We start from the raw sequence: 55,475 nt of genomic DNA on the forward strand, positions 1-55,475 counted from the left end.
TTATCAGGATTACAGGATAAAATCAAAAGTATCAATTCATACGTAAACACCTCTATAAGTTGTTGATAAATATTTTATTTATCTTTTGGGAATAAATTATCTGCCATGAAATCGACAAAAGCTCTGACTTTAGGTAATACCCAACGGTTAGATGGCCAGAGAACACGGAAAGTGCTTGAAGTACCCGCCCACTTATCCAGAATGGTTAACAATTCACCGCTAACCAAGGCTTGTTTAACGGTAAAATCAGGCAAACAGGCGATGCCGTGACCTTGGATCGCCATGTGCAGCAATGTTTCGACGTGATTGCTGGTTATCTTTGCTTGGAGATGAATGTCTACTTCGGATGTTCCTGAGCGCAAAGGCCATTTCTCCAACAGGCCGGTAGTGGGAAAACGGTGCATCAAACAGGCGTGGTGTAATAACTCTCCGGGATGTGATGGTTTACCGTGTTGTGCAAAATAGCTTGGAGCGCCAACATAGACAAGACGGCTAGACCCTATACGTTTATTCATTAGTCGTGAATCGTTGAGTTCTCCAGTGCGAACCACAGCATCGAACCCTTCATCGATAACATCAACTAATCGATCACTAAAATCCAGTTCTAGCTCTATCTGTGGGTAACAGGTGGCAAAAGCGGATAATACGGGCAACATCAGGTTACTGAGCGATGGCAAACTTACTCGCAGGCGGCCTTGAGGGGCAGAGATGGAGCTTAATAGTTCATGTTCCGCAGTGGAAATCTCGTCCAGGATACGTTTGCAGCGCTCAAGGAACAGTGTGCCTTCAGCCGTCAAACTGACACTACGTGTGCTACGTTGGAGCAGGCGGACACCTAATTTCTCTTCTAAGCGGGATATGCTTTTGCTAACGGACGAAGGAGAGAGTCCGAGTTGCCGGGCTGCTGTCGCGAAGCTACGAGCTTCGGCTACATGGATGAAGATTATAAATCCACTCAAATTATTCATTTGGCCTCCTGGGATTTTTTTAGGTCACTATTGGTGACAAGAAAGTCACTTCAGAAGTGATTTTAGGTCTATTTATCCACTATTAGCGAATCTGTAGTATGAAATAAAATTCATTTTGCTTTCGCTGCCATATAGCGATGCACAGTACATATTTAAGGGCGAAAATCGAAATGGTCATGAAAACCAAAATAGATACGGGATCGAGTGTAAATAAAATTTCACTCGTCTTGTCTTATGACCGTGGTCATTCCTTTGAATACCGTGCGTAATGGGAGCACAGTAGAGCTGAGTTTGGCCATTAACATCTATATTCTTACCTACGGTATTGCGGCAATCTGTGCTAACAGACTGATAGGATTGCATAAACATAGAACGACTATTTTTGGCTTGAGAAGAGCCTATATATCATCTATTTCATCGGTTGAATGTTACTAAAAGGGTTTATTATGGAACTCGCTATCAACACTCAAAACAAACTTAGAAAAGAAACCGGTTATTTTTTATCTCCACTATGGGAAGACGTTTTCTCTAAAGAGTTATTGGAGGAGCTTAATTCAAATATATTTCTGGTCGCTTGCCGCTCTGGACAGGTGGAGCAGAATTTATTAAGAAAATTTATGATCCAGCACCATCATTATTCACAATATTTTACCCGCTATCTCTGTTCATTGATGGGAGGTTTAGCAGACCAAAAAGATTTTGTGTTGCTTTCTCACAATTTGTTGGAAGAGCTAACAGGAACCGATGCTGCAAAGATATCTCATGCAGAGTTATATAAAAAGGCGATGGCAGCTATTAACGCTGTTCCTAAAAGTGATCCGATTCTTAACAGCACTCAGCAACTGATTGATGCTATGTTTCGCCACTGCCGCAGTGATGATTCTCTAAGAGGGCTTGCGGCACTGTGTTTAGGAGCTGAGGCGATTGTACCTTTGGTTTATGGCCCAATTTTGGATGCTTTGCAATTCATAAAGGCACCTGATGATGCATTGCATTTCTTTAGAATCCATGTTGAAGAAGATGAAGATCATGCCATTGCGATGAGGAAAATTATTGATCGGATGATTGAGGAGAAACCTTACCGGAGGGTGGATGTTATTGCAGTGGGTGAAGAAATGGTGCGTTTTCGCATTGCGATGCTTAATGAACTATATCAAAGCAATATTGGGGTAAATACAGATGTAACGCTTTTATCCGAATGTGATTGAGATACTTTGCGTCATAATGACATGTGCAGCAAAAGTACTTGATATGGTTTCTAGTGGTGAAATATCAGCATAAAGTGTTGATAGATATATTTATGGTGAAAGAAACAATACAAACGTTTGCGATCATATATAACGTAATAATTATTGGGTTGAATTCATATGATATCAAAAATAAAAAAAGAAATTAATCATTGACTATTCTATTGAATGGAAAGTTAACTTTAAATGTAAATATTGTTGGACAACAAATTATGTAACTAATATTGGAAAAGTCTGAGAAGAAATACTATATTAGAGAATGTGTGGTTGTTGTGAATAGCTTTGATCAAAATTCCTACGAGGACGATAAGTAAAGTTCTGAAACATAAGTTAAGGAGTATTTCTGCTAAAATTCTTGATAAATATTAAAGAAATAAAAAAGTTTCATATAGGATTCTAAAAACCGCTAATTACATATCTAGTAATTAGAATTGATTATAAGTAAGGTAATATATTATGAATTGAGTTTTTCATGAGAATGCTATTATCAAAGTTGTAAGAAAAATTGATTCTTGTTGAATCTCCCGATGTTTCTGAGTTTGAACGTATGGAGCGGTTCTTTAACATTCACAAAGATGTGTTCCCACCAACTCATTTTCAGCCCACCGGTATTTTTACTAAGAATTTAAGCTGCCTCTTTTTTGGAATTAGGTTACAGCGTAAGAGTTATTGTTGCCATGATAGCATTAGAGGAATATTGTCCATTTGTTGCTTATGATATTGAAGAAACGATGAACTATACCTTGTTTAGTATAATGCGACATAATTCGTTTCTGTGAGAAATGGCAATATATATGAAATATTAGAAAATAGTGAAAACTTTGATGCTATTTTTTTGAATTATAATCTTCCGTTTATTCTTGAAAGTGACTTTTTTCGAGAGGAAACTGATTATACGCTTAACAATCCAGAAGATATAACATATAAATGTTTTCTTAAGAAAGTAACAAAGTAAGTATCTCAATTGATAGGGAAAGAGGCTTGTGGGGGCTAGCTGTTAGGGAAATAAAATAATGTTTAATGAATAATTCATAAAGCATGATTATAACTATTTTTCTATATGAAGAGAGAAGAAAAGACGATAATTCAAAAACATACAAAAATTTTTAATTGATATCTTTGGCCTGAAATGTTTATTGCTATAAATCCTTATTAAGGAGAATATATTTTGACTTCGGAAAATATTTCTGTATCACCTGTTGCCATTGTTGGTGGTGGTCCCGTTGGCCTGATGTTGGCTTTATTCCTAGATTTATATGGTGTTCGTTCCGTTATCTTTAATTTGGAGGAAGAAACTCGATGGCAACCTAAAGGCACTACCCATAGTGCCCGTATTATGGAGCATTATCGTCGTGTAGGTATATCTCAGTCTATTCGGTCATTAGGATTGCCAAAAGAGTTCCCTTTGGATTCGTCATATTTTACCAAGTTTAATGGGTGGGAACTTGCACGGATCTCCTTACCGTCGGAAATGCAGAAAATGGCTATGCGCGACAATGCGGCTTCGACAGATCAGGTACCAGAGCCCATATTACGTGTAAATCAAATGTATGCTGAACGGTTTTTGTTACAACATGCAAGGAGTTGTCCGAATATTACAATAAGATATGGTTGGCGTGTTAAAGATTTTATCCAGTATCAAGACAAAGTAAAACTTTATGCGGAGCATGTTGATGGAAAATATGCTAATGAAGTCTGGCAGGCGGCATATATGGTTGGGTGCGATGGCGGGCAGAGCTTTGTTCGATCTAAGCTTGGTATCGCATACGAAGGAACAGTTGAAGCTAAGGCAGGTTTTCTAACAGGTGGAATGGTTTCCAGCTATATCCGTGTTCCAGGAATTCATCAAGGATTATTACGAGACAAAAAATCCTTGATGTACCATATTATCTCACCTGGGAAGCATATGTTATTTATCTGCTTAGACGGTGAAGATGATTTTTTATTTGTGACCCAAAGTAAAGATGGGAAAGTTATCGATGATTCGGAAGTTATTCGCATAGCGCAGGCAGGAATCGGTTCAGATGTTGAGATATTAGTCCTTGGCAATACGATATGGAAAGGTGGTGTTGCTCTCGTTGCTAATAAATATTCTGAGGGTAGGGTATATTTAGCAGGCGATTCTATTCACTTATTTTCGCCTACTGGTGGTTTTGGCATGCATACGGGGATCGACGATGCTAGCAATTTAGCCTGGAAAATTGTTGCGTCTATAAATGGTTGGGCGGGCAATGCGCTAATGGATTCTTATGAAAGCGAGCGTCGCCCAATTGCATTGAGAAATACTGCCGCTGCACGCTCTTATACCCGGCAGACAGCATCACTATATGTGCCTGAGAATCTGGAAGATGCGGATTCTGCGGGTGATTTGGCGCGTGAAAAAATTGGTATTGAGCTGAGTAATTTTCGCTGTCAATTTACTTCTATCGGTGTTGAACTTGGCGCCCGATATGATAGTTCTCCTCATATTATTAATAGCGATCCAGTACCGGATGATGATTGGCTTAATTATAAACCAAGTAGTGTACCTGGAGGGAGATTGCCGCACTTATGGCTTACACCTATTCCTGGCGTCAGGGTATCTCTGTTCGATATTTTAGGTACCGGATTTAGTTTGCTGCGGATAGGATCTCATTTTCCAGATATATCTGAATTATTAGCTCAAGCATATCAACGTAAGATTCCGGTCAAGATTGTTGATCTTCCCGGTCATGATGCTTGGCAATTATATCAAACCAGGCTCCTATTAGTGCGCCCTGACCAATATATTGCTTGGAGAGGTGATAAGGTTCCTGACAATATAGGTTCAATATTGGATAAAATTGTCGGCAGGTAACGGATCTTCTGGTAATGTCGATAGGACTAATATAATTGTCATAGCAAAGCATTGATGGTTATTTGGTGTGCATATAAAAAATTAGCGAACAATCGAAATATCATTGGGGTTTGGTGTTAGCGTATTAAGAGAGGTGCGCCTGTGGAACGGGTGGTTGGGTGTATAGAACGATAATATAGTTCAACCATCACTGTTATTACGCAGAATAATATAGTTAATTTTATTAAAAATATTTATCGGTAATTTTGATGGAATCTCTTGCACTTTTGTCAGAACTAATAGATATATACCCTAAAGATTTCAAGATGCATCGCGACGGCAAGGGAGTGAATCCCCGGGAGCATAGATAACTATGTGACTGGGGTGAGCGAGTGCAGCCAACAAAGAGGCAACTTGAAAGATAACGGATATATAACATGGTATTGCCAGGATAATTAGGGAGCATAGGCAGAAATGGTGCCTAAGATATTTGTAAGATGAAATATTTTGGGTGTTATTTCAGAATGCAAATTTTACAATAAACTACAATATTGGAGGTAATTATAGTGAAAGAAACGTTTTTCTCATCTGGAGACTTTGGCAAAGTTCCCGGAGAATTAATTGAAGATAAGCCTGCTAAATTGATTCATGAAGATGTATTGAATTCTGAATTGAGTCAAGATTTGAGTTTCTCAAATGAAAGGCGCCATAAAGTGGCTATGGTTAATTTACCCAGTAAAGTTCTCAGTATGACTCTGGGAGGATTACAACCTGGACAATCAACCCGTAAACATAGACACAGTTATGAAACCATAATATATATTGTTGATGGTGAAGGGTATTCACTCATTGGTGAACAACATGTTTCATGGAAAGCCGGTGATGCGATATATGTGCCTGTGTGGGCATGGCATCAACATGTTAACAGTAGTGCTATTGATGAAGTATTCTATATTGCATGTGAAAATGCGCCAATGTTGCAAAACTTAGGTCTTGCTGTTCGTGAAGAGCTTTAAATTCAAGTAAATATAGGTTGTATAGATTGTACTTAAAAACAGATAATGATTTAACCGGGATAAAAGCTTATTAGCAATATCCCGGTATTTTATATGTATTAATTTTCTCTAATTTAATTCTGAGAAAAATAGGGATTTCACCTCAATTACTGAGTTTTTATTAAATTGAATCCGGATTGTTTAACTATTGTCTATAATATAAAAAATCACAACTGATAGTTTATTTTTTTAAATATTATCATTGATAAATAATTTTACATCTATTTTAGTTGGAAAATAGATGTATTAATCAATCTATTTTTTAGTACGTTTTTCATATTGTTAATCTTTCGATTTTGTATTATTTTTTATTTTTATATCAATGATGTATATAACTTACCTCGTGTTTCTTTGTAATGTGTTCTCTGTCATGTTTTACAAAAAATTTCTTTTTTTTCATTGATAATTCATGATGTGAAAAATAGTCTTTATAGATGTTGATTAAGTGATTTTAATTTTCTTTCTTAATGTAAGGTTTTTTATTTTATAAATCGATTTACATTTTTAGCAGTAATTTTATGGTTACATATGTGCAAGATTGGCATTTATTTTTCCAAAGTGAGAAAGAGATTAAATTCAACGTCATCAAGTCATTTATTGTCTTCTCATGGCTCGTTGTTGTTGCTCTTAGTGTTTCTGAGCAGCGGCTTACCTTACATAACTTTTGTGTTTGAAAGAGGTAATAATGAAGAAATTTAAATTGCATACATTAGCAGCACTGACTGCAACAGTTGGACTTATAGGCTCTGTATATGCTTCCCAAACAGCTCAACAAGTGGTTGATGCACTGAGTCAATTAAAAGTTAATTATAAGGTTGTTGATAATCAGGCGGGAGATCACGGCGTTAACTGTGCGGTACTGGGGGCAGATTGGGCTAAATGTAATCGAGTGGATATTACTTTAACCAATGGTAGTCAGGCGATTGACTCTTCTGACTGGGCGATTTATTTCCACAGTATCCGCCAGGTTCTGAGTGTGGATAATGAACAGTTCAAAATCACACGTATCACGGGCGATTTACATAGACTGGAGCCAACCGAAAAATTCACCGGCATTAAAGTTAATGAGCAGGTAAAACTGCCGCTTATTGGAGAATACTGGCAGATTTACAGTACTGATTTTCTGCCCCGCTGGTATGCAACGTCGGGTGACGCGAAACCTAAAGTACTTGTTAATACGGATACAGAAGATCTGAGCCAATTTTTATCTGCTTTTACCGGCGATCAGTGGAAACGCACGCAGACAGATAACAATATTCTGATGACGCCTGAAAATCGTTATATGAAAAACTTGCAGGTCAAAAAGGTTGGATCAGAAAAATTGCGTGGGCAAATTATCCCGACACCAAAAGAGGTTCAGATTTTTACCGAGGATGTTGATTTATCTGGCGGAGTGAGACTGGAATTAGGTGGTTTAAATGACGAGGCAGTTATTCTTGTCAGAAAACGTTTTACTGATCAAGGAATTAAATTAGAGAATAGTGGTTATCCCGTTGCGACCCAAATTGTCTCTTCAGATTTTACTGGTGATTGGCAGGTTAAAGGGGCTTACCGTCTGAATATTACCCAGAATGGGGCTCAAATTGTTGCTTTTGACCAATCTGGGGTGTTTTACGGCCTTCAATCTCTGTTGTCATTAATTCCTGTTGATGGCGATAGGAAGATTGCTACTTTGGCGGCAAAAGATGCCCCCCGCTTTGAATATCGTGGGGTTCTCCTTGATGTAGGGCGTAATTTTCACAGTAAACAGGCTGTTCTGCGTTTGCTTGACCAAATGGCAAGTTACAAGTTGAATAAATTCCATATTCATCTGACTGATGATGAAGGTTGGCGTTTGGAAATTCCTGGATTACCTGAGTTGACGGAAGTCGGCAGCCAGCGGTGTCATGATTTAAGTGAAACTCAATGTTTGTTGCCACAACTGGGTTCAGGTCCTGATAACAACAACATGGGCAGCGGGTATTTCAGTCGTCAAGACTATATTGATATTCTGAAATATGCCAAAGCGCGTTATATCGATGTTATTCCTGAAATTGATATGCCAGCCCATGCTCGTGCCGCCGTTGTTTCTATGGAAGCCCGTTATAAGAAATTGATCGCTCAGGGGAATGTGAAAGGAGCGAATGAGTATCGTTTGCTGGACCCAGCGGATACCACCAGAGCAACCTCTGTTCAGCTCTATGATCGTCGCAGTTATTTAAATCCGTGTATGGATTCTTCAAAACGGTTTGTTGAGAAAGTCATAGGTGAAATTGCCGCTATGCATAAAGCTGCTGGCTCACCATTGGAGACCTGGCATTTCGGCGGAGATGAGGCGAAGAATATCCGTTTGGGAGACGGATTCCAGGATAAAAATGGTCCTATCGTACCGGGTAAGGGCATCATCGATAAAAGTGCGGAAGATAAACCGTGGTCTAAATCTCAGGTTTGTCAGAAGTTGATAGAACAGGGTGTTGTGAAAGATATTGATCATATTGCCAGTTATTTCGCAATTGAAGTAAGCAAAATTGTGAACGCTAATGGTATCGAGAGGATGCAGGCGTGGCAGGATGGTTTAAAACATGCCGGCAGTGCTAAAGAGTTTGCCACTAAACGTGTTGGAGTGAATTTCTGGGATACTCTCTACGATGGCGGTTTTGATTCAGTCAATGATTGGGCAAATAAGGGCTATGAAGTGGTGATATCTAATCCAGATTATATTTATCTGGATATGCCATATGAAGTTCATCCACAGGAGCGTGGCTATTATTGGGCGGCCCGTTTTAACGATGAAGCTAAGATCTTTAGTTTTGCGCCTAATAACATGCCACAAAATGCTGAAACTTCCGTTGACCGTGATGGTAATGCATTCCGTGCGAAAAGTGATAAACCGTGGCCGGGCGCTTATGGGCTTTCAGGTCAAGGATGGAGTGAAACGGTTCGTACTGATGAGCAGATGGAATATATGATTTATCCGCGCTTGTTGCCGCTGGCAGAACGAGCATGGCACCGGGCCGGTTGGGAGCTGGATTATGTTCCGGGTCAGACATATAAGCGGGGAGAAACGTATAAAGTCGATATAGATGCGCTTAATCGTGACTGGGCCAGGTTCGCTAATCTGATAGGGCAACGTGAACTGAGTAAACTGGATAAAGCAGGTATTGCTTACCGTCTACCGGTTCCGGGGGCTAAGGTAAAACGTGGCATTTTGCGGGCTAATGTTGCTCTGCCTGGATTGGTCATTCAGTATTCGACTGATGGCGGTCGTAACTGGGAAGTTTATAACAACCATAAACGCCCAAGAGTGAGAGGTGATGTGTTAATCCGTTCTGTCAGCCCGGATGGTAAACGTTACAGCCGAATTGATAACGTAAAGGCATGATAATGTTGTAGCAAGAGGGGAACCCTGATGGGTTCCTCAATCTACAGATTCAGAGGAAAATGGGTAAATTGGATAAACTACAGTTATATCTATGACGTTAGTTATGTAAAAATTTTTCAATAGATGAAACTCAATTACCTCTTCATGTATTGAGCGAAAGTTGATTATAGACACTCATTGAATTACAGTTGCATTACAATGTAATTCAATGAGAGATCTTATATGGCTACAAACCAATTAGTACAAACCCGTATAGATGGAGAGATTAAGACAGAGGCGGCTGCCGTTCTGGCTGCTATGGGTTTGACTGTATCAGATGCCGTTCGCATGATGTTAACGCGGGTAGCAAGAGAAAAAGTGTTACCTTTTGAGCCGTTGGTACCAAATGAGACAACAATAGCTGCAATGAAAGAAGCTCGCAAAGGTTGCGGTAAATCATTTTCCACTGTAAAAGATTTAATGGCCGATCTTAATGCGGACGATTGACTACGCAAGCCAATTTAAGCGAGATTACAAGAGAGAAAAGAAAGGTCGGCATCGTGAAGTTCTTGATGACGTACTGATGCTGGTGACTGAATTATTGGCTTCTGATAGTTTGCTAGAGCCGAAATATTGCGATCATGCTCTTTCTGGTGATTGGAAGGATTTTCGAGATTGTCATATCAAGCCTGACTTGATACTGATTTATCAGAAACCCGATGCGGACACATTGTGCCTTGTCCGTCTTGGCTCTCACTCAGAGCTTGGCTTATAGCTCATCTTTGACAGACCTGAATCAGCTTGAAATATAGCCCCTTTTGGGGAACCCTGGCGGGTTCCCCTCTAGGTAGATAAAAAATTAGCGGTTCAGGCGTGAATCACTTCTCGTCATGTGCGCTACTATCTTCGCGGCAATTACCGGCGGAGCAGTGACCATATAAATAAAGGCTGTGGTTTGAAAGTTTAATCCCATAACGCTCAGCAATGTTCTTCTGGCGTCTTTCAATATATTTGTCACTGAATTCAATGACTTTACCACAGTCCAGGCAGATTAAATGGTCGTGGTGGTGTTGTTGAGTGAGTTCAAAAACCGATTTGCCGCCCTCAAAGTTGTGACGGGTGACAATTCCGGCATCATCAAACTGATTCAACACGCGGTAGACAGTAGCAAGTCCAATCTCTTCACCGTTATCAATCAGTTTTTTGTAGAGATCTTCCGCACTGACATGGTGGTATTCAGGCTCCTGTAACACTTCCAGTATTTTCAATCGAGGAAGTGTAACTTTAAGTCCAGCATCTTTTAATGCTTTGTTGTTGTCGGTCATGCGGATTCAGTCCTGTTACTCAGTAAAGTGAACTTAGCGATACTTCAAAAAGTACCAGTTAGTTATCAGATTATGATTATAGGCATGGCTAGTGAAAATGAAAACCACGTTAACCTGAACTTTCATTACACATTTTGCCAGAATAATCATTTATAAAAGGCAGGAATAACCTTACTATTTATCGTGTTTAGGATATTTTTTGCCATTCTTCGTAATAAAAAGCGGATTTAAGCAGTGTTCTAATAAAAGCAATAGCCTTTGAACGCGATCCCACAGGGCGAGTGAAGCGAGTCACTTCTCACCTACCGTGGGTTCACTATTGATAAGAAATAGCCTGCACCAATTGCGCTTAATGGGATAGGCCGCTATCCTGCAAGAATTTCTGACAAACTCAGCTCTTCGTAGATCTGCTTGGTCCAGGCATTAACACGCTCTTCTGTTAATTCTGGTTGGCGGTCTTCATCAATAGCAAGCCCGATAAAATGGTTATCATCAGCCAGACCTTTTGATTCTTCGAAGTGATAGCCCTCAGTTGGCCAATGACCAACAATAATGGCGCCGCGGGGTTCAATGATGTCACGGATAGTTCCCATAGCATCACAGAAATATTCCGCGTAATCTTCCTGATCGCCACAACCAAAAAGAGCGACCAACTTCCCTTCAAAATCGATCTCTTCCAGAGTAGGGAAGAAATCATCCCAGTCGCACTGCGCTTCGCCGTAGTACCAGGTAGGAATGCCGAATAGCAGAATATCGAACTGTTCGATATCTTCTTTGCTGCTTTTGGCAATATCATGGACTTCTGCAATGTCGGAACCCAGAATTTTTTGGATCTTTTTGGCAATATTTTCTGTGTTGCCGGTATCGCTGCCGAAAAATATACCTATAATTGCCATAGGATAATATAACCTCTTGTTTTATTTGTGTATTTCTGTATGAGATATACGTATAAAATGTTAAAAATCAGTGAAAAAGGTACTGATTGTATTAATAAAAAAACAAAATCCTATTTTGACTAAACAGTCAGGACAATTCTGTCAAGTTTGTGTGATTTCGTGCCTTCAATGCTATCAAGTCGCGATGTTGCTTTCTGCTAACTGGGCCAGCAAAATTTGCTCGATGAGTTCACTGCGGCTGATGTTGCGTTGCTGTGCAAGAAAGTTAAGCGCATCTACTGCATCAGCATTTATTTTCAGTTCCACACGACGCAGACCGCGCACCTTATCACGGCGAAGTTGGTTACGTTTGTTGACTCTGAGTTGTTCATCCCTGGAAAGTGGGTTGGTTTTTGGGCGCCCCGGTCTGCGTTCATTTGCGAACAAATCCAGAGTGGTGCGATCCATTTGTTCTTTTGCCATAAATTCAATTAATAAAGGGCGTATACCATAAAATATAGCACGCCATGATACCCCAGCTTCTAGTGTATCGCTACTGCCTGACAAAGATAAAAGCGGCGTCATTGCTTATCCGTAAAGGATTGTGATTGAGTTTCCGTTTTAGCGGTGCTGGTATTTTCTACGGTACTCTACTGGTGTTAACCCATTAAGTTTCTTGAATAACTCTCTGAAATAACGAGTATCTTCATAGCCAACTTCATGGCTGATCTCTTCTATGGTCTTATTCGATTTTTCTAACCGGCATTTCGCCAGAGATAATCGAATCTGTTGGATATATTGAATAGGCGTCTGGCCGGTTGCAGTCTTAAAACGCCGCTTCATCTGTCTTTCACACAGATGAATTTTATCGGCCAAATTACCAACTGATAATCGGTCCGATGGGGCAGAATGCATCCAGTCTTGTAGTTTGTGGATTAATGTATCTGAATGTTGGCGATAGGGGACAAAACTTGCCAGAGTGTGCGAAGGGAGACCTTCCATATCGCCAAATATAAGCTGACTACAGGTTTCCCGGGTATTTTGACCATATATCTGCTCAACAATGTGCATCATGACATCGTTGTATTCATAGGTGCCAGAAGTACAAAAGATATTGTTATCTCTGGTGACTTTTATTTCCGAGTGTAACTGTACTTGTGGAAACATATCCTTAAATAAGTTGGTAAACAGCCAGTGGGTGGTGGCTTTACGGTTATTGAGTAAATTAGCTTTAGCCAGGATAAATGAACCGGAGCAAATAGAGACGATAGGGATATTTTTTTGTTCCATCATTTGCAGCCAATCTAAGGTTTCTTGCGTGCAAGAGTTGAGATCGTTATAGGGGAGTCCGATTGCCCCCACCAAGACAATATCTGTTTGTTTAATTTCTCCTATGAGTTTATTGGGCTTTAGCCGAACACCGCCTAGCCCGATAACATCTTGATTATCTTGGGTAATGATATTGATTTCTGGTTCCGGTGCTCCGGCTAAGTGAGCGGCGGTGGTTAAAATTTCTATCGGGCCGGTAATCGAAGTTAGAGATCCTCCTGAAAATGCCAAAGCGCTTAACGAAACTGGATTCCTATCCATAAGAGTTCTCCAACTTAAAAGTTAAGATGTATAAAGATATTTAATTTATCTAACATATTAATAACTGAACGTTACAATTTAAATAATTTATTTACATTTTGTTAATTTATTAATCAAATAAACAAAAATAGACACATTTCGAGTCAAAATTTATGCTTCCTCTTCTTAAGAAATTAAGCTGAATGTCAATTCAACTTTCACCAATTTGTTGGTGCCATAAATGGGCGTATAAACCGCCTTGTTGAAGTAGTTGATCATGTGAGTCAAATTCGACGATTTGCCCTTGATCTAACACACAAATTTTGTCGGCATGGCGAATTGTGTTGAGCCGGTGAGCAATGCTAATAACCGTTCTGTTACGGCATATTTCATCCATATTTGCCATGATTGCGGCTTCAGATTCATAATCTAATGCTGAGGTGGCTTCATCGAGGATCAGAATAGTCGGGTTGACCAAGAGGGCTCTTGCTAATGCGATGCGCTGCCTTTGACCACCAGAGAGATTTGCCCCTTTCTCCCCGACCGGATGAGCAAAACCGTGAGGAAGCGATTGGATAAATTCAATGGCGCCAGATAACTCAGCCGCGCGATAGACTTCTGCATCAGTGGCGTTGGGTTTACATAGTCGGATGTTATCGATGATGCTGCCGGAAAAGAGGATACTTTCCTGGAGCACAACACTCATATTGCGGCGTAAAGAGACCGGATCGGCAATAGCCAGATCCATCCCATCAATTAGCACTTGTCCATGTTGAGGTACATATAGCCTTTGTAGTAAACGGGCGAGCGTACTTTTACCTGAACCCGATGGTCCGGTTATACCAATAAATTGACCAGATTTTATTGACAACGATAAATTTGCCAGAACCTCCGGTGTGTCGTCATGATAGCGGAAACGAATGTTTCTGAATTCAATTTGACCTGCCAGCTCAGGTACAGAAGCTAATCCTTGCTTACTGTTCTCCATTGGTTCATCAAGAATATCCCCCACACGTTTCAGAGCGATTAACGTATGCTGAAAATCTTGCCAAACCTGTGCCAGCCGGAGGATAGGTTGGGTGACATGTCCGGCCAGCATATTAAAAGCGATAAGTTGTCCCGGCGTCAGTTCACCACGTAAAACTTCTGTCACTCCCCACCATAAAAGGATTGCGGCGGTAAATTTTTGGACAAAATCGATGCCTTGCCCGGCAATTAAACCGCTTTTCCGTGCCGCAAAGCTTTTAGTTAATTGTTGGCTGAGAATGCGTTGCCACTGATGTAAAAAACGATTTTCAGTCGCGGTGGTTTTGATGGTTTCAATGCCTGTTACAGCTTCGGTCAGAAAGCTCGTTGCATTCGCATCGGTTTCATATTCTGCCTCCACTTTGCGGCGAATAATTGGCCCGGCAATAAGCCAGAATACGAAATAAACAAAGAGTGAGCCAATAACGATCCAGGTCAATATCTTGGCATAGTAAAACATAACGCCAATGAACATGATAACGAAAATCAGATCTAACAGCAGCATCAGGGTAGAACCCGTCAAAAACTGGCGGATTTGAGACATTTCTCTGACTCTGGCAATAATCTGCCCGGTTTGCCGTTGCTTAAAATATTGCAGTGGCAAGCTTGTCAGATGGCGATACAGTCGCCCGGAGAGTTCAGAGTTTATCTGGCTTGCCATATGCCCAAACACGGTGTTGCGCATAAAGCTATACAAGGGTTCGGCAAGGGCGATAGCGAGCATAGCCATACCTAATACATGCAGGCTGGATAAACTTCGTCCTACCAATACCTTATCGATGATGTTTTCAAACAGGATCGGGCTGACCAGCGCAAATAATTGCAGAACAATGGCAAATAAAAAGAGATCTCTTATCTGACTTTTTTGGCGAAAAATAGAGGGGTAAAACCAGCCCAGGCCGAATTTGACATGTTTTTTAGTTAATTCCTGATCGGCGATCAACAGAATCTTATAGGCGTGCTCTTTATTATCAGTAAATAAAGAGAGTGACTGCGTTTGTTTAGTCGTAGGATCGAGAACAGTAACATGAGTGTGGCTGACTTCAATCAGTACCCACCATTGCTGTTCCAATTCAATCAGTGCCGGTAAGGGTAACGTTGGCCCTGTATTGGCAGTTAATTGCTCAATTTTACTGTGTAGACCAATGGCATCGGCGGCTTCGCGTAGTTGTAAGTCATTCAGATATAAAGAATCAAAACCCAAGCTGTGTTGAAGTTGATCGATAGTGGCCGATTTATGAAATTGTTTCCCCACATAGACAATGCAATCCAGTGCCTGATTATGGGGGTTGTTACCGGAATCGGCAGCAGAAGACGGTAATATGTTCACGATTATTTCTCCCTCAAGGCTTCAGATTGATACTCTCTGATCGGGCTAAGGAGATAATCGATAACGCGGCGTTGATCAGTTTTGATTTCAGCGACAATTGACATACCGGGGGTAATGTCAACATGCGTATTGTCTATGACGATATTATTGCTTTTGAGGCTTACTTGAGCCGGGAAGACTAATCCCAACTGTTCATCGGTGGTTGAGTCTCGGGATATACTCAACAGTTCGCCATCAATCGTGCCGTAACGCGTATAGGGGAAAGCGTCTACCTTGACGGTGACTTGTTGTCCCGGATGCACAAATCCGGCATCTTTATTGAGAATTTGCACCTCTGCCAGTTGCACATTGTCATCAGGGACGATCACCATTAAGTTTTGCGCTGGTTGCAAAACTGCGCCTAGTGTATGCACACTGAGTTGTTGAACGGTCCCTGTTACGGGAGAACGAATAACTTCAAGTTGTTCTCGCACTTGAGCTTTTGCCAGCTCTTGCTCTAAGACAACCAATTGAACTTCGGCCTGTTTTCTTTTATCAAACCATTCACGCTCTTTTTGAGTTTTCAGGCTATTTAAGCGCTCTTCCAGGCTGATATATTGCGATTGCAGCACATTAAGTTCTGCATTTTGTTGAGTAATCAGACGTTCTGTTTCCAGAAACTCTTTTTCCTGTTCAAGGTATTCAACTTTGCTGATCACCTGTTTTTGACTTAGAGTCTGGCGCGCTTTTAAACGCTGGCTAATATTTTGCCGGAGTTTAGTGAGCGCGTTGATATCGCTTTTCCGTGATTGTTGAGAAGAGAGATTGACGTTCATCTCTGCTTTCAGATTTGTTACGTTCGCTTCATACTCTCTTTTCTCACGGGAGTAATTTTCAACAACTTGTGCTTGTTGAGATACCGGCAATGTTTGAAATAGTGCTTGTTCTTCTGGCGCCTGTTCCGCAGTTAAAGCCTGATAACGAATTTTTTCATGGACTTGATATTCGATCTGCTTGAGTAACCGAGCGATATCTTGATTAACACCGAGTGTGTCCAATGTCAGCAGTGGGGCGTCTTTTGTTACTTGCTGTCCATTCTGAACATGGATAGCTGTCACCCGACTCTGTTCATAAGCTTGAATTATCTGAGAACGACCTGAGACGATCAGACGGCCGGTTGCCGTCGCCTGAACATCCAACTTGCCCAGATAGGCCCAGAGCAAGGCTATGATGACACCGATGCTGAGTGTGATTGCGGTATAACGAGCGAACGGCGAGGGCGGACGCTGTGATAACGCCAGGTGTGTCGGTAAAAATTCATAGTGTCGCGGGCAAGAGCGCCGCCGTGTTTTAATTTTGTTCTGAATAACCTTAATCATGGTGAGGCGCTTCCTGCTTCAATTCCTGTTGTAATTGCCAGAGCTTTCGATATTGCTTGCCGAGGCTAAGCAATTGAGCGTGAGAGCCTTGTTCGATAATTTCTCCCTGCTTAAGAACAATAATGCGATCACAATGACGTACAGTTGAAAGGCGGTGTGCGATGGTAATAACCGTCCTGCCTTGAGCAATTTCCGCCATATTGGATTGAATGAGTGATTGAGATTCATCGTCAAGGGCGCTGGTGGCTTCATCAAGAATGAGAATTTTGGGGTTAGCCAGGATAGTCCGGGCAATGGCAAGCCGCTGACGCTGACCGCCGGATAAAGATTGCCCGCCTTCTGCGATAGTTGTGTCATATCCCATTGGGAGCTTGAGAATAAATTCATGAGCGCCCGCTAGTTTGGCCGCTTTAATGACGGCTTCCAGATTGGCATCGGGTTTTGATTGGGCAATATTCTCATATACTGTTTTGTTAAATAAGAAATTTTCTTGCAGAACCACGCCAATTTGCTGCCTGAGTGTTGCAATATTTATATTTTGCAATGGAATCCCATCTAAGGTGATCGCGCCTGTTTCTGGGGTATAAAGGCGGAGTAATAAATGCGCCAACGTACTTTTCCCGGAACCGGAAGCACCTACAATTCCGATGGTTTCTCCGGCTCTTATATGGAGAGTCAATCCCTTAATCGTTGGTGGAATATCAGGTTGGTAGCGAAAGACAACATGGTTAAACGAGATCGCTCCTTGCGGCGTGATTTGTTGTTGACCGGATTGCTGTTCGGTTGGCAGGTTTAACATATCTCCTAATTTATCGACGGCGACTCGCGTTCTAATAAATTGTCCCCATAGCTCCACTAGTCGGGTTAAGGGTTGGGAAGTGTGATTTACCATCATGTTGAAGGCGATCAACTGACCAATGGTCATTTGCAGTGATAAAACTTCTGACGCGCCTAACCAGAGAATCGCAGCATTGGTGACTTTTTGTAGTAGCATCACAATATGGTTTGAACGGTTACTCAGTTGCTGTACCGCATAACTGGTATCCACCATCTTCTCAGTCTGGCGATCCCAACGACGAACGAATCTTGGCTCTACAGCCAGACTTTTTAGGGTTTCAGAACCGGAAACCGTTTCAGTCAGAAAAGAGGTATTTATTGCTGCATGGGTGAACTGTTGTTCAACCGCTTTTTCCATGCGCGGAGTCAGCCACCATGCCAAAATGGCATAAAAAGGGAAAGTAGCGAGAAAAACCCAGGTCAGTGTGCTGGATAACAGCGTCATCACATAGATGAAAATAAACATAAACAACAGATCGACAGATAAGGTGAACATTGAACCAGTCAGAAATTCTCTGACGGTATTCAGTTCACGCACTCGTGTGACGATTGCCCCTACCTGACGGGATTTAAAAAAGAGTAAAGGCAGCCCGAACAGATGCTGGACCAATTTTAATCCCAATCTGATATCAATACGGTTGGCAGTGTGTGCGTATTGATATTCGCGCAATCCGCGTAAAATCACCTCAATAATGCCGGCAATAATTAAGCCAAAGACTAATACATCAAGTGTCGATAACGCTTGATGGATTAAGACCTTATCCATAACCACCTGAATAACTAAAGGTGAAATTAACGCAAGAATCTGTAACACAAAGGAAAATAGCAGTATTTCACCCAAATTTTTCTTTTGTGCCAGGAATTCTGGAATAAACCAACTAATGTTAAATTTGGCTTGTTTCTGTTTAATTTTAATCCATTTTCCATTCCACTCTTTTATTAGCCTTTCTTCGGACCATATTTCGGGATTTTCTTTATCAACCCTCTGTATTAATGAGTTGTCTTTATTCGACTTGGCTAAAACAAAAGGTCGCCCATTATTATCAAACAAGATTGCGGGTAAAGGTATGTTATGATGCTTTTTGCTTACGGAATTTTTATTTGAAAGAGATAAGTTAAATTTTTTCTCTATATCCTTTATATAGGAATGGTAACAACCAGAGCTTTTTAAGTTATCAATATCAGTAATATTTTCTTTTCCATTACATATCATCAATATTAATCTTAATGATGCTATGGTCGATTTCTCAATTTCATTCATGAAAAAAACATCTTTAAAATTCACAAAAAATATTAATTAAAACAAAATATTATGTTGATTTGTGTAGTATTTGAGTATTGCATTATTATCTTATATTTATTGCCAGTACCAGTGTGGGTAAATGGGACTATATATGGGGGGTAAAAGGACTTTTTGTATATAAATATTGATTTTGAGTTTTGTCTCTATATTATTTGTTGATTCATTTACGCTTAATGTATTTATAGATATACAAACTCAGGATATCCCTGAATTGAATGCTTTTCTTGTTGTGAACATTGCATAGTCTCATTAAAAAATTGTTTATTTTTGGTAAATAAAAATATGTCTGAAAAATTTGTACAAACTATCTCTAGCGTTAATTATAACAAAGGTGTTTTTTCTCTTTATTTCGTTGGTCAAGAGCCAAATCGTATGGCGAATGGGATAATGGCAGAAAATGATAATGAACTTGAATTAAAGCAAGTTATCCATATGCCAGCATCGGGATTTATGTATATGGTTTCGATGGTTAAAAATATGTTGGAAGATCCACGGATGGCGGCTGAATTTGACAAGTTGGTTGCAGCAGGATTTTTACCAGTTCCACAAGTAGCCGAAGAACAAATTGCATCAGAATCTGTAGCGGAAGAGTCTGATAATGCTAAAAAACGCCCATCTAAAAATACAAAATAAGATCTCATGGTTGATTAGCGCATGGCGATTATACATCAACCAGTGAAACTGAATAACGCAGAAATTCAAACGATGATTGGAGGAGTCATGTTGCTGAGTCAGCATTCTCCTCTGCATCGGAGATATCTGGTGTCCGAGTGGCAACAGCGTATCTTGCCTGCATTTGAGCTGAATCAGTTTTGCTATTACGAAGATGAACACGGGCATCCGATCGCCTTTTGTAATTGGGCTTTTTTATCTGAGCAGAATCGAGATGAGCTTCTTTCAGGAGAAAGAGAGCTTACCCACACAGACTGGCGCTCAGGTCCACATATCTTTTTTCCCGAAATGATTGCGCCTTTTGGTCATGGGCGTGAAGTTGCCAGGGATTTGCGCCGTCGTGTCTTTTTGCCGTGGAAAGGTCAAAAAGCGTGTACTGTCCGCGGGAAACTTGATGTCCAAAACAACCGTTGTATTCGTCAAGTGCAGTGGTTTTTTGTTTAATTTAAAGGGATTTTTTGATGGGGAAATCATCAAATAGAAGTACCGAGTACTTCTTTACTGGAAAATACTACGACGATAATGATGGTAATAGTATTACTGCTATTGGTGTTGGTGGTGAAGTTTATGCTTATGGCGGAAATGATGATGTTACTGTTGGTTCACTTAAAGTCGATGTATACCATACAGATGGTGACCTTGCGGTAAAGGGAGCTTCAGGTTACGCCGGCGTTAGTAAAACGGGAAATGGCGGTCTGTCATTTGCGGGCGCCGCCGGCGCGGCTTTTATTCATCACACCGGTAAAACGGGAAATTTAAATTATTCGGGTGCTGCCGGTTACAACAAACTGGTTCGTAAGGGTTTGTCTGGTGATACAAATTTTAAAGGGGCCGGTGGATACAATAAGTTATGGCATGAAACCAACCGGGGAAATTTAGATTTTGCCGGTGCAGGGGCATACAATGACATTGACCATACTTGGTTTAATCGTTACCAAGATTCACAGGGAAGTGTGACTTTTAATGGCGCAGGCGCTGCAAACAGCATCAACTCACGAGTAGAGAGCGGTAACGTTACATTTAATGGGGCGGGTGCTGATAATCACATCGTACGTAAAGGTAAAGAAGGTAATATTATCTTACGTGGTGCGGGGGCATCGAATCGCATTGAGCGTGTACGCCAAAATAAAGATGGGTATGAACAGACCCGCGGTGATATTACTTTTGAAGGCGCGGGTGGTTATAACAAACTCTATTCTGATGTCGCACATGGCAATATTAATTTCTCCGGCGCGGGTGCTTACAATGAAATCACCAGAATAGGTGCGGATAGCGATTTCGATGGTGAAGCATTGGAATTTGCCAAAGCCGAAGAAATCGTATTGATGACGGCAACTATGGGAGGAAGCTGGATTCAGGAGTCTCAGCAAGTTACAGGTATTAAATCAACCGTCGAACCGAATACCTATCTTTTTGCGTTTGCTGACAAAATGTACACTAAAATCAGCAAAGTCCAACTTCAAAATAATCCTACTACCGGTAGACTCGGTTATTATGCCACTTCTTGGTATAAAGCAGGTAATCACCTTAAAGATCTTGCCGCGAAAGAAATTTCGTCAGGCAATGGATTTGTTGCGGTAAACGCTAATGGCGCTTACCGCCTCTCCAGTTTGGTTTTTGAGCATCAACAGCCCATTGAGATTCATGCTATTGAGGAAAGCCTGCTGATAGATAAGTGGGTAACTTATGCGGGTGGCATAGTGGTTAAAGCCGAGGATATCTCGCTCGGTGATGCCAAAATGGGGGGATATGCGATCTTCTCTGATGGTCGCAAAGTCGATGTTTCCGCAGTCAAATCGAACCGGCAGCCCAATACTTATGTGTATGCCAAGGTCATGGGGTCATATACCAAAATCGTTAAAGTTCAGTTGAAAAACGATCCTGATACCAAGCAACTGAAATACAGAGCAGAAGCCTGGTACAAAGCAGGCGATCATACGGGTAATTTGGCTAATGAAGAGCTTTCCTATGCTAACGGATATACCTCTATTGGTCCCGGTTACATGTTAAGCCAGCTTCAATATAACGTTAATACAGTGCGCCGTACCTCCCATCGATTAGTACATAGTGAAGAATATAGTCAGCAAGATCTTGTAAAGTCACCCACAAGCAGTGGTTACGTTAATTTTAACGGTGTGGGTGGTGGAAACGTTATTAAATCTAATGTCACGCGGGGAAATGTTAATTTTAAGGGCGCAGGGGCGGCGAACGTCATTTTGCACGGCTCAAAATTCGGTGATACCAATTTTGATGGTGCTGGTGCCGCTAATGTCGTTGTAAAAAATGGTGAAAAGGGCGATCTGACATTTCATGGTGCGGGTTTAGCCAATGTTCTGGTTCACCAAGGCCAGAGCGGGAAAATGGATGTTTACGCTGGTGGCGCGGTAAATGTTCTTGTGCGTGTCGGGGATGGACAATATCTGGCTCATCTTCTGGCTTATGGCAATATCTCAATCCACAAAGGCAACGGTAACAGCCGGGTGCTGATGTTGGGCGGGTACAACACTCATAGCCAAATCGGTAATGGCAATGGCAACTGGTCCGGTGCGGGCGGTTTTAACGTCATCACTCAGGCGGGAACCGGGGATATCTCCTCCGTACTTTTGGGTGGTGCTAACGTGCTCACTAAGCTTGGTGCGGGAGATCTGGTTGCCGGTATGTTCGGTGGCGCCAATATTATCACCCATCTCAGTGATGAGAGTGAAACTGCCGATACCACCGCTATTGCGTTGGGCGGCGCCAACATCTTGACCAAGAAAGGGAAAGGCAATGCATTGGCGGTAATGGGCGGTGGCGCGAATGTTCTCACGCATATCGGCGATGGCAATACCACGGGCGTTATGCTCGGTGGCGCTAATATCTTGACCAAAGTCGGCAAGGGTGACACGACCGGCATCATGTTCGGCATCGGCAACGTGTTGACTCATGTCGGCAACGGTTTGACACTGGGCGTGATGGCTGCGGCAGGCAATATCTTCACCAAAGTTGGAGAGGGGATATCGATTGCCGCCATGATTGGCGCGGGCAACCTGTTCACCCATATCGGCAAAGGGGATGCATGGGCGTTAATGGGTGGCGCGGTGAACGTCTTTACTAAAGTAGGTGACGGTAATGCGCTGGTATTGATGATAGCCGCAGGCAATGTGTTTACTCATATTGGGGATGGCACAACTGTTGCGCTGATGCTGGCAAAGGGCAATATCGCCACGAAAGTGGGTAATGGCATGACGTTGGCGGCGATGATCGGCAAAGCCAATATCTTTACCCATGTCGGGGATGGCAATACCTTCGCGGCCATGATTGGCGGCGCCAATGTGCTGACCAAAGTCGGCAATGACCTGACCGCCGCCTTAATGATCGGGAAAGCCAATATCTATTCGCATGTGGGAAATGGCTCCAGTATCGGTTTGTTTGCCGGTGAACTGAACGTGATGACCAAAGTCGGTGCGGGCACCACCCTGGCGGCCATGTTTGGTAAAGCCAATATGATGACCCATGTGGGAGATGGTTTAACCGGCGTGTTAGCGCTGGGTGAGGCTAATATCGTTACCAAAGTGGGTGATGATTTTATGGGGGTGGTTGCGGCGGCGAAAGCGAATGTTATTACGCATGTCGGCGACGCGACGACCGCCGGTATCCTGCTTGGCAAAGGCAATATTCTGACCAAAGTAGGAAACGGTCCCACAGTCGGTCTGCTTATTTCCGATGTGGGTAATGTGATGACTCATGTCGGCGATGGCACGACGGTGGGGTTTGCCAAAGGTAAAGCTAATATCATCACCAAAATCGGCGATGGCGCCGGAGTGAATGCGGCTTGGGGGGAAGCGAATATCCTGACTCAAGTGGGAAATGGCGACCGTTACAACTTCGCGAAAGGTAAAGCCAATCTCATTACCAAAGTGGGGAATGGACAAGAAGTCACGGTGGTTCAGGGGGATGCCAATACCATTACCCATGTGGGTAACGGTGATGATTACACCGGCGCCTGGGGCGAAGCCAACATTATCACCAGAGTAGGAGATGGACGCAATGTAGTGCTTGCTAAAGGCAGGGCTAACATTGTCACCCAGGTGGGTAAGGGAGACAGCTTTAACGCCTTATGGAGTGAAGGCAATGTCGTCACTAAAGTGGGTGACGGTATGCAGATTACGGCGGCAAAAGGGAAAGCTAACGTCACGACGACAGTAGGCAATGGCTTAAATGTCACTGCTGCTCATGGTGACGCTAACATTAACACTCACGTAGGTAATGGTGTTTCGGTTAACGTGGCGTGGGGGAAATATAACGTCAATACCAAAGTTGGCAATGGTCTCAATGTTGCGGTGATGAAAGGCCAGGGTAATGCCAATATTCAGGTTGGTCACGGCTTGTATGTTAATGCTTCTTACGCACGCAACAACGTGGCGATTAAGATTGGTGATGGTGATTTTTACAGCTTGGCTGTTGCATCGAGTAATACAGAAAGCAACAAACTTGCTTCTTTCTTCGACAATATCAAACAAACTGTACTCGGAGTGGGAGGCAGTCAGGCGATCAACTATCTGGTTCATGGGGATGAGGCTAATACGTCAGGCACTCACAAGGGCAGAGGTGCAATTAACTTAACCGAAGTTTCTGCCATTGATGGTTTTAAGATGGAGGAAATTGATCAAGTTGGTTCGGACTTAAGCGGTCGTCTGAGTCGTTCTGTAACAGCGGTAGAAGTGCCTGATATTAACTCAATAGAAAGTTCTTTAGCCGGTTCGCTAAATCGAAAAACGCGATCGGTATCGGATCGGAACGAAAACTTGATCGTCAATGGTGACTTTGAACAAGGTAATCAAGGTTGGCAGTCAACTAATGGTGTTGAGGCATATAATCCGGCGAATGCTTACGGCCTTAATAATGCGGGTCATGGAAAGCGAGTCAGTGAACTTGATGTGGATGTTAACACCACGCTTTCGCAGGAGTTGCAAAATCTGTCTGAGGGCGAAGTTGTTTCACTGAGCTTTGACTTTGCTAAACGTTCCGGTCTTGCCTCAGGTGAAGGTATGGACGTGCTATGGAATGGTAAAAGTATCTTCGCAACCTCTGGCAACGAAGTTGAATGGCAAAACAGGGCGCTGCAATTAACTGCGCAAGAAGGTACTAACCGAATTGAATTTAAAGGTACGGGCCAGAATGATGGGCTAGGCTATATCTTAGATAATGTCGTTGTAAAATCTGAAATGTCATTGATTTTGAATGGTGACTTTGAACGAGGCGATCACAGCTGGCAGTCAACCAACGGCGTTGAAGCCTATCATGAAGCAAGTGCTTACGGCCTTGATAACGCAGGTCATGGCTCACGGGTCAGTGAACTTGATGTGGATGTCAGTACCACTATTTACCAGGATCTGAAAAACCGGTTTGAAGGTGAAGTCATTTCATTAAGCTTTGATTTTGCAAAGCGTGCAAATAGCACTACGTATAATGAAGGCATGGAAGTTCTTTGGAATGGTGAAAGCAAATTTACCATTACTAATGGTGATACTGGATGGCAAAGTGAAACACTGGAATTAATCGCCAAAGCAGGTACTAACCGCATCGAATTTAAAGGTATCGGCGATAATAATGGTATTGGCTATATCTTGGATAACGTTGTTGCAAAGTCTGTAGGTAGATTGCCAGCCAATAGTGTTATTGAACATGCCAGGCAAGACCAGGCGGCCAAAAATGCGTTAAGCGATAAAGAAAAAGCCGAAAAAGATCGTCAGCTCCTGGAACAAGAAAAAGAGAAACAACTGGCAGCGATTGAAAAATCAAAATCTCAATTGGAATCAACGGATCAGGAAGCGCTTAGCTGGAATGGGCAAGAGCAGAGTGAGGCGATAAAAGAGGAAGCTCAGGCAGTGACTAAAGAGCTGACTTTAATAGCTGACAACTTTAAGCAACTTAAAGATGAAACCGATGATAGTCGTGAGTTAGATAGCCATTATCTCGACTATGCGGGTGGAATCTCTGAGGAGATCCAGAAACGGTTGGATAACCTCAAGCCGGCATTAGAAAAACGGCTGACAGATATACATCGGGATACGATTGATACACAGCAAAAAGTAAAAGATGCCGTGGCGCTGTCAGAAGCGGGCGCGGAAAAAGGTAAACAAAATCGTGACAAGGCGATTCTTGATGGTGTAGATGCGCAATTCAAAGCGGATCAGAGAAAAGAAGAAGCTCTTTCACAACAACAGCAGGCAGAAAAGGCGAAGAATAACGCCAATATTGCGTATCAAAATGCAGAAAGCCGTGGTAAGCGTGATACCGCAGCGGCGGAAAGTAAAGCGGCTCAGACTCAAGCGGATGCCAAGGGAGCGAAATTAAGCGATTCCAAACCGGCTCGCATTGGTGCAAGCGGCAGCGGCTTGTCAGGAGAAAAAGCCTATGAGTCAACAGGAGCGGGAGAAACCGGCAGCCATATTGATCCTGAATCGACGCTAGAAGCGAGAAACAGATATTATCAAGGGCTGACCGAAGAAGAATTGCAAGCGTTGGAGAGTGCTAAACAAGCTGTTAACCGGTTGCAGATCAACGCGGGAATTCGTACAAAAAATACCGGTGCTTCGCTTATTCCTCGGTCTGTTGAAACACAATCTGACAGCATTCTGGTACCTCCTTCGCATGAGACGCGTGAACTCATCAGAAAAACGCCGACAATTTCTGGTATTAATCTGGAAGGATTGGGGGGAAGTAAAAAGAGGGCGATCGATTCTTCCGTACTTAGTCGCGCACAAAAAGTCGCTCACATCTACCGTTGGCTTGATAATGGCAACGATAATGTATCGGACAGATATATTCCTGTTCCCGGATTTAAGCGTGTTAACGCAGATATTTCTGATAAAACCAGACAACGGATAGTGGCTTTTGTTGAAAGACATATCAAGAATGCTAAAAACAATGTACCAGAGAATGAAGCTTCATCTTTAGCGAAGCTGTTTGTTGACGCGACTCTGAATTATGACTGGGATAAACGAGTTGAGTTTATTGCCAAAATAGACAGCTATGGCTATAGCTTTGAACCTGCTCGCGGTGATAAGAATATTGTTTCATTCTGGTCCGGGAAGACTTTTAGAAGGCATCGAGATGTTCTTGAGGCAGCACAACCGGATGGTCAGAAAATTGTTTACGATCTTGATGTGCAAGGAAACGCTTTTGCGATTCAACTTAACCAGCAACTTATGCGCTGGGGAATTATGTATCTTGCCGATCCTGAAAATAATGAACATAGAGCGCTAAGAGCGGCAATTGATGCTGCTACGTATAGCAATACTGGTTTCTGGAGTTCGGTCTATGCCGCAGGATCACGTGGTGATGTTTATTTGATCTCTGAGGGTGGCTTACGTCTTGGTAACTATTTCTGGAATGTTGAATTACCTGTATTGCGTAAATTGCAACGTGAAGGATTAGTGGGTGAAATTCGATTGCTGGATAAGCCGGCAATCGAATATAAAGGATTGCCTGTAAAATCTATTGGCCGCAGCTTAACCGAGGCGGGTATTACCGTGCAGGCGCGCTTTGATGCTTTGACTATTGAAGAGCAGAAAAAACGGCTGGCGGTTAACCCCGGCGGCTATAAAGCCGATACCATTGTTGATCTCGATATTAAGCTCAGTGCTGTCGACACTATGCTGAATCAGGCATTGCCATTTTATGGATTACGTACAGAACGTAACTTATTAGTGCAAAAGAGCGATGAAGGATTTGAAGTGCGTTCATGGCCGGGTAATGGCAATGAATTTAAGAAGATTATTGTAAAAAATACGGCCAGTAATAATCTGCTTAAAGCAGTTGAACGTTTTATTCTTGCTAATTATGACAATTATGCACAATTACCTGACGAGTTATATTTTATCGCAGATCGGATTATATCCCGTCATCAGGGACATACCCGAATTCTTACTGAGAAAGTGAATGGCATCTGGAAGCTCGTGCCAAAATTGATGTCGGTGAGTGAGTTCCAGCAAGCCGCATCTGTTTTGGGTAAAATGCGTGGTGACAGTTACCAAAAAGTCATTAATGCACTAGAGAGTTATCAGAATACCCGACAAGGAAGGAAAGACGATGAATTGGATGTGATTGAAAAATTATCCAATTTGCGTCAACAGGTTGAAGGTTATCTCTTAGGTCATCCTGACTCAGATCGTGTACCGGCAATGAAGGCGTTGTTGTCTCAAATTAACACACGCTTTGAAGAGTCGATGATATTTGCTGAGTCTACAGTGAGGATCGCAGAACAAGGCGATTTCAGTAGCTTGTACGATAAGCTTGTCAATGCCAATCTTAAGGATTCAAAACACCTTTATATTGATGAAAATGGTGATTTTGTCACTCGCGGTAAGACAAATATTTATATTAATCAGAAAGCGGAAAGTTCTGATAAAGCGGTTGAGCAAGTCAAAGCAGCGGTTATTAAAGAGTATGGTCAAGATGTCTCAGATGCCGTTTTCTCGAATCTGAAAGCCGGTGATTTATCGAACGATGGTAAAGGTATTGATATCTCTGGTTTAAGAAAGATCCATCAGGCGATTGAGAATATATCGACCCCTTCTGGATCTCAGAGCGAAGATCATAATGTGGAAAAGAAAAGTTTATTCCAGGAAGTGGGTTATACCATTTTTGACCTTAAAGCAGATGGAAAACAATTGGCTGATTATTCATTCCACTTTAGTCAGAATGAGGATTTGTTGGGGGAGCTTAAGAAGCTTATTCCAGAAATTAGTAATGTGCTCGTGACTAATGGTAATGACGTTCAGTCCAAAGAGTTTCTGGAAGGAATATGCTTTGCTCTGTCTTCCCGCTATATGATGGAAGAACGTGTGAATGGCGTGGGAGGGGGAAAAGCTTATATAGAGTGGTTGCAGGATGTAGTTAAAGCCTACAATGACAACTCCGTGAATAAGAAAACAGATATCAACTCTATTGAATCCTCTTTGCTTAACCGATATCGCCGTCAGAAAGTCGGCCCGGCTATAGAAGAGTTGTTGTCAATACAACATTTTCAACAGCTTGATGCTGGCAGTTTGATCGAGAAAGCGAAGGGGAATATTGATTATAGTGCAAGGCTAAAAGCGAATGGGTTAACAGGGGCGAGGATTGGTGATCCACTGAATTATGAGGTTGATGGCTATGAGTCTGTTATGGAACAACTGCGCAATGTGAAGCAATCGACTTATATGATGTTTATGTCTGAAGATCACGCCATGTCGGTTGTTGTACATAAGAGTGAAGCTCAAACAATCTGGTCATTCTTTGATCCTAATTTTGGTGCTAAATCGTTTGATAACTATGATGATTTTCACCGTTTTATGGATTCTTTCCATAAGGGCCTGATCACGGGTTACCGATCTCCTATAGGTTATAAATATGCTTCTGCCAGCCCTGAGGACAGTGCAAAATCGAGCTTCTATATTAACTATAATACATTTGAAGATAGCGCTATTACGGGTTATGACAATACTTGGAAACAGGCACGTGAGGGTGAACAACGTCATGTATTACACGCACTGAAAGAGCGGGGAATAATGTTTTCGCTGGGTTCAGGTGTTGAAGGGTGGATCGCGGATTACCGTAAAGATGTCGTCACTTTGGACGTTATGGATGAGAAAGGCCAAAGGGTTTCTGTTGAAGTTGAAAGCAACAACTTTAAGCAAGCAGCCAGTTTCGTACAGTTGAATATTGGTAAGATATTTGCTGACCCAACCGTCAGTAAATTGACACTGAAAGGCTCGAAGAATGGTGATGCTACGGTATCTGTGCTGGAAAAATTATCGTCGGACACTGTTCTAAAAAACAGAGATGTCGAATCTTGGGAACGCATTTCAGTCACACCACAAACCGATGGCCGAGAAACCCGCTTTGATGGTCAAATCATTATCCAGATGGAGGATGATCCTGTAGCTGCCAAAGCAGCAGCAAATCTGGCGGGTAAACATCCAGATTCCAGCGTAGTGGTTCAGTTCGATTCTGAGGGTAAATACCGTGTTGTCTATGGTGATTCATCTCAATTTAAACCATCGGACAAGTTGCGTTGGCAGATTGTCGGGCATGGTCGTAGCGAATCAGAGCAGAATAATACTCGTCTGAGTGGTTACAGTGCCGATGAGCTGGCAATAAAACTCAAACAATTTACTCAGAGCTTTAGTCAGGTCGGTAAACCAGACCACATTAGCATCGTGGGTTGTTCGCTGATTAGTGATGACAAACGAGATGGTTTTGCTCATCGCTTTATCACCGCCTTAAAAGAGCAAGATATTCACACGACTGTTTCGGCGCGTCGTAGTGAGGTTGCCATTGATATCACTGGCCGTAAATTTACCCAGAATAAAAATAATCAATGGGTCAATAACCTGACTGATAACAAAGTTGTCTTGAGTTGGAATGAAAAAGGTGAACTTGAAACGCACTCAGAGCGAGTGCGTGGCAATATTGCTGAAAGCGATATCAATCTTTCTCGTGTCGGTATAGCGAATGCAGATATGCCAGCCAAAGGTGCGATTGTGGATAATGCAGATATTTTCACTGCGCCAGAGAAGCGCAAAAATAAAATTGAAACCGACTCAAGCCATATATCGAATAACCAGATAAGTTACTCAGGTAATATTCAAGTGGATGTGGGGAATGGTGAATTTACTGCGCTTAATTGGGGGACGTCGAACGTTGGCATCAAAGCAGGTACTGGAGGTTTTAAATCACTGGCCTTTGGTGATAACAATGTGATGGTGCACATCGGCAATGGCGACAGTAAACACAGCGTCGATATTGCCGGTTATCAGGCGCTTGAAGGGGCGCAAATGTTTATTGGCAATCGTAACGTCAGTTTCAACAAGGGCCGTAGTAATGATCTGATTGTGATGATGGATAAATCCCTGCCAACGCCGCCGTTGGTTAATCCATTTGATGGCGCAGCCCGTATTTCCGGTGTATTGCAAAGCATAGCCCATTCTGGTGAAGGGCAGGAGTGGCTAACGGCGCAAGATCAGCAATGGACAATCGCTGGCGCGAAAAAATTTGTTCAGGATATGTCTGGTTTGGACCAAACCAGCAGCGTTGACTATAAAACTCTGGTTGACTTGGGTTCTCAACATGAACGTAGTAGCCGTGGTTTGAGAAGTGATACGGAAGCAGCGCTGAATAAGAAATTCAACCAGTGGCTAAGCAAGAATGGCAACAGCGTTGATATGAGCAATATGAGCCGTGCGGATAAATTTCGTCAGGCTAATGAAAAACTGGCATTCAACTTGGCAGTAGGGGGCCAAGGGGCGGATATTCAGGTAACTACGGGTAACTGGAACTTTATGTTCGGTGACAATATCCAGTCGCTTCTCGACACTAACCTAGGGTCGTTGTTTAGTTTAATGACTCAGCAATACTCGACAACTGGTATAGCGAAAACAACGTTTACCTATAATCCGCAGGATTTGCCACGTCAGCTTAAGAACAAATTGCTTGGTCGGTTAGCCGGTGTGAATGCAGATACCACTTTGGCGGATATCTTTGGTGTAGATTACACTGCGGATGGTCGTATTGTCTCCCGTGGAGACGAACCTGTGGATGGTGTGGCTATTCTAAAAGAGATGATTGAAGTCATAGGGGAATTTAGTGGTGAACAACTGAAAGCCTTCACTGATCCAGATAAATTGCTCGATGGCCTGAAATCTCACCTTAATATGGGGACGGATGGCATTAAATCCTTTGCTGAGAGTCATGGCCTGAAACAGAAAGATGCTGATGAAAATGAGGAAAGGCAGAGCGGCACGCCAGCGACTGTGGAGACGGAGAGTACTAAACCAGAACATGCATTTGGTTTTCATTCGCTGAATTTGCCTAACTTGTTTGCGACGATGTTCAGTAAAGATAAACAACAAGAGATGAAGTCATTAGTGACCAATCTGAAAGAAAATCTAACCACAGATTTGCTCAATATGGAGCAAAAAACGTTTGATTTCTTGCGTAACAGCGGCCATCTGCAAGGGGATAGCGATATCTATGTATCGTTGGGGAACTACAACTTCAACTGGGGCGGTGATGGTAAAGATCTTGGCGCTTATCTGGGCGATAACAACAACTTCTGGGGTGGTCGCGGAGATGATGTTTATTACTCAATCGGTACTTCCAACATCTTTGCGGGCGGTACAGGTAATGATCTGGGCGTCCTGATGGGACGTGAGAACTGGATGTTTGGCGGTAATGGCGATGATACCGCAGTGGTCGCCGGACGCATTAACCATGTGTTCATGGGTGAAGGTAATGACCAGACGTTTGTCTTTGGCGAAGGTGGATTAATTAATACCGATAAGGGTCAAGATTATGTTGTCACCTCAGGCAACTACAACCGGGTAGATACCGGGGAAGATCAAGATTATGCCGTGACCATTGGTAATAACAACCGGGTTGAGTTAGGTGAAGGCCATGACTTTGCCAGAGTATTTGGAAATGACAACCAAATTGGCGGTAACGCCGGTAACGACGTAATTAAACTGTTGGGTTACCATGCGATGATTAATGGTGGAGAAGGCGATGACCACCTGATAGCGGCCACTATTGCTAAGTTCAGCCAGTTTAATGGTGGTGATGGTCAGGATCTGCTGGTATTAGGGGGTTATCAGAACCGCTTTCAGGGTGGGACGGGTGTAGACAGCTTTGTAGTCAGCGGTAAGGTGATTGACAACCAGATTGATGATATCAATGCGGAAGATATGATTGTCTTTGATGGTATTGACTGGCAAAACCTGTGGTTCCAACGTAGCGGATATGATCTGGTGTTATCAGTAAACCGCCATACTGAGGATAAAACCGCTCAGGGGGCATTTGAATCAATAGGTTCAGTCACTTTTAGTAATTATTTTAATGGTAATCGTGCCAAATTGGTGGCGCAGATGGGGGATAAGAGTGCATCGGGAGAGCGTGAGTTTACGGCGCTATCGGATAATGCGGTTGATACTTTGATCCAATCAATGAGCAGTTTTGCCCCGACAGCAGGCGATAATGGTTTTATTGAAAATCTGGACAATAAGGCGACAATTGCCATTACAACGGCGTGGTCAGATATTACTATTGGTAAGGCGCGGTTTGCATAATTAATTCTCTAGAATAAAAGTAAAATGAGTAATAAAAATGGCTCACACAATTGGTGAGCTATTTTTACGGCTGAATAACAAATGTTCATTATATTATTGGCTGTTTGTTGATTAATGGTTATATTTATTGGTAAATTTTATTTATCATTATTATTTCCTGACTAAAAAAGTAGGATATTATTATCTCATTTACTTATATTTTTTTAATCGTTATAATCTGTGTGGTTATTTATGGAAATGGAATAAAATAATTGATCGTAATTGATAAAATTTTATGTTTTAGTTTAGTCATTGCTTTATTATCTTGTCTGTATTTTCAATATTATCGCAGAAAAAATATCTGCGTTAACGATTTTTTTGAATTTTTTATTTATCTCATTCAATGGATTTGTTTTAAGGTGTTTGTAAATGCATCAAATTGAAACTTTTCTGAAATAGGTGTTCTTCTTGTTATATCCGTTTTATTAATAAATTACTTTTGGGAAAAAGTATGTCTGATAAATTCGTGTAAACAATATCTGATGTTGATTTTAATGGCGGTTTTATCCTTTATTTAATTTTCTGCTATTAAAAATTCAGAAGATGAGAACTTGAATATTCAAAATAACTGACCTATCCGTTAGGTGCAGTGGTTTTCTGCTTAACCTCAATAATAAATTAAAGGGCTATTTATGGGAAAATCATCAAATAGAAGTACCGAGTACTTCTTTACTGGAAAATATTACGACGATAATGACGGCAACAGTATTACTGCTATTGGTGTCGGTGGTGAAGTTTATGCTTATGGCGGAGATGATGATGTTACGGTTGGTTCATTAAAAGTAGATGTATACCATACAACTGGTAAACTTTCAGTAAAGGGAGCATCAGGTTATACCGGTATTAGCAAAACGGGAAATGGCGGTCTGTCATTTGCCGGCGCATCAGGTGCGGCTTTTATTGATCACACGGGCGAAACAGGAAATTTATATTATTCGGGTGCTGCTGGTTATAACAAACTGACTCGTAAAGGTTTATCTGGAGATATAAGTTTTAAAGGCGCTGGCGGATACAATAAATTATGGCATGAAACTGATCAGGGAAATGTCTATTTTGCCGGTGCGGGAGCGGCTAATAAAATTGACCGTACTTGGTATAATCATTATGAAGGCACTCAAGGAGATGTGACATTTAACGGCGCAGGCGCTGCAAATAGTATCGATTCGCGGATAGAAAGCGGTGACATCATTTTGAATGGTGTTGGTGCTGATAATCATGTTGTACGTAGAGGTAGAGAAGGGGATATTACCTTGCACGGAGCGGGGGCCGCGAATCGTATTGAACGTATACGCCACAGTGAAGATGGGTATGGACAGACACAGGGCGATATTACTTTTGAAGGCGCGGGGGGTTATAACAAACTCTATTCTGATGTCGCCCACGGTAATATTCATTTTACAGGCGCAGGGGTTTATAATGAAATTACCCGAGCAGGTACGGAAAATGAAATAGAATTTGCTCAGGCTAAAGATATTGTTCTGACATCAGCAACAATGGAGGGAAGCTGGATTCAACAATCTCAACAAGTTAAAGCAATTAAATCCGCAGTAGAGCCTGATACTTATCTCTTTGCTTTTGCCAATAATGTTAATACTAAAATTGTCGCTGTACGGCTGCAAAATGATCCTGATACTGGTAAGCTCCGTTATTATGCCACTTCTTGGTATAAGGAAGGTAATCATCTTAAGGATATTGCCAAAGAAAATATCAATATAAATAATGGATTTATCCCTGTTAAAGGGGAGGGCGCTATTACGCTTGGCAATATTAATCTTATATATCGACAAGAAACCACGATACAAGGTGTTGAGGAGGCATTATTAACCGATAAATGGGTAAATTATGCTGGCGGCGCCAACATTAAGGCGGAAGATGTCACACTGGGCAGTGCAAAAATAGGAGGATATGCGATCTCTTCTAATGGGCTGAAAATTGATGTCTCGCCGGTAAAATCAAACGAACAACCGAATACTTATGTATATGCAACATTTCTGGCTCCTTATACCAAAGTGGTTGAGGTTAAGTTGGCGAATGATTATGAAACAGGGAAGCTGAAATATATTGCAAAATCTTGGTATAAAACAGGTGACCATACTGATCGTTTAGCAGATGAAAGTTTTTCCTATCCTGGTGGTTATCAATCAATAGGGGCTGGTTATACGTTAAGTCAGCTTCACTATGATTTAAATGTAATAGATGATATTGCTGATAGTTTAACTGATCTTGAAGGTTATTCTGAGCAAGATCTTATTAAATCATCAAGAAATGGCGGTAATAGCTCCGGTAATATTTATTTCATCGGTGCAGGTGGTGGAAACGTTATTACATCCAATGTGACGCACGGTAATATTAATTTTACCGGAGCGGGGGCAGCTAACATTATTTTGCACAGTTCAACATTCGGTAATACCTATTTTGACGGGGGCGGTGGTGCTAATGTCATTGTGAAAAACGGTGAAGAGGGCAAGCTATCGTTCCGTGGTGCGGGGTTAGCTAATGTCTTGGTTCACCAAAGCCAAGATGGAGAAATGGATATTTATGCCGGCGGCGCAGCAAATGTTCTTGTACGTGTCGGGGACGGACAATATCTGGCTCATCTTCTGGCTTATGGCAATATCTCAATCCACAAAGGCAACGGTAACAGCCGGGTGCTGATGTTGGGCGGGTACAACACCCATACCCAAATCGGTAATGGCAATGGCAACTGGTTCGGTGCGGGTGGTTTTAACGTTATAACTCAGGCGGGAACCGGGGATATTTCCTCCGTACTTTTGGGCGGTGCTAACGTACTGACTAAACTCGGTGCGGGAGATCTGGTTGCCGGTATGTTCGGCGGCGCCAATATTATCACCCATCTCAGTGATGAGAGTGAAACTGCCGATACCACCGCTATTGCGTTGGGCGGCGCCAACATCTTGACCAAGAAAGGGAAAGGCAATGCATTGGCGGTAATGGGCGGTGGCGCGAATGTTCTCACGCATATCGGTGATGGCAATACCACGGGCGTTATGCTCGGTGGCGCTAATGTCTTAACCAAAATCGGCAAGGGTGACACGACCGGCATCATGTTCGGCATCGGCAACGTGTTGACTCATGTTGGCGACGGTTTGACACTGGGCGTGATGGCTGTGGCAGGCAATATCTTCACCAAAGTCGGGAATGGTACATCGATTGCCGCCATGATTGGCGCGGGCAACCTGTTTACTCATGTCGGCAAAGGGGATGCATGGGCGTTAATGGGCGGCGCAGTGAACGTCTTTACCAAAGTGGGTGACGGTAATGCGCTGGCATTAATGGTAGCCGTAGGCAATGTGTTTACTCATATTGGGGATGGCACAACTGTTGCGCTGATGCTGGCGAAGGGCAATATCGCCACGAAAGTGGGTAATGGCATGACTCTGGCGGCGATGATCGGCAAAGCCAATATCTTTACCCATGTCGGGGATGGCAATACCTTCGCGGCCATGATTGGAGGCGCCAATGTGCTGACCAAAGTCGGCAATGACCTGACCGCCGCTTTAATGATCGGGAAAGCCAATATCTATTCGCATGTGGGTGATGGCGCCAGTATCGGTTTGTTTGCCGGTGAATTGAATGTGATGACCAAAGTCGGTGCGGGCACCACCCTGGCGGCGATGTTTGGTAAAGCCAATATGATGACCCATGTGGGAGATGGCTTAACCGGCGTGTTAGCACTGGGTGAGGCTAATATCGTTACCAAAGTGGGTAATGATTTTATGGGAGTGGTTGCGGCGGCGAAAGCGAATGTTATTACACATGTCGGCGACGCGACGACCGCCGGTATCCTGCTTGGCAAAGGCAATATTCTGACCAAAGTAGGAAACGGTCCCACGGTCGGTCTGCTTATTTCTGATGTGGGTAATGTGATGACCCATGTCGGCGAGGGGACGACGGTGGGTTTTGCCAAAGGTAAAGCCAATATCATCACCAAAATCGGCGATGGCGCCGGAGTGAATGCGGCTTGGGGGGACGCCAATATCCTGACTCAAGTGGGAAATGGCGACCGTTACAACTTCGCGAAAGGTAAAGCTAATCTCATTACCAAAGTGGGGAATGGACAAGAAGTTACGGTGGTTCAGGGGGATGCCAACATTATCACCCATGTGGGTAACGGCGATGATTACACCGGCGCCTGGGGCAAAGCCAACGTTATTACTAAGGTGGGAGATGGACGCAATGTGGTGCTTGCTAAAGGCAAGGCTAACATTGTCACTCAAGTAGGTAAGGGCGACAGCTTTAACGCCTTATGGAGCGAAGGCAATGTCATCACCAAAGTGGGTGACGGTATGCAGGTGACGGCGGCGAAAGGGAAAGCTAACGTGACCACGACAGTAGGCAATGGCTTAAATGTCACTGCTGCTCATGGTGACGCTAACATTAACACTCACGTAGGTAATGGTGTTTCGGTTAACGTGGCGTGGGGGAAATATAACGTCAATACCAAAGTTGGCAATGGTCTCAATGTTGCGGTGATGAAAGGCCAGGGTAATGCCAATATTCATGTTGGTGATGGTTTGGGTATCAATGCTTGTTATGCACGTAATAACGCGGTGGTTAAGATTGGTAATGGTGATTTCTACAGCTTCTCTGCTACAGAAAACGGCAAACTCTCTTCCCTCTTTGAGCATATCAAACAGACAACATTAGGTGTGGGAGGCAGTCAGGCGATCAATTACCTGGTTCACGGGGAGGAAGCTAACACGTCTGGCGCCCATAAAGGCAGAGGCGCGATTAATGTAGCGGAAGTTTCTGCCATTGATGGCTTTCAGATGGATGAAATTGCGCCGGTAAGTTCAGATTTAAACCATCGTCTCAATGGCGCTATAACAGCCGTGGAGACGCCTGACGTCAGTTCAATAGAAGGTGCTTTGAGTCAAAAAACGCGATCGGAGTCGGATCAGAATGAAAATCTGATCGTCAATGGTGATTTTGAACAAGGTAATCAAGGTTGGCAGTCAACCAATGATATGGAGGCATATAACCCGGCAAGTGTTTATGGTCTTGATAATACCGGTAATGGTGAACGAGTCAGTAAATTTAATGTTGATAAAAACACCGTAATTTGGCAGGAATTGCAAAATTTGTCTGAAGGAGAAGTGGTTTCACTGACTTTTGATTTTATGAGTCATTTAGAGATGGTGGAGCGTGATCTGAGTGACAGCGGAATAGTGGTATTGTGGAATGGTAAATCCGTATTCTCAGCTTCTGGACCGCGAGCTATACAGCGCACCCAAAAACTCAATTTAATGGCAAAAGCAGGCACTAACCGGATTGAATTTAAAGGTACAGGTCAGGATGATGGATTTAGTTACATCTTAGACAATATCGTTGTGAAATCTGAGACGTCACTGATTGTCAATAATGACTTTAAGCAAAGTAAATTAGATTGGCAATCAACCAATGATATTGCGGCATATAGCCCATTGAGTACTGATGGACCTAATAATACCCGTTATGGCGAACGAGTGAGTGAACTTGATGTTGATAAAAACACCACTATTTATCAGGATCTGCAAAATCGTTCTGAGGGAGAAATCATTTCGTTGAGCTTTGATTTTGCCAATCGTCCCGATGCTTATTCAGCCGACAATGGCATGGATGTTTTCTGGAATGGCAAACTTGTATTCTCGACTTTTGGCGATGCAGCGAAATGGCAAAATAAGACACTAGAACTGATAGCGAAAGCGGGCAGTAATCGAATTGAGTTTAAAGGGACTGGTTTGAGTGACGGCGTAGGTTATATTCTGGATAACGTTATTGCAAAATCTGAAAGCTCACCACAAGCCAATATTATTACCGAACGTGTGAAACAGGATAAAGCGGCGCAAAATGCGTTAAACGATAAAGAAAAAGCAGAAAAAGATCGCCAACTGTTGGAGCAGGAGAAAGAGAAACAACTGGCAGCGATTGCAAAATCTCAATCCCAATTGGAATTAACGGATCAGGAAGCACTTAGCCGAAATGGGCTGACACAACGTAACGCGATAGAAGCAGAAGCGCAGGCGGAGACTGACAAACTGGTTTCCATGACACAAGGTTTGAAGGTGCTTAATGACTATTCCAACTACAGCGGTGCCAATTACAGCGGCCAATCAGGCGACCAGTGGCGCAATCAGTTTGCTTCCCAATTTTTGAGCCGTGCCCAGGATGAGTTGAATTACACCAAATTTATTACTCAGAAAAAATTAGCTAATGCTCAACGGTCTATTACGGATAATCAGCAACAAGTAAAAGAAGCGGTTGCGAAATCCGAAGTCGGCGTAGCACAAAGTGAACAGCACCATGCCAGTGCAAAACAAGACATTGCAGAGGCTCAGGAAAAAGCCGCGTTAAGGAAAGAAGAGGCATTATTGCAGCAACAACGGGCCGAAGAAGCGGAAAATGACGCAAATATCGCCTATCAGGGGGCGAAATATCGGGGTAAACGTGATATTGCAGCGGCTGAAAATAAGATTGCTCAGGTACAAGAAGATGCCAGAAGGGCAAAACAGAGCGATTCCAAACCTGATCGTACCGGTGCCGGTGGTAGTGGTTTGTCTGGCAATGCCTACGAATCGACAGGAGCAGGGGAAACCGGTAGCTATGTTGATCCCGAATTAATACTGAAAGCTGAAAAAAGATTCTACAAGGGATTGACCGAAGGAGAGTTACAAGCGCTGGATGGCGCCAAACTAGTGGTTGATCGTCTACAGATAAATGCCGGTATCCGCGCGGAAAATACCGGCGTTTTAACTACTTCAAAGTTGGCCAAAGCACGATCTGACAACAAAATACAATCTGACGATATGGTGGTGCCAACGTCGAACAGTTCAGATAAGTTTGTCAGAAAAATACCACGGATTTCAGGCATTAATCTGGAATCGTTGGGGAATGATGTCAAGATAGAGCAGAAAGATTCCGCAATATTTGAAAGTGCAAAATTTAATTTATTGAAAGAGGGGAATAAGTTATTTATCAATCCTAATGTGCGAACATTGGGGAGGAAAAGGCAGCTTAGTAAAGCGCTGGTTGCTGTACGTGATATTTTCTATAAAACGATGAGCCATTTTGATGAAGAGCATGTGTTGCAGTTTGAGCAGGCACTTTCACATTGGCAACAGCGTAACCCAAAAGAATTTGCTCTGCGTGTCAGTCAAGTGAACTTAATCCGTTTTAAGATGGGCCGGATGATGGAGCACTTGCAGGCCCAGCGAGCCGAATCCGCTGGCGTCCTTGGGATCACCGTGGCGCCTCAACATGCTGAACATCTTAAGCAGCGAGTCATATTTGATGGAACCGGACGTATTGTCGGCTTGAAAGGTAGCGTCACCCCAGACGAAATTAATCAACTTATTAAATGGAAAATTACACCTTTAACTCGAAAGAACTCAACGGCTGAACGGGAGGCGCCTAAGACTGAAAGTGAAAGCCTTATTGTTTTCATGAGCCGATTAGACGCCGAGAATATCCCGGAAGCGGGGCCTTTGATCAAACGGGCTAGGGAACTTTGGCTCACCGGGCAAGTCACATCGCAAGAAACCATCCGGTTGTTTGATGATGCTGTCAACCAATTACAGGCATATCCTAAATTACATGCTTTGGCACTGTCATTACAGGCTGACGCTCACAGAGAAAAGTCGACCACCCAATATATTGACAACTTATTTGGCCGTCGCTTTGATTCTGAGTTGGCGCATACGTTAGTGAAAACCGCGTCACCGGATGCGATAGCTACCTCCAGGCGGATAGGTCAGTTTCTGGTACAGGAGTTTGAGCTATATATGCAAAGTACTTCTGGCCCAACTGTGAGCGACGGACAGATTGCTATCAGGATGCAAGCGTTCGCCGAAAAAATTAAAAAGGATATCCGCCCTTGGTTCAGTCGAGTGCCTGAACTGACCGCATTCCTGCAAAAACCGACCTTTGATAACTTTAAAATCATGATGACCAAGGTGGATAACGGCTTTGAAATGATCAAAATTCCGTTTCTGGCAGTAAAAATGTCGCTCACTGATGGCATGGGATTACATTTATCTCAATGGAAAGCGGAAGCGGACATTTTCTATCGGGATCAGATCTATAAGGCGCGTTCCACCAGTAGTAAGTTAACGAATATGGCGGATGTTACCTATAAAGTGAAGTTAACTGAACAGAAAACCAACGATTATGGTATTGCACTGCCTTACCAGCCATCCGGTGATCAATATGAAGATTTTCTGTATGGCAGAAAGGTGGCGGCAGGCAGAGTACTAACGCCTGGACGGGAAACAACGCTTGAGCGTAATGCCTTGGCACAAGGGCATTCCGTGGTGACGGGAGCATCAGGATCGACCAATATCATGGTTCATCTTAATAACTATATTGCTAGTCAAGATCCCACTTTCTCGCAGGAGCAGGCATATCTTAATACTTTGGTGTTCCTAGTATTTGATGGTGGTCATTCGGTTAATGAAAGTTTGGTGGTTTACAAAGCATTGCAGGAGACCGGTGATAATCGTAGGCAGGTACTGCAAAACTACACCGCGAGTTATAGGGATCTGATGGATATTGCCGGGGATAAAGGAAAACTATGGATAAATCAGGCATTAAATAGTGCATTTGAGAAAACCCAACACCTTTATCGAGAAAATACCCCAGAGAGAGAACAGAACGACTCTCCGGTGGAAGTATTACAGGCGTTATCGGGCAAAAATGGAGCGCCAGAGTCGGTATTAATTGAGAATGATGGTACTTCACCACAGGATAAAGACTCTTTAAACCCAGTGACCCGATTCTTTAACAACGAACTGCATGGTTTTAAAGAAGATCGTCGCCATATCAGCGATGAAACACAGGCTATGCTTAATGATGCGGTTGCTAACGACAAATCAAGCAAAATCACCCTGAAAGGCGAGGAAGGGCGTTTAACGGGATATTATCATCAGGGTGACATAGAATCAGGTGATGCTTCGACAACAGCAGAGAAAAAAGTCGTACTTTTCCTTCATGGCTCAGGTTTATCTGCGGAAGAGCAAGCTTATGATATCCAAAGCCACTATCAAAATCAGGGCATTGATATGCTGGCTATCAACATGCGGGGTTATGGTGGTAGTGATGGTAGCCCCGGTGAACAAGGATTCTATCAGGATGCCCGGACGATGTTTCGCTATTTGGTGCAAGATCGCAGTATTAAGCCGGGTAATATTATCATTCATGGTTATTCCGTCGGTGGGCCGGTGGCGGCTGATCTTGCCCGATATGCGGCGCAAAATAATCAAGCGGTGTCAGGGCTGTTACTCGACAGGCCAATATCGAGTATGACTAAAACCATAACCGCCCATGACATACCAAACCCTGGCGGCATAATTGGGGCATTGGCAAAAGCGATGAATGGACAATTTTCAGTGGAAAAAAACCTCAAAGGCTTGCCGATCAATACGCCGATCATGTTGTTAACCGACAATCAAGGTTTAGGGCATGAAGGGGAAAAGCTGCGTACAAGATTGACCGCTTCTGGTTATCGCGTATCGGGTGAACAAACCTTTTATGGTCATGTCGAGAGCGGTGCTTTAATGAGCCAATATGCTGATAGGATTGTATCGACGCTCTCCGATTTTCAAAATAAAAATCGAGATGTGGTGAATAACTCGCTGCAAAAGAGTGACAATCGTGGGACACGTTTTGGTAGTCAGATCATTATTCAAATGGAAAATGACCCGATTGTAGCAAAAGCAGCGATCAATCTGGCGGGTAAACACCCAGAATCCAGCGTAGTGGTTAAACTTGATGCTGATGGCAAATATCATGTCATTTATGGTGATCCTGCCAGATTATCAGGCAAATTACGTTGGCAGATTGTTGGTCACGGCCGTAACGAATCGGCACAAAATAACACTCGCTTGAGTGGTTATAGTGCTGATGAATTGGCAATAAAACTAAAACAGTTCAGTCAGAACTTTAATCAGGCAGGTAAACCTGATCGTATCAGCATCGTGGGTTGTTCACTGATTAGTGATGATAAACGGAATGGTTTTGCCTATCGTTTTATTGCCGCTTTAGATAAACAGGGCATCCGTAGTGATGTTTCAGCGCGTCGTAGTGAAGTGGCAGTTGATGCAACAGGTCGTAAATTTACCCGTGATAAAAATAATCAGTGGGTTAACAAGTTGAACGATAACAAACTGGTGTTACGCTGGAATGAACAGGGTGAGCTAACGACTACAACAGAAAAATTGCGTCGTGGCGTGGCTGAAAGCGATATCAACCTTGCCAAAGTGGGGTACACAGAAGCTGATTCAGTAACCAAAGGGGCAATTGCGAATAACCATGATATTTTCACCGCGCCAGGGAAGCGCAAAAACAGGATAGCGCTCGGTTCAAATCCTCAATCGGATCAATCGCTGAATTACGCCGGGAATATACAGGTAAACGTGGGCGACGGTGAATTTACCGCGATCAACTGGGGAACATCGAACGTAAGTATCAAAGTAGGTACCGGCGGCTTTAAGTCACTGGCCTTTGGCGACAACAATGTGATGGTTCACATTGGGGATGGTGACAGTAAGCACAGCGTTAATCTGGGTGGTTATCAAGCATTTGAAGGGGCGCAGATGTTTATTGGCAACCGTAACGTCAGCTTCAACCAAGGTCGCAGTAATGACTTGATTGTCATGATGGATAAATCTATCCCTACGCCACCGTTAGTTAATCCATTTGATGGCGCTGCTCGTATTACCGGTGTACTGAAATCTATTGCTCATTCCGGCGAAGAGTGGGATTGGTTGGCGGCGCAGAATCAACAGTGGACGCTATCTGGCGCGAAAAAATTTGTGCTGGACATGTCTGGTTTAGACCAAACCAGCAGTGTGGATTACAAGACTTTGGTTGATCTGGATTCGCAGCTTGAGCGCAGCAGCCGTGGTTTGAAAAGTGACACAGAAGCGGCATTGAACAAAAAATACTACCAATGGTTAAGTGGTCACGGCAGCAATATTGATACCAGTAAAATGAGCCGTGCGGATAAATTTCGTCAGGCCAATGAAAAATTAGCCTTCAATTTTGCGGTAGGTGGTCAGGGGGCGGACATTCAGGTTACGACTGGTAGCTGGAACTTTATGTTCGGCGACCATATTCAATCGATTTTGGATACCAACTTAGGTTCTCTGTTTGGCCTGATGACGCAGCAATACTCAACGACGGGTCTGGCGAAGACAACATTTACTTACAATCTACAGGACTTACCGCGTCAGCTTAAAAACAAACTGCTTGGTCGGTTATCCAGCGTGAATGCAGATACCACTTTAGCGGATATTTTTGGTGTGGATTACACTCAGGACGGACAGATTGTTGCTCGTACTGGTAAGCCGGTTGATGGCAAGGCTATTTTGCGAGAGATGCTGGAAGTCATTCACAAGTTTGGTGGTGAGCAACTACATGTCTTCACTGATCCGGATAAATTGATTGATGGTTTGAAACAGCGTGCTGATATGAGTGCCGATGGTATTGAATCATTTCTTGTCAGTCATGGACTGAAAGAGAAAGCGCCTGATGAAAATCGGGAAAAAATCGTACCGGGCGCCATCAACAGTGGGAATATTCAGGCTAATAACGAACCTGAGCGTGCATTGGGCTTTAATTCGCTGAACTTACCTAACCTGTTTGCGACGATATTCAGCAAAGATAAACAACAAGAGATGAAATCGTTAGTGACCAATCTGAAAGAGAATCTAACCGCAGATCTGCTCAATATGGAGCAAAAAACGTTTGATTTCTTGCGTAACAGCGGTCATTTGCAAGGGGATAGCGATATCCATATATCGTTGGGGAACTACAACTTCAACTGGGGCGGAGACGGTAAAGATCTCGGTGCTTATTTGGGCGATAACAACAACTTCTGGGGTGGGCGTGGTGACGATGTTTATTACTCAATCGGCACCTCCAACATCTTTACCGGTGGAGAAGGTGATGACCTTGGCGTACTGATGGGACGTGAAAACTGGATGTTTGGCGGTAATGGCGATGATACCGCAGTGGTAGCCGGACGCATTAACCATGTGTTCATGGGGGAAGGGAATGATCAGACGTTTGTTTTTGGTGAAGGTGGCTTGATTGATGCCGGTAACGGACAAGACTACGTAGTCACTTCTGGCAACTACAACCAGGTGGATACCGGGGAAGGTCAGGATTATGCCGTAACTATCGGTAATAACAACCGGATTGAGCTAGGTGAAGGCAATGACTTTGGCAGGGTATTTGGTAATGACAACCGAATCGATGGCAACACGGGTGACGATGTAATTAAACTGTTGGGCTACCATGCGGTAATTAATGGTGGGGAAGGTGATGACCACTTAATAGCGGCCGCAATTTCGAAATTCAGCCAGTTTGACGGCGGTGATGGTCAAGATCTACTGGTTTTGGGGGGATATCAGAACCACTTCCAGGGTGGTGCGGGGGTAGACAGCTTTGTGGTCAGTAGCAAGGTGATTGACAATCAGGTTAATGATATCAATGCAGAAGATATGATTGTCTTTAACGATATTGACTGGCAAAACCTGTGGTTCCAACGCAGTGGATACGATCTCGTGTTATCCGTGAATCGCCGTACTCAGGATAAAACCGCTCAGAGCCTGTTTGAATCAGTGGGTTCAGTCACCTTTAGTCATTACTTTAATGGCAACCGAGCCAAATTAGTGACGCAGATGGGACGTAAGGATGCGTCAGGAGAGCGTGAATTTACGGCACTTTCAGACCATGCGGTTGACACCTTGATTCAGGCAATGAGCAATTTTGCCCCAACAGCCGGTGATAACGGTTTTATCGAAGGGCTGGACAGCAGGGAGAAAATGGCTATTACGACGGCCTGGGCAGATACCACAATTGGCAAGGGGAAATTTGCCTGATTAACTTGCTATAACGCTAATTAATAACAGTAAAAATGGCTCACCTGAATAGGTGGGCCATCGTAATCGTCCATTCGTCCACGCTTAAGAATTTTGACGGTCATATTTTTCGAATAAATATGAGTTACAAAAAATGCACCTACTCTTATTGAATGTTATTTGCAAAATAGTTTGATTTTAATCATTACTTTATAAATGTTCTTTTAACTCGAATGGATATAATAAAGTAAGGTATCCATATACATGCATAAAATACAGTTCTAAAAAACAAGAAAAGATAATTATAATCCAGTTTTATTTCATATACATAATGAGTTAATGCTAAATCGGCGATGACAAATAATAAATTAAAAACTAACAGGATAATGTAAAATAAAGGTGTTCTCTTCTTTTTTCTAAAGAAGAGAATAGATGTATAAAGTGCAACTCCAAAAATAATTGTAAAACAGATAAACTCAAATCCTATAAGGATATATAATTCACCTAGAAAATCATAACTGGAGGTTAAGATTGTCATCGTTTTATATGAACTAAATAAAGAGCTAAATATTGCAAAGATAACATTTATTGCGGGTAAATAAATAAATCCGCCAATGCCACTCAGTTCTTTATCTTCACATACGGTACTGGTATTAAATAAGATTCCAAAATAGCGCTACACCTTATACCACTCATAATTCCATGTATAACAACGGGTTGGATAAGGCTATGTGTAGCAGAATTATGAAACGCTATTTAAAGCAGGCTATATCTGGATGCTCTATATTGAACGCATGGTATGACCCACTATTACAGCCAGCATCCCAGCTTGCACCTTAAGGCAACTGGCTGTAAGAAGCCGGATTTGCCACCGGACAGGTGGTGAACATCACCGTTGAACGGGGGCAGTTGATTATCCGACTGGCTAATAAAGGATAATTAGCTGGTATATAAAGTAAAATCTCGGCGTTGTTGGCCGAGATTTATATTTAAAACATAAACTCTTAGCTTTAGTTAACTTCACCAATATACCAGTGTTCAGAATAATAAGGCTTTCCTTCGTCATCTTCACTTATTCTAAGAACACCTAGCTCTGAAAAACCATCGGGTAATCGTAAATTCCATTCTTTGCATAAACTTCGTTCACTCAATAAAGTTATTTTACCAAACCGACTATACCCATTACGTGTATGTTCATTGAAGTATTCCTCAGATGTGAATATACATAATTCACTTGAAAACATATCAGGCAATACAATGGAACAAGTAATTCTTATATTATTTATGTTGTCTGGCTTCGCCTTATAAATGTTATAAGCTGCATCTATCAAATCTTGAGCACAAGTAGATTGAATGTTTTTATTTGTCTGTTTTCCTTGTACCAATGCTGAATGTACCGGAATTTTCACATTCCAGTAACCATAAGAATAATCATTTTCAGTGATAACAGGAAAATAGGTTCTATATGACTCGGACCATATTTTCAATGAACGTAGTCTACGTGGTATACCACGCAATTTTTTATTGCTCAACGCTATTCTACGCATAGACATTTATAATTTCCTTCCTTTAGCAGCATCAGTTTTGGTCTGGTTTACCGTACCATCCAAGTTTAAGACAGCCTTAAATTTCCCTTTGTTATCAAAAACCTGAAAATGGTTTTTATGTTGACCATCAAGATATAGCTGATCACCTTTCCAATATTGTTATCGGCTTTATAAACACTCTGCCCCTGATATATTTGGCTGATTTTTTGTGTACTATTTTTTATTTGAGTACCAAAACCGGGTTGAGTAAGAAATTCTTTCATATTACCAATAGCCCCCTGATTCGGTTGATACGATTGCTTGCCTTTTCCAACATCTCCACCGCCTTTTGCTCCAGCCTTACAGATCCCTCTGGCCACCCCCGCAGACGCCGCAATCCCCGTCTGCCCCATAATCTAATCTTCACGATTTCCTGGGTCGTTTCTTCTGAGCCGCCGGTGACTTGGGCACGATGGAGCACCAAATTCCGTGATGCGTCAATATTTGACATCGCACCGCGTAAATCTGCCCATTCCCGCACTTCTGCCGGCGTAAGGGAATCCAGCCCCTGCATTCTGGCTTTTTCCTGAATTTCGCCTATCCGGGCACTGTAATCACCTTGCAATGCCCGCAGCTCTTTGGCAACAGCAACGCATTGGTCAGCCCCTGAACACGTTGCTATCCGCTCCTGAACCTTGTCATATTCCTGCCGATATTTATCCCTGACAGTCGCACGGCAACTGGTATCACCCTGACAATTAACCAGTTCCTCACTGCGTGATTGATTCTTCTCCACACTGAGGTGATTGTTGTCTACAACAACTCTCTCTGTCACGGAATCCGGCAGAGAACCTGCTTTTTCACTGTCCTTTCCGTCAGTTACAGCCGTTTTTTGCTGTGGCGTTTTCGGTACCGCAACTTTTTCCCCCGACGCGCCTTTCCAACCCGGAACATGCTACCGCTATACCGTGACCTGCGATCTGTACATCCGCATCATAGCAGCAACAGCTTCTTCTACAATTACCGTTTGGATTTAGTGATTGCATAAAGAGGTAACACTAAACTAAAGCAGTTGATTACCCGGCTGGTAGATAGCAAGTAACGATTAAAGAAAAATCCCAGCCGCGAGGATTGGGATTTTACTCATTCAATCAATAGCTATTGCTGTATATCGTTCTATTAAACATACATCTTTCACATCACATTCTGGATAAATCCATTTAGACCAATTTTTAATAACCCATTCCGTATTTAGCCCATGCCCTTCATCCGAAATACTTTCAATGGGTAATTTCACTAAAAATAGGCCAGCCTTATATCCAGAGGAGATAATTAGTCCATATGGGCGCTCATCATCCTGAGTTTCAAAAACCATAAAATCAACTTGTTCTTCATAGGGCCATGCTGCCGGCAACCTGAATACGGTTCCTCTGGATATATATTTTTCTATACGATCGATGAGTTTCATTATTTTACCTTCAAATTATGACTGCCGGATGTATCAGCCGATTTTCTCATTTGCATAGAGAAGTCAACTTCACCTAAGTGCTTACCTTTTGGAGAAACAACTTCAAATCGGCCATGCTGTGTATCGAGAGCATACAAATTTCCATCTTTACCCTTGTACACATCTCGTCCACCGTTCATTTGGGTCAATTTGCTATCTTTAACCATACCTTGCTCGACAATAACTTTTGCAGCAGTTTGTTTTACGATAGCAACACGTTCTCCAGAAGGAAGTCCCACTAAACTTTTTTCGAAACTGCCTACGCTTTGTCCCGTCGCAATTTTTGCGCTGGAATTAATGGATGGAAGTCTATTACCAGCCTTACTAATCCCACCAAACGCCGACGCCGCTGCACTCGCTACAATACCCGCTTGTACCTCATCCAGACCGTATTCCTTCTGGAGAGCCTCAGAGACTTTGTTTGTAGCAACAACGCCTTCTGCTTGCATTTGCTGCGCAAAGGTCGCAGTCAGATCGTAGACCATTTTGATCGGGATATCTTCACCCAAGGCACGATCTATCGCCTGTTTCACTGTCAGACTATCGGTCAGCACATCACCGTACTTCTGCTGGCAGCTCGCCGGGTTAGCGGCACAGTCACTTATTAGCTGTTTCTGTTGTGCGGTACTCAACTCCTCATATTTTTTAATGATACCTCCACAGTCACCGCCGCCAGCCTGGCAGGACTTCATTTCCGTAGACCAGTCATCTATCTGCTCACTGCTCAGATAGTTATTCTCAGCAACAACGCATTCCATTGCGAAGTTGATTATCGAACACCGATTTTCCCAATGCACTCAGTCAGTTACAACCAATTTTTCCCTGTGTGGTTTAATGCTTGGCCCACAACGCCCCGACGCGACTTTTCAGCTCGATAAGCCATTTTGTCCCAGCGTAATGAACTTCACCTTTAGAGCTAGATGGCTGTCCAATATTTGGGGTATCGTTCCTTTAGTAGGATATTTGTCAATAAAAATCCTCTCTTTTAAATCTGATCCCTGTAGGAATAAGATCATCTTTTTCAAAATAAACAGTGCACTCTTTTTCGTGAAGGATTACTGAATAACCATATATAATCCCGTCTTCTTCACTAATACCTAAAACTACCCCCTTCAAGCCGATATATTCCTTATTCTTAGCACTAGATATAACTTCAACTTCTTGATAAAAATCTATTTTCATATTTATCACTTATATGTAATTTTTCCATCAAGCGATACGTTCAGATGAGAGCCATCACGAGTAGCCCAACTTAGTTGGGACTTACCGGTACGAGATAGCTGCACATCCCACTCGAATGATTGCCCCGTAGTACGTGAAGCCCCCTTAACCCATTCATTTCCGAATTTATCAATATAACCATTATTAGGTCCTCTTGGTAATGGCTGAGAGGGAGAATAATTTTCTGGCGGAACATAGCGAATTTTACCTTCCGTAGGAAGTTCAACATACTTAACTCTTGCCTTTGTTGACCAAGATTGCGATGAGCCAATAGTTCCAGAAGGATTAAAAGGAGGCTCTTCAACATAGGATAAAGCTGACCCATTTTTTTCCACAGAAGCAGCACCCAACGGTTTACCGCCTCCAGCAGGTAACTCTTTCACCGGGGAAAACAAACCGGTCATTACGCCTGCCAGATTCTCAAGTGCTTTTTGATCACCTTGTGAGGCTTTAATGGCCGTATCCTTAATACCATTCCATGCTTCACCGTTCACAAGGGAATTAAAGGCATTGGCAACAGCCTGATCTTTCTTACTCAGATCACTTTTTGCCTGTTCACAATAGTTACCGCCTGTTGCACAGGTCACTAAAGCCGCGGTTGCATCAAACGCCGTATCCCCGCCTGCCATCACAAAATCACCCGTTTCAGAAGCAAAAGTCAGTACACCATTAACCAACTGAGAAGCCGTATTTTCACCCAGTTTGTTACGAACCTGATCTTTCCAGTATTCAGCACTTTCCTTAACCGCTTTTCTAGCCTTATCACCTGATAACGAGTTATTCTCAACAACAAGCTAACAGAGAAGAAAATTCCAGCCCAATGGCTGGAATTTTTGTCACTCAGATAATGGTTCCAAACTAAGTAGGTGAGCTTTTGCCTTTTCTATAATGTGCAAAAATTCATCATACCTGAACTCTAGAATATTATTGTCAGGATAAATAATAATATTCACTGATTTTTTGTCCTCAGATAATGATATTTCCCCCCACTGAACCCTATTAAAAGATAGTTCAGCATAAAGATCATCTCGGCCAGCGGAACTACCTACACTATATTCCAACATACTCTTCCTCTCTGTCATTTACTGGGTGGCTCACGAAATCCAATCAATTTTGTACCATCAGCATTAAATCGCAACGCACGTCCATCAGGAGCAATTGCTTCAACTACAGTAATCCTCTGTTTATTTTCAAAAACAAACCTAGATTCTATTTTTGTATTTGGATTACTTAGTATTTCACTAACTATAGTTTGAGCTTCCTTATTTAAAACAGATGCTTTCTGGCTAGAATATGAATACACAGAACCTTCCCTTCCTCCGTGCTTTTGTAATGCACGTCCAGCATCCGTCAAGCCATTACGATTGGGGGTTGAAGCAGCTTGATTAAGATTATCCCTGGATGGAAGCACACTATTGTTACGTGCATTTTCCTCATCTTGCGGTTCCCAACCATCTGGTGATCCAGAACCGGTTCCACCATACTTAGCCTTTTCTTCATTTGTTAGATTCTTTCCCACATTTGGTTGATTTTCATTATCCACATAATCTGACGAACATGTCCGGCCAAAGGAACATTGAGTCGCCTTATCTATAGATTCTCCCATTTCCTTCAATTTTTTGTCCACAGCTGAAGCTATCGTCTGATTTGCTTCATTTACGGCTTCACCCGTGTTTGAACCCGCTATCGGTGGTGGTGGCATTGGTACAGCTAGAGCATTATTATCCGCTGCATTCTTCCCTGCCTGCGCCCCAGTGAGGGCACTGGCGCTGGAGTCACCAGCAATGCCGCCTGCCAGTCCTGCCGCCAGGGTGGAAAGGGTGCTGATAGTTTGTTTTTGCTCTTCCGTTAACTCACTGACTTTGGCCCCGTCGCCGTAAAGTTGCTTAATCAGGACCTGAGCCGCCAGTTCACCGGATGCGGCACCGGCTGCCCCTGACAGGGCATTGTTACCGCTCACTTCCGCCGCCACCGCGCCTAAAATCGCATGGGCCAGCGTATTGGTGGCGATATCCACCTGATGGGTTTGCGGGTCAGTAGTCAAGTCCTTAATCACTCCTGCCAGATACGGTGAAGCGCCCCCGGCCAGCGCCTGACCAAGGTTGTTCCCCGCTAAGCCCTGAATCGCTGCCGTAGCCGCCTGTAGGGCTTTCTGATAGGTTCCGCCGGTCCCAAAGCCCGAGTCATTCAGCGCCTGTGTGTAAGCGGTGTCATAAACTTGCTTATTGATATCCGCCGAAGTCGGGTGTGGATTGCCACTGTCGACCAGTTTTTTTCTGGCTGCGGCTTTGTCCGGTTCACTGATATGGTCCAGCTTCGCTTTCGCCGCTTTGGTGGCGATAATTTTCCCTTCGGTACTGGCTATCTCGGTCATCTGGGCGCTGAGTTCGCCAATCAGTCGCGCCTGTTTCAGCCGTTGCTGCTCTTTTTCCTTGTCAAATATTGGACTCAGGACATTGGCGGCATTATCGGTATCGCGGCTGAGGGTCGCGATATCCTGCGTCTGGTGCGCTTTATCCCGGATAATCAGGTTGCCGTCACTGACGGCGGCGTGCGTGGTGCTGCTGTCATGGCCCTGGTTATTGGAACCGCTCAGCCCATTGACCGCCAGATTATTCAGGACCTGACCGGCGGTCGGTTGGCCGAGGCTGACGCCTGCACTCTGCTGTTCGACAGTAAAGTCCGCTTGATTTTTAATATCTTTAAAGCCCAGCGTCCCAGTGTTCAGGGTGTTGTTAGTTTTGTCGGCTTGACTGGCTATCACCGCGCCGTCCAGTTGGGTGTGGTCGCCGACGTTAACCTGATAGCCGCCTTTGCCGGCAAACAACCCGGTCTGCTCCTGCACGCTGTCATAGTTGCTGTGCAGTTTATTGCGGCTGGCATTGAGGCTCGCTGTGCCGTGGGTGAGGGGGCCCACGGTGACGCTGACGCCCGCGCTGGCGTTGTGTTGCTGGCTGTCATAGCGCTGGCTGTCCTGCTCGCTGCTTAATGTCAAATGGCGTTTTACCTCGGCAGTAATCTGCTCGCCGCTGACCTGAGCCCCTTTCAGCGTCGTATCCCGGCCACTGTTCAGCCCGACGGCCTGTCCCGCCTGTAATGTGGTGTTAGTGTGGCTGACGCCGTTGCCGTTTTCATGGCCGTTGCCCCGACTGACATTGGCTGAGACGTTCAGGCCGGCGCCCCCCGGCCCGACAGTCAGGCCCACGCCCAGCGAGCTGCCGTGGCTGCTGTTTTTGCCGGTGGTCTGTTCAGTGCTCTGGCTGGAGGAGAGCTGAATATCCCGGTTAGCATTGAGTTGCAGGTCTTTACCCGCCTGTAACTGGCTGCCCTGAATGCGGATATCGCCGCTTTGATTCGATGGACCTTTGTTATCCCCGTGAGCCGTTATCGTGAGGTTATCCCCGGCAGCGAGATGGCTGCCCTGTTGGGTGGTCTGACGGTGCTGCTGTTCTGAACGGGAAGATTGACGCCCGTAGGACAGGCTCACCCCGGCCAGATTGTTATTGCCTTTGTCGTCACTGCCCTGAGCCGCCGCCAGTCGGCCAGCCTGCACGGCCTGTACACCGCTCAGCGCGGCTTGAGTATTTTGCAGCGCTTTCACTCGCGGGTCACTTTCAGTGCGAGCGGTTCTGGCGGTTTGCGCCGCGCTGTTAACGGCCCCTCCGGCGGTGCCACTCAGCGCCACAGTTAAGCCGCTCTGTTTTTGTTCGGTTTTTGTCGAGGTGTGATGGCGGTTTTCCGCGCTGGTGATATCGACCTGTTGACCGGTCAGCGTCAGGTCTTTACCGGCAATCACCTCGCTGCCGTGAACCCGGAGCTGTTCACCGGCGTTGAGGGTGACGTTGCCCTGGCTGCTGCCGACCGTGCTGCCTTTACTCAGCTGGCTGTCACTGTCGGTGGTGACTTTCTGGCTGGCTTTGCCTAAGGTGAAGCCAATCCCCCCGGTGCCCATCAGGCCCGATTTTTTCTCCTGCCGCAAATGGGTTTCATCGTGCGCTTCCGCGGCGGTGGTGACGGTGAGCTGATGACCGGCGCTCAGGCTGACATCCTGCGTACCGGCGACATTACTGCCGCTGATATTTAAGTCTTTACCGGCCTGGAGATTGACCTTATCGCCACTGAATGTGGTGCTCAGGGTCTGCCGGTCATGCACTTCGTCGTGGGTTTCCACTGACGATTTCGACAGCCAGCCTTTGCTGGTCTGTTTACTGTGTTCCACTAAGTCTGAGGACGCGGTACCGGTGGTCAGCGTCAGGTTATTGCCGGCCTGCGCCGTCAGTTGTTGACCGGCGTTGACGTGGGCGGCGGTGGCGTTCAAATCCTGCCCGGCTTGCAGGGTCACCTCACCGGCGCCGGTTATCTGGCTGCCGATATCTTGTTGTTGGGTCAGATGACGGTAGTTCTCTTTCCCCCAGTTGCCTTGTTCTGTGCGGCGCGTGCTTAAGGCGTCCAGCGTCAGGTCATGACCTGCGGTTATCTCGGTGTGACCGTCTTTACCGGCATTCTTGACGTCACTGGCGGTTAATTGCACATTGTTAATGGCGCTCAGCGATAAGGCGCCCTTATCGTTCTGCACATAGATACCCGCCGGACGGTCCAGCCAGCGGTTAGCGTCATCCCCGCGTACCGTCGATGCGCTGGTGATATCCCGGCCTTTCAGGGTCACTCGGTCATCCCCCTGAATCCGGCCGCCCCGGTTGGTGAGCGTCTGTTGGGTCGTCACATCCACTTTGCCGCCGCGAATAAAGCCGCTATTGGTCAGATTGTTGGCGGTCAGTTGGGTGACGTCACGCCCGCTTATCGAGCCGCTGTTGGTGATATCGCCCTGATTGTTAAGCGCCACGGTATTCCCGGCCAGCAAAGCGCCGTCACTGCTCAGATCGCCCTGACGGACACGCGCGTAAACCTGCGGCACAGTCACCACCTCGGTAGTGCCATCCGGCAGGGTCACGGTTTGGTTAGTCAGCCAGATAATGTCCGAGGTCAGCAACGCCATCTGCGCCGGACTCAGCGCCACGCCCGGCGTTAATTGCTGCTGTTTGCCAAAGGCGATACCCGCATCCATCAGCGCTTTAAACTGGGCTTCGTCGTTATTGTAGCCGGGCAGATAGCGCTGGCCGGTCAGTTGGGTGATTTGGTCACGCACCAAACGCTGTTCGTAGAACCCATCGCCCAGGCGTTTGTGAACCAGCGCCGGGTCGTGCGTTAACTGTTGCCGCATGTAGTCCGAGCCGAGCCACTGTTTATACTGGGTAAATTTCGGGTCGGTCTCGACCAGATAGTGGCTGTCACTGCCCGGTTGCACGGTATACAGGCTGTTATCCGGCAGGCGGGTATCGGGGGTCACCACGCGTATCACCGGGTCGACTGTTTGCCCTTTCACCGTCTCCGGGGGCAATACCAGTGGCTGATTTTTGATACCGTTCACCGGCGTGACCGTCGTGGGGGCAGAATGTATCTGACCGGTCTGTCGGTCTGTAATCGTGATATCGGTGCCCTGTGGACGGGTAT

General features: G+C 43.8%; 27 protein-coding genes and 1 pseudogene. 11 read left to right on the forward strand and 17 right to left on the reverse strand.

Features of this window, described 5'->3' with window-relative positions:
* Positions 1-74: 74 nt before the first annotated feature.
* Entirely contained in the window at positions 75-968 is an 894-nt protein-coding gene (locus EAE93_RS15450) for a LysR family transcriptional regulator (protein ID WP_036776691.1), read from the reverse strand.
* A 446-nt stretch (positions 969-1,414) separates the two neighbouring features.
* Between EAE93_RS15450 and EAE93_RS15455 the strand changes: the two genes are divergently transcribed.
* The 6 genes from EAE93_RS15455 (at position 1,415) to EAE93_RS15480 (ending at position 10,200) form a co-directional block, all read left to right on the forward strand.
* Positions 1,415-2,176 (forward strand): TenA family transcriptional regulator, encoded by a 762-nt coding sequence (locus EAE93_RS15455; RefSeq protein ID WP_051560666.1) that lies wholly within the window; start codon positions 1,415-1,417, stop codon positions 2,174-2,176.
* A gap of 1,207 nt (positions 2,177-3,383) precedes the next feature.
* Positions 3,384-5,051 (forward strand): FAD-dependent oxidoreductase, encoded by a 1,668-nt coding sequence (locus EAE93_RS15460; protein ID WP_214040036.1) that lies wholly within the window; start codon positions 3,384-3,386, stop codon positions 5,049-5,051.
* A 545-nt stretch (positions 5,052-5,596) separates the two neighbouring features.
* Entirely contained in the window at positions 5,597-6,046 is a 450-nt protein-coding gene (locus EAE93_RS15465) for a cupin domain-containing protein (RefSeq protein WP_036776681.1), read from the forward strand.
* Between the two features lie 724 nt (positions 6,047-6,770).
* Positions 6,771-9,446: a beta-N-acetylhexosaminidase gene (locus EAE93_RS15470; protein WP_214040037.1), complete on the forward strand. Its 2,676-nt coding sequence runs from the start codon at positions 6,771-6,773 to the stop codon at positions 9,444-9,446.
* Positions 9,447-9,668: 222 nt separating this feature from the next.
* Positions 9,669-9,932, forward strand: coding sequence for a type II toxin-antitoxin system RelB/DinJ family antitoxin (locus tag EAE93_RS15475; RefSeq protein ID WP_011145648.1), 264 nt, complete (start codon positions 9,669-9,671; stop codon positions 9,930-9,932).
* Entirely contained in the window at positions 9,919-10,200 is a 282-nt protein-coding gene (locus EAE93_RS15480; RefSeq protein ID WP_214040038.1) for a type II toxin-antitoxin system YafQ family toxin, read from the forward strand. The genes EAE93_RS15475 and EAE93_RS15480 overlap by 14 nt, the downstream gene beginning before the upstream one ends.
* Before the next feature lie 103 nt (positions 10,201-10,303).
* On the opposite strand, the gene fur is transcribed toward EAE93_RS15480, so the two are convergent.
* From fur to EAE93_RS15515, 7 genes are all read right to left on the reverse strand, one after another.
* On the reverse strand, positions 10,304-10,750 hold the full coding sequence (gene fur, locus EAE93_RS15485) for a ferric iron uptake transcriptional regulator (RefSeq protein ID WP_036776678.1): 447 nt from the start codon (positions 10,748-10,750) through the stop codon (positions 10,304-10,306).
* Positions 10,751-11,115: 365 nt separating this feature from the next.
* Positions 11,116-11,646, reverse strand: a complete 531-nt coding sequence (gene fldA / locus EAE93_RS15490; protein WP_110086743.1) for a flavodoxin FldA — start codon at positions 11,644-11,646, stop codon at positions 11,116-11,118.
* 174 nt (positions 11,647-11,820) lie between these two features.
* Positions 11,821-12,108: a LexA regulated protein gene (gene ybfE / locus EAE93_RS15495; protein WP_036776802.1), complete on the reverse strand. Its 288-nt coding sequence runs from the start codon at positions 12,106-12,108 to the stop codon at positions 11,821-11,823.
* A gap of 138 nt (positions 12,109-12,246) precedes the next feature.
* Positions 12,247-13,215, reverse strand: a complete 969-nt coding sequence (locus EAE93_RS15500) for a GlxA family transcriptional regulator (RefSeq protein WP_036776676.1) — start codon at positions 13,213-13,215, stop codon at positions 12,247-12,249.
* Positions 13,216-13,405: 190 nt separating this feature from the next.
* Complete coding sequence (locus EAE93_RS15505; protein ID WP_214040039.1) at positions 13,406-15,550, reverse strand: type I secretion system permease/ATPase; 2,145 nt, start codon at positions 15,548-15,550, stop codon at positions 13,406-13,408.
* Positions 15,551-15,552: 2 nt separating this feature from the next.
* Complete coding sequence (locus EAE93_RS15510) at positions 15,553-16,908, reverse strand: HlyD family type I secretion periplasmic adaptor subunit (protein ID WP_214040040.1); 1,356 nt, start codon at positions 16,906-16,908, stop codon at positions 15,553-15,555.
* A complete protein-coding gene (locus EAE93_RS15515) occupies positions 16,901-19,006 on the reverse strand; it encodes a peptidase domain-containing ABC transporter (protein ID WP_214040041.1) in 2,106 nt (701 codons plus the stop codon). The genes EAE93_RS15510 and EAE93_RS15515 overlap by 8 nt, the downstream gene beginning before the upstream one ends.
* A 324-nt stretch (positions 19,007-19,330) precedes the next feature.
* Here EAE93_RS15515 and rtxH point away from each other — a divergent pair, with 324 nt between their 5' ends.
* The 4 genes from rtxH (at position 19,331) to rtxA (EAE93_RS15545) (ending at position 45,731) form a co-directional block, all read left to right on the forward strand.
* Positions 19,331-19,681 carry a protein RtxH gene (gene rtxH, locus EAE93_RS15520; RefSeq protein WP_036776671.1) on the forward strand — a complete coding sequence of 117 codons (351 nt, stop codon included), beginning with the start codon at positions 19,331-19,333 and terminating at the stop codon, positions 19,679-19,681.
* A 21-nt stretch (positions 19,682-19,702) separates the two neighbouring features.
* A complete protein-coding gene (gene rtxC / locus EAE93_RS15525; RefSeq protein WP_214040042.1) occupies positions 19,703-20,164 on the forward strand; it encodes an RTX toxin-activating lysine-acyltransferase RtxC in 462 nt (153 codons plus the stop codon).
* A 17-nt stretch (positions 20,165-20,181) separates the two neighbouring features.
* Positions 20,182-32,811, forward strand: coding sequence for an MARTX multifunctional-autoprocessing repeats-in-toxin holotoxin RtxA (gene rtxA, locus EAE93_RS24645; RefSeq protein ID WP_250151046.1), 12,630 nt, complete (start codon positions 20,182-20,184; stop codon positions 32,809-32,811).
* 671 nt (positions 32,812-33,482) lie between these two features.
* Entirely contained in the window at positions 33,483-45,731 is a 12,249-nt protein-coding gene (rtxA, locus tag EAE93_RS15545) for an MARTX multifunctional-autoprocessing repeats-in-toxin holotoxin RtxA (RefSeq protein ID WP_214040043.1), read from the forward strand.
* A 184-nt stretch (positions 45,732-45,915) separates the two neighbouring features.
* On the opposite strand, the gene EAE93_RS25605 is transcribed toward rtxA (EAE93_RS15545), so the two are convergent.
* Positions 45,916-46,374, reverse strand: coding sequence for a DUF2569 domain-containing protein (locus EAE93_RS25605; RefSeq protein WP_214040049.1), 459 nt, complete (start codon positions 46,372-46,374; stop codon positions 45,916-45,918).
* A gap of 218 nt (positions 46,375-46,592) precedes the next feature.
* On the opposite strand from EAE93_RS25605, the gene EAE93_RS25320 reads away from it, so the two are divergent.
* Entirely contained in the window at positions 46,593-46,649 is a 57-nt protein-coding gene (locus EAE93_RS25320; protein ID WP_332009159.1) for a hypothetical protein, read from the forward strand.
* Positions 46,650-46,720: 71 nt separating this feature from the next.
* On the opposite strand, the gene EAE93_RS15555 is transcribed toward EAE93_RS25320, so the two are convergent.
* From EAE93_RS15555 to EAE93_RS15590, 8 genes and pseudogenes are all read right to left on the reverse strand, one after another.
* Entirely contained in the window at positions 46,721-47,263 is a 543-nt protein-coding gene (locus EAE93_RS15555; RefSeq protein WP_214040044.1) for a DUF3916 domain-containing protein, read from the reverse strand.
* 253 nt (positions 47,264-47,516) lie between these two features.
* Positions 47,517-48,071, reverse strand: a complete 555-nt coding sequence (locus EAE93_RS15560; RefSeq protein ID WP_250151047.1) for a hypothetical protein — start codon at positions 48,069-48,071, stop codon at positions 47,517-47,519.
* Between the two features lie 312 nt (positions 48,072-48,383).
* Positions 48,384-48,704, reverse strand: coding sequence for an Imm45 family immunity protein (gene imm45, locus EAE93_RS15565; RefSeq protein WP_112896999.1), 321 nt, complete (start codon positions 48,702-48,704; stop codon positions 48,384-48,386).
* A pseudogene (locus tag EAE93_RS15570) lies at positions 48,704-49,483 on the reverse strand (colicin E3/pyocin S6 family cytotoxin); the annotation flags it as partial. The pseudogene EAE93_RS15570 and the gene imm45, both read right to left, overlap by 1 nt.
* 226 nt (positions 49,484-49,709) lie before the next feature.
* A complete protein-coding gene (locus EAE93_RS15575) occupies positions 49,710-49,925 on the reverse strand; it encodes an Imm31 family immunity protein (RefSeq protein WP_200868816.1) in 216 nt (71 codons plus the stop codon).
* Between the two features lie 5 nt (positions 49,926-49,930).
* Positions 49,931-50,641, reverse strand: coding sequence for a polymorphic toxin type 17 domain-containing protein (locus tag EAE93_RS25115; protein ID WP_269468844.1), 711 nt, complete (start codon positions 50,639-50,641; stop codon positions 49,931-49,933).
* Positions 50,642-50,800: 159 nt separating this feature from the next.
* The gene (locus EAE93_RS15585) at positions 50,801-51,028 is read right to left on the reverse strand and encodes a hypothetical protein (RefSeq protein WP_040154383.1); all 228 of its coding nucleotides are present in this window, start codon (positions 51,026-51,028) and stop codon (positions 50,801-50,803) included.
* A gap of 14 nt (positions 51,029-51,042) precedes the next feature.
* Positions 51,043-55,475 (reverse strand): hemagglutinin repeat-containing protein (locus EAE93_RS15590; protein ID WP_214040046.1); only part of this gene is annotated, 4,433 nt, incomplete at its 5' end.

The organism is Photorhabdus akhurstii (assembly GCF_018448925.1).
Taxonomy (GTDB): domain Bacteria; phylum Pseudomonadota; class Gammaproteobacteria; order Enterobacterales; family Enterobacteriaceae; genus Photorhabdus; species Photorhabdus akhurstii.

Bases quoted from the DNA above. Each gene is read 5' to 3' on its own strand.
- EAE93_RS15450 (WP_036776691.1), bottom strand. From the start codon at position 968: ATGAATAATTTGAGTGGATTTATAATCTTCATCCATGTAGCCGAAGCT.
- EAE93_RS15455 (WP_051560666.1), top strand. From the start codon at position 1,415: ATGGAACTCGCTATCAACACTCAAAACAAACTTAGAAAAGAAACCGGT.
- EAE93_RS15470 (WP_214040037.1), top strand. From the start codon at position 6,771: ATGAAGAAATTTAAATTGCATACATTAGCAGCACTGACTGCAACAGTT.
- EAE93_RS15475 (WP_011145648.1), top strand. From the start codon at position 9,669: ATGGCTACAAACCAATTAGTACAAACCCGTATAGATGGAGAGATTAAG.
- EAE93_RS15480 (WP_214040038.1), top strand. From the start codon at position 9,919: ATGCGGACGATTGACTACGCAAGCCAATTTAAGCGAGATTACAAGAGA.
- fur (WP_036776678.1), bottom strand. From the start codon at position 10,750: ATGACCGACAACAACAAAGCATTAAAAGATGCTGGACTTAAAGTTACA.
- fldA (WP_110086743.1), bottom strand. From the start codon at position 11,646: ATGGCAATTATAGGTATATTTTTCGGCAGCGATACCGGCAACACAGAA.
- ybfE (WP_036776802.1), bottom strand. From the start codon at position 12,108: ATGGCAAAAGAACAAATGGATCGCACCACTCTGGATTTGTTCGCAAAT.
- EAE93_RS15500 (WP_036776676.1), bottom strand. From the start codon at position 13,215: ATGGATAGGAATCCAGTTTCGTTAAGCGCTTTGGCATTTTCAGGAGGA.
- EAE93_RS15510 (WP_214040040.1), bottom strand. From the start codon at position 16,908: ATGATTAAGGTTATTCAGAACAAAATTAAAACACGGCGGCGCTCTTGC.
- EAE93_RS15515 (WP_214040041.1), bottom strand. From the start codon at position 19,006: ATGAATGAAATTGAGAAATCGACCATAGCATCATTAAGATTAATATTG.
- rtxH (WP_036776671.1), top strand. From the start codon at position 19,331: ATGTCTGAAAAATTTGTACAAACTATCTCTAGCGTTAATTATAACAAA.
- rtxC (WP_214040042.1), top strand. From the start codon at position 19,703: ATGGCGATTATACATCAACCAGTGAAACTGAATAACGCAGAAATTCAA.
- rtxA (WP_250151046.1), top strand. From the start codon at position 20,182: ATGGGGAAATCATCAAATAGAAGTACCGAGTACTTCTTTACTGGAAAA.
- rtxA (WP_214040043.1), top strand. From the start codon at position 33,483: ATGGGAAAATCATCAAATAGAAGTACCGAGTACTTCTTTACTGGAAAA.
- EAE93_RS15555 (WP_214040044.1), bottom strand. From the start codon at position 47,263: ATGTCTATGCGTAGAATAGCGTTGAGCAATAAAAAATTGCGTGGTATA.
- imm45 (WP_112896999.1), bottom strand. From the start codon at position 48,704: ATGAAACTCATCGATCGTATAGAAAAATATATATCCAGAGGAACCGTA.
- EAE93_RS15575 (WP_200868816.1), bottom strand. From the start codon at position 49,925: ATGAAAATAGATTTTTATCAAGAAGTTGAAGTTATATCTAGTGCTAAG.
- EAE93_RS15585 (WP_040154383.1), bottom strand. From the start codon at position 51,028: ATGTTGGAATATAGTGTAGGTAGTTCCGCTGGCCGAGATGATCTTTAT.